Consider the following 54,294-nt stretch of genomic DNA (forward strand, 5'->3'; position numbering starts at 1 on the left):
TCGGGTCAGCTACGGTCTTGACCGCGTAATACACGGTCGAGAGCAGCGCGGTGTAGACCATGTTGAAGCCCGCCCGCATCTGCGGCGGCGAGTCGAAGGCGAGCGTCATCTCCTCGCCCTTGACGGTAATTTCGACCGAGAAGGTCAGCGGCTCGTCGATCTCGGGATTGTCGAAGGAATCGGAGAAGCGATAGGTGCCGTCGGGGATCGAGGCGATGCCGGCGCGCATCTTGCGCTCGGCATAATCCTGCAGCGCCTTGCCGGCAGCGAGCACCGTGTCGCGGCCATATTTGCCGCAGAGCGCGCGCAGGCGCTCGACGCCGAGGCGGTTCGCCGCCATCTGGGCGCGCAGGTCCGAGAGGCGCTCGCGCGGGACCTGGCAGTTGAGCAGGATCAGCTCCTGCACGTCCTTCATCAGCACACCGCCGTCGTAGAGGCGGATCGGCGGGATGCGCAGGCCCTCCTGATAGATATGGGCGTGGCCGCGATCGGCGAAGTCGGAATGGTGGGCCGTGTTGACCGCCCAGGCGATCATCACGCCCTCGTGGAAGACCGGCTCGGCCAGCACGATATCGGGAAGGTGCGTGCCGCCGCCCTCATAGGCGTCGTTGCCGATGAAGACGTCGCCCGGCTTCATCTCCGCGACCGGATGGCGCTTCAGGATATGCGGGATGATGCCGATGAAGGAGCCGAGATGCATCGGGATATGCTCGGCCTGGCAGAGCGTCTGGCCCTCGACGTCGAAGAGCGCCGTCGAGCAATCGCGGCGCTCCTTGATATTGGTCGAGTAGCTCGCCTTGACCAGCGCCTCACCCATCTCCTCGGCGATGGAGGCGAAGGAGGAGCCGATGACCTCGACGGTGATCGGATCGACGCTGACGGATGCAGTCGCGGTCATCACGGCATCTCCAGGATCAGGTTGAGATAGGGCTCGACGGTGGCGGTCATGCCCGGCAGCAGCACGGTGGTCGAATCCATCTGCTCGACGATGGCCGGGCCGGTGAAGCGATTGCCGGATCTGAGCTTGTCGCGATCGTAGATCGGGCAGGCGACGAAGCCGCCGGCCTCGGGGAACCAGACCTCGCGGCTGCCGAGGATGGCGTGGGAGGCGTCCGGGCCGGCATCGGGCTCCGGCCGGAAGGCGGCCTTGGGCACGAGGCCGACCGCCTCGACGCGATAGGTCACGAGCTGGACCGCCTCGCCTTCCGCGACGAAGCCGTAGAGGCGCTTATGGGCGGCGGCGAAGCCTTCGGCCAGCGCCGTAATGGTCGCCCGTGTGATCGGCCCGTCCGGTACGTCGATGGAGAGTTCGTAGTTCTGGCCGTGATAGCGCAGATCGGCAGTGCGCTTCAGCCGACGGTCTGCCGAGACGACGCCCTCCTCCGCGAACCAGTGATCCGCCTGCTCCTGCAAGGCGACGAATATCTCCGCCATGTCCGGGACCAGCGTGTCGGAGAGCGTCGCGAGCCGCGTCGTCGCGAAATTGGCGCGCAGGTCGGTGAGCAGCAGGCCGAGCGCACAGCCGATGCCGGGATTGCGCGGCACCACGATGCGCTGCATGTCGAGCTCGCGCGCAAGCCGCGCGGCATGCAGCGGCCCGGCCCCGCCGAAGGCGACCAGCGCGTAATCGCGTGGATCATGCCCGCGCTGGACGCTGATGACGCGGATGGCCTTCGCCATGTTGGCGGTGACGACCGAGATGATGCCCTGCGCCGTCGCCATCAGGTCGAGGCCGAGTTCCTCGGCCAGCCGGCCGATCGCCTGTTTTGACAGGCTCTGGTCGATCGGCATGCGCCCGCCGAGCAGATGGGTTGGGTTCAGGGTCTGGAGCACGACATTGGCGTCGGTGACGGCGGGCTCGGTCGCGCCGCGCCCGTAGCAGACCGGGCCGGGATCAGCGCCGGCCGAGCGCGGACCGACCTTGAGCAGGCCACCGGAATCGATCGCCGCGAGCGAGCCGCCGCCGGCACCGACCGTATGGATGTCGAGCATCGGCGCCTTGATCGGGTAGCCGTGGACATTGGCCTCAGAGGCGAGCTTGGCCTCGCCGTTGCTGAGCAGGGCGACATCCGAGGAGGTTCCGCCCATGTCGAAGGTGATGAGGCTGGGTATGCCGATCATGGCGCCGATCGCCTGTGCCGCGACGACGCCGGTCGAGGGACCGGACAGCACCGTGCGCACCGGCAGGCGCGCAGCCATGTCGAAGCCGATCACGCCGCCATTGGACTGCGTCAGATGCGGCACCGCCTTGAGGCCAAGCTCCTTCAAACGGTCGGCAAGGCGGCGGATATAGCCCTGCATGACCGGGCCGAGATAGGCGTTCACCACGGCGGTCGAGATGCGCTCATACTCGCGGAACTCGGGCGCAACCTCATGCGAGGCGCAGATGAAGGCCTCGGGGAATTCCTCGGTGACGATGCGCTTGGCCGCTTCCTCATGCTCCGGCCGGACGAAACCGTAGAGGAAGCCGATGGCGATGGCCTTGACGCCCTCCGCCTTCAACGCCCGCGCCGCCTGCCGCACGGCGTCCTCGTCGAGCGGCGTCTCGACCGTGCCGTCATGGCGGACGCGCTCGGCGACACCGAAGCGCAGATCGCGGGTGACCAGCGGCGGCGCCTTGTCGGCCTGGAGGTCGTAGAGGTCCGGCCGCTTCTGCCGGCCGATCTCGATCAGGTCGCGGAAGCCTTCGGTGGTGACGAGGCCTGTCTTCACGCCGCGATGCTGGATCAGGGCGTTGGTGCCGACCGTGGTGCCATGGCCGAAATACGCGATGTCGGCGGGGCTGGCGCCGACGCGCTCGACGCCTTCCTGCGTGCCGCGCGCGATGGCGCGGGAGGGGTCGTCAGGTGTCGAGGGCACCTTCCAGACCGCGACCATGCCGGTCGCATCGTCGAACAGGCAGACATCGGTGAATGTGCCCCCGGAATCGATCCCGATCCGCCACGCCATCTCTGTCGTCCTCCCTTATATCACCGTCGTCTCGGCGGGCGTCCACGCCACGCCATGGCCGAAGCCGCCCTGATAGCCGCAGACAACAGCCGCATGCTCGGCTCCCGCCGCCAGCGCGGCGGCGATGCCGGCTCCGTCCAATATGGCGAGCAGGCAAGCGGCGATGAAACCGTCACCGGCGCCGAGCGTGTCCACCACGGTTGCAGGGCTGGCCGGCTGTTCATGAAAGCTGCCGGCCACGAGCGCCAGCGCGCCCCTCACGCCGCGCGTCGCCACGACCGTGCCCGCACCCCAGCCGATGCAGCGCTCCAGCAGGGCCCGGCAATCCGCATCCGAAGCGGAAGGATGCGAGAGGAAGGCGATATCGACCGCCGGCAGCGTCGCGGCGAGGTTCTCGTCCGTCCAGCGTTCCGAGAAATCGTAGGACAGCCGCCGGGCCACGCCACGCATAGGGGGCAGCGCCTCGCCGAGCTCGCTGTAAATGCTGGAGTGAACGAGATCGTAGCCGGCTATATAAGACAGATCCTCGGCGTCGAACGCGCCCCATTCGCCGCGCACGCCGCGCTCGGAACGCAGGAAGCGCCGATCCTGCCCGTCATGGCCGATGAAGGCGCGGGCGTTCCGGCCGGGCCTGATCCGGCAGCGTGACGTATCGACGCCTTCCTGCCTCAGGACATCGCAGAGAAGCATGCCCGCTTCGTCCGAGCCGATACAGCCGAGATAGCCCGTCTCGGCACCGAGCCGCTTCGCCTGCACGGCAACGTTGACGGCATTGCCGCCGGGGAATTGAAGGCCGCGATCGACATAGGTGTCGACCGTGTTGTCGCCGAGCCCCAGCAGCCTCCAGGCCATCGCCGTCCCTTCCCGGATCAGTACGCCACCTTCCACATGTAGCGGCGGGTGGTGAGCGGCTGGTTGCGGAGCACCGAGAGATGCGCCGAGAAGCGCTTGAGCGCCGCCTGCAGGATATAGGGCGCGACGATCGGGCGGATCTCCGGGTCGATGCCCTTCATCGCGAAATTGCGGGAATCGTAGTTCATCACGCGCCCGGCATAGGTGTCGCAGAACTTCACGACCCGCTCCATCAAGGGCCGGCTCGGGTCTTCCCCCGTGATCAGGATCATCGGCGTCTGCTTGTCGACAATCTCGAAGGGACCGTGGAAGAACTCGGCCGCCTCGATCGGATAGCTGTGCAGCCAGAGCATCTCCATGAGAATGCAGACGCCGAAGACATAGGCCGTGGTGAAGCCCGGCCCCGAGGCGACGTGGTAGATGCTGTCGTCTTCCGCATAGGTCGCGGCATCGGCCGCGGCGCGGGCCTCGTTCTGCTCGGCCGCGTCGCACATCGCCGTCGGAAGCGCGTCAAGCGAGGCGATGAGCTTGGCGCCGAGCGGCCAGCCTTCCTTGGCGGTCATCAGCCCGCCGATCAGCGCCTGCATCAGCATGAACATGGCGGCGAAGGATTCGCTGGTATCGCCGACGAGGAAATGCCGCGGCACCGCCTGCGCCAGCGGCTTGTCGCCATATTGGCTGAAGGCGACGACCTGGCAGGGCCTATCCTTCAGGAAATGCGCCGCCGCCACGGTTTCCGGCGTCGTTCCGGATTTCGAAGCGAGCAGCACCAGCGTCCGGTCGTCGAGCCGCGGCGGGTCGATCGCCATGAACTCGGCCGGGAAATAGCGCCTGACCTCGATGCCCGGCGAAGAGCGCTCGAGCCAGTATTGGATGCCGAGCATCGCCCGGTTCGCCGAGCCGCAGGCGACCATGTAGACGCGGTCGATCTGCGGAGCGAGCTCCTGTCCGAGCGCGAAAGCCGCTGGCAGCGCCGCGCGCGTCGGCTCCAGCCCGGACAGGATTGCGCCGCGGTCGAAGGCGATGGACATGGAAGGCTCCGGACGGGCTTTCAAAGGGCGATGGAATTGGTATACACCAATTCCATATACCAATGACTGTCAAGCCTATTCCAGTTTCGGTGCACGCGCCCTTCGGACAGTAGCCATCCGCAGGTTTTTCGCCTTAAACACGAAGGAAGCGGCCTCGGCCGCCGTCGACGGGGCCCACGGTCGCCGAGAGAGACGCAACGCATAGAGATGCAGGGCATGTCCAAGCCGCTGAAGCGGGTGAAACCGATCTATGTCGAGGCCCAGGACTATATCCTCGACCTCATCGGCGGGCCGGATTACGGGCCCGGCGACCGGATTCCCTCGGAACGGACGCTCGCCGACACGCTCGGCATCAACCGCATGACGGTGCGCAAGGCGATCGACCGGCTGGTCGAGCGCAACGTGCTGGAGCGCAACGGCACCAGCGGCACGCGCATCCCGCTGGTCCAGGTGTCGCGGCCGATCGATGCGCCGGCCTCGCTGGGCATCACCCGCATCATCCGCAATGCCGGCGGCGAGCCCGGCAGCAAATTGCTGCATTTCGGCGAGGAAGGCGCGAGCGAGAGCGTCGCCCGGCGTCTCGAGGTGCCGCCGGGCAGCGAACTCATCATGGCGCGCCGCCTGCGCAGCGTGAACGACGAGGCCTTCTGCATCGAGACGAGCTATCTGCCGGCGCAACGCGTCCCGGGCCTCTCGGCCGAGGATCTGCTCGGCGGCCAGTCGCTCTACGAATTGCTGCGGCAGCGTTACGACATCGAGATCAGCATCCGGGACCGCGAGATCAGCGTCGGGACGGCGACCGAGCGCGAAGCCCAGCTTCTCGCGCTGGCGCCGGGCTCGCCGACGCTCGTGCTGCGGATCGTGGCGCGCGACGGCGACGGCCGGCCGATCGAATATATGCGGTCCATCAACCACCCCCACCACGTCGTCTTCCGCAGCGCGGCACCACCCGCGCAGACGTGATCGCAGCCCCGGTCCGGCCGACGCCGCCGCGGACGGCCGGTCAAGGCGCCTCCTCCTTCCTGCCGCCGGAGCCTTCGTGATGGGCATCACCATCGAGACCATAGAGCCGGACCCGTCCCTCCCCGCCGCCAGCGACGTCGTCGTCATCGGCGGCGGCATCATCGGCATCACCACCGCGCTCTTCCTGGCGCGCGAGGGCATCTCTGTCACCGTCTGCGAGAAGGGCGAGGTCGGCCACGAGCAATCCGGCCGCAACTGGGGCTGGGTGCGCATCATGGGGCGCGACCCCGGCGAGATCCCGCTCGGCCTCGAAAGCATGCGGCTCTGGTCGGAGATGGACCGGCTGGTCGGGGGCGATACCGGCTTCACCCGCTCCGGCATCGTCTATGTCGCCGACACGCCCGCCAAGCTTGCCGAGCACGAAGCCTGGCTCGACCACGCCAAATCCTATCAGCTCGACTCACGCCTGCTCAGCACGCGCGAGATCGACGCCGTGCTGCCGGGCGGCAAGCGCGCCTTCGCCGGAGCGCTGTTCACCTCGAGCGATGCGCGGGCCGAGCCGCAAAAGGCCGTGCCGGCCATGGCCCGGGCGCTGCGCCGCCATGGCGGGACCGTGCTGACACGCTGCGCGGTGCGCGGCATCGAGACGGCGGCGGGCCGCGTCAGTGGGGTCGTCACCGAGCGCGGCCCGATCGCCTGCCAGCGCGTCGTGCTGGCCGGCGGCGCCTGGTCGCGGCTCTTCCTCGGCAATCTCGGAATCGACCTGCCCGCTCTCAAGATCCTGGGTTCGGTGTTCCGGACCGAGCCTCTGGACGGTCCCCCCGTCCACGCCGTCGGCGCCTCCGATTTCGCCTTCCGCAAACGGCAGGACGGCGGCTACACCATCGCCCATCGCGGCGCGAGCGTGGCCGAGATCGCGCCGGACAGCTTCCGGCTGCTCTTCGATTTCCTGCCCTCGCTGGTCAAGCAGCGCCATGAATTGCGGCTCAGTCTCGGCCATCGTTTCCTCGACGAAGCCCGCACGCCGCGGCGCTGGTCGCTCGAGGCGGAAACGCCCTTCGAGCGCATGCGCATCCTCGATCCCAAACCCTCCGAAGCCATTCTGCAGGAGGCGCAACGCAACCTGACCGCCGCTTTCCCCGCCTTCGCCGGCCTGAAGGTGAAGGAGAGCTGGGGCGGGCTGATCGACGCGACGCCCGATGCCGTACCGGTGATCGGCGAGGTGCCGCGGCTACCCGGCTTCTTCATCGCCAGTGGCTTTTCCGGCCATGGCTTCGGCATCGGCCCCGGCGCGGGCCGGCTCACCGCCGACCTGGTCAGCGGTCGCACGCCGATAATCGATCCGAAACCCTTCCGGCTGGAGCGGTTTTCACGGCTGGAGCGGACGACGCGGGTGGGGTGAGCGAAGGGCGCTGGGGACGCGGTGTCATTCCGGACAAGCCGCGTCAGCGGCGCCGATCCGGAAGCCATCGTAGAATGAAGCGCGCTACGATGGATTTCGGGTCAAGCCCGGAATGACGGCGTGTGTCCATTGAAATGCGGTGCGCCGCAGCGCTTCACGCCAGCGCGGCCTCGTCGAGCGAATAGGCGGAGAAGAAATTCGTTCCGCCGGGATAGCATTTGAAACCGCTGAGGCCCTTCACCATCGCATAGCCCTGCGAGCGCCAGGCGAGGCCGACGAGCGGCGCCTGTTCCAGGGCGGACTTCTCCAGCTCGGCATAGATCGCCTTGCGCTTGGCGGGATCGAATTCGGCGCGTCCCTTGGCGAAGAGAGCGTGGATCTCGGGGGTCGGGATCTGCCAGCTCCGCGCCATGTTGGCCGGCAGGTCACCGTCGATCAATGGCGCGAGCCCGTCGGGATCGTTGTTGTCAGCCGTCGTGCCCTGCACCATGAAATCGTAACGGCCCTTGCCCGCCAGATCGACGCGCGCCGCCCAGTCGGGCAGATTGAGGCTTGCCTGAATGCCGATCTCGGCGAGATTGGCCTGCACGACCTCGGCCGTCGATTTGTGCATCCCATATTGCGCCGTCGAGAGCAGCGTGCAGGAAAAGCCGTTCGGCACCCCGGCCTCGGCCATCAGCCTCTTCGCCTTGGTCGGGTCGTAGTTCCAGTATTCTGAGCGGGCCTTGTCGAAATAGGGGCTGCTCGACGGGATCGGAATGCCCTCGAGCTTGCTGCCCCGGCCGAAAAAGGCGGCCTGGACGATATCCTCGCGGCGGATGGCATGGGCGACCGCCTGGCGCAGCCGCACATCCTTGAACGGGCCGGCGCCGCCGTTGAAGTTCAGCCCCATGAAAGGACCGTCGACGGCGATGAGCCGCAGGCGCGAATCCTTCTCGATCGTCCCCATGGACTGCCAGGGCACATATTCGATGAGATCGATATCGCCGGCCTGCAACGCAGCGACCCGCAGGTTCTCGTCGGCATAGGCGACGAGCTTGATGCCATCGAGCTTCGGCTGGCCGGGCTTGTAGTATTTGTCGAACTTCACGACCTCGATCGAAGCGCCACGCTCCTGTGCCTTGATCATGAAGGGCCCCGCGCCGACGCCGAGACCCGCACGCCCCTCGATCGAATCCTTGGCGATGATCGGCACATGGGGGCTGGCGAGCCAGATCGGCAGCGTCACGGTCGGCTGCTTCATGACGATGCGGACGGTGCGGGCATCGGGCGTCTCGATGCGCTCGACGCCGCCGAACTCGGCCTTCATGAAGGCCGTCGAATTGGGCGCCGCGATCTGCTCCAGCGTCCATTTCACATCCTCGGAGGTGACCGGCTTGCCGTTCTGGAAGCTCGCCTGGCGCAGCTTGAAGACCCAGCCGGTCTCGCCCTCGCGCTCCCAGCTTTCGGCGAGCTCCGGCCTGACCTCCCCCTTCTCGTCGAAGCCGGTCAGGCCGCGGAAGATCAGCAGCTTGACGGTCAGCGCCGCCGTACCGGTATGGAGCCAGGGCTGCAGACTGGGCGGAAAGCTCGACAGGCCGAAGCGCAGCACCTTGCCGGCAGCCTGGGCATGGGCTCGCAATCCCAGAAGAGGCAAGGCGGCACCGGCGGCGAGCAGATTGCGGCGAGAGATCGAGACCATCGCATACCCCTCTCTGTTCTGGCGGCTTGATCAGCCGAAAGCGCAGAATGATTTGGTATATACCAGCTTGTCAACGTGACTCGACCCGGCGCCGAAAGACGCGACAAGGCATAAGACACGCAGGGCGCGAACAGCCTGGATCACTCCCGCAAGCAGCGTATCCCGGTATCTTTTTTTGCGCGGGCGGCCTATTGTCAGGAAGATCGTTCCACGCCAGCCACCTCCATGGCATCGCTCTCGCCGGGCATCCCCATCCTTGACAGCCCAAAACAACTCGAATGGTATACACCAATTCCCGCAAGGGGATGCTGCCGGTCGGGACGCCCGGCAACGCAGGCCGCGCCTCCGGAGACTGCCATGAGCGAGATCGTCAAAGTCAAATCCGGCAGCAAATACGAGACGCTGAACAGCTATTCGCGGGTGGTGGTGGCGGGCGACATGATCTTCGTCTCGAACACGGCGGGGCGGGACTACAAGACCCGCGCCATCGCGCCCGACGCCAGGGGCCAGGCCGAACAGGCCTTCCGCAATATCGAGGGCGCGCTCGCCGCCGTCCGCGCCTCATTGAAGGATGTCGTCGCGGTCAAGGTCTTCGTGCCTGATATCGCCGATATGGAGGCGGTTAACGCGGTCGTCGGCCGCAAATTCAGGGGCATCGACCCCGCCAACACCACGACCTGCACACCGCTCGGCCAGCCCGAGCTCAAGGTCGAGTTCGAGGTCACCGCCTACAGGCGCCGCAATCCGGACGAGGCGGAGCAGCGCATCGACGTCGACCTCTCCTGAAGGCAGCGCGGCCATGCCGGATGTCGTCATCGTCGGAGGCGGGATCAGCGGCGTCTCAGCCGCCTATGAGATCGCGAAGGCCGGCCATTCCGTGACGCTGTTTGAGGCGCGCAATCTCGCGGCGATGGCGTCGGGCTGGACGCTCGGCGGCGTCCGCCAATCCGGCCGCGATCCCGCCGAATTGCCGCTGGCGAAGGCGGCGGTCGAGCGCTGGGGCGGGCTCGACGCGGAGCTCGGCGTGCCGACCGGCTATCGCCGCCACGGCAATCTGCGGCTGGCCAGGACGGAAGCGGAAGTCACGGTCATCCGCGAGCTGGTCGCGCAACAGGGCAAGCTCGGCCTGACCATCGAATACCTGCCCGACAACGCCTCCGTGCGGGACAAGGCTCCCGCGATCGGACCGAACATCCTCGCAGCCTCCTTCTGCCCCGGCGATGGCCATGCCGATCCGGTTCCGGCCGTGCGTGCCTATGCCGAGGCCGCCCGCCGGCATGGCGCGATCATCCGTGAAGGCGTGCCGATCCGGGCGCTGATCCGCGAAGGCGACCGCGTCACCGGCGTCGAAACGCAAGATCGCGAGACCATCGCCGCCGGTCGCGTCATCCTGGCCACGGGCATCCATGCGCCCGAACTGCTGGCGCCGCTCGGCCTCTCCCTGCCGCTGACCATCAGGCTGGTCTGCGTCATGCAGAGCGTGCCGCTGCCGCCTCTGCTCGCGCCGGTCTTCGGCGTCGCCAACGCCGATTGTGCCGGGCGGCAGGAGATCGACGGGCGGCTGCGCGTCACCACCGGCATCGGCGACTGGCCGCATGATCCCACGAGCTGGACCGAGGCCTCGCTCGCTCCGCGCAGCCGCGATATCGCAGCGCTGATCGCGCGCACGACGCAAATCCTGCCCACGCTGGCGGAGGCCGGCATCGCCCGGCTCTGGGGCGGGCTGATCGACCTCACGCCCGACGCCCTGCCGGCGATCGACGGCGAAACGGGCATCGACGGGCTCGTCGTCGCCGCAGGGTTTTCCGGGCATGGCTTCGGCATCGGCCCCGTCACCGGCGAGATCCTGGCCGACCTCGCCTTGTCGCGCCAACCGCGCTTCGATCTCTCTCCCTTCCGGCTGAACCGTTTCGCGAACGGCCGGAACAGCACCGCCGAACTCTCCCTGCACGGATAGGACATCGCCCGCCATGCTTGCTCCCGAGGGACGCGTCATCCTGATTTCCGGGGCCAATCGCGGCATCGGTCGCGCCGTCGCCGAGTTGCTGCACGCACAAGGCTACAGTCTGAGCCTCGGCGGGCGCGATCTGAACTCTTTGAAGACGATGAGCGCCGATTGGGACCCGGCGCGGGTCCATGTCGCCCGTTACGATGCCGGCGACTGGGCGAGCCATCGCGCCTGGGTCGATGCCGCGGCGGCCCGCTTCGGCAGGATCGACGGGCTCGTCAACAATGCCGGCATGCACAGCGCCATGACCCTGCGCGCGCCCGACGAAGCCGCGCTCGACGCGATCTGGGCGGCGAACTGCAAGGGGCCGCTCAACCTGATCCATTGCGCGCTGCCGCATCTCGAGGCCAGCGGCACCGGCCGCATCGTCAATGTCGCCTCGCTCTCGGGCAAGCGGGTGCGCAACGACCATGTCGCCTACAACATGACCAAGCATGCGATGATCGCGCTCAACCATGCGGCGCGGCGCATCGCCTGGGACAAGGGCGTGCGGGCAACCGCGCTCTGCCCCTCCTTCGTGCGCACCGACATGACCGCGTCGAGCACGGCGCTGCCGCCGGAGGCGATGACCCAGCCGGCCGATCTCGCCGAACTGGTTGCCACCGTGCTGGCCCTGCCCAACAATGCCGCCGTTGCGGAATTGCTCGTCAATTGCAGGCTGGAGGACACGCTTTAAGGCCAGGCGCTCGACGGGACGGGCACAGGCGCGGAAAGGCCAATTCCAGATCGAAATCACCGAAAATCAACGACAAAAGCAGGGGAAAATCATGAAGAGACCCGTTTCGATCCTCGCCGCCGTGTTGGCCGGCGCGCTGATGGCCAGTCCGGCCCTCGCGCAGAAGACCGTGCTCACCGTCGGCATGCAGAGCTCGGATGCCGGCGTGCTCGACCCGCACCTGAATTCCGGCACGCCCGGCAAGGCGATGCTGCAATGGATGTTCAACGGGCTCGTTCGCATCAAACCCGGCGAGCTCTCGCCCGAGTTCATGGAGCCCGATCTCGCCGAGAGTTGGACGTCTTCCGCCGACGGTAAGGAATGGACCTTCAAGCTGCGCCAGGGCGTGCAGTGCCATCACGGCTATGGCGAGTTCACCGCGGAGGATGCGGTCTATTCGCTGAAGCGGGCCTCATCCAAGGACAGCTCCGCCTTCTCGTCGGACTACAGCGCGGTGCAGTCGATCGAGGCGCCGGACAAGTACACAGTCAAGATTGCGCTGAAGGAGCCGATCCCGAGCCTGCTCGGCATCGTCATGAACTACCATGGCGGCAACATGGTCTGTAAGAAGGCCGCCGAGGAACTGGGCAAGGACGGCTTCGCCAAGAAACCGGTCGGCACCGGCCCGTTTATGTTCCAGGAATATGTGCCGCAGCAATACGCCAAGCTCGTCGCCAATCCGAACTATTTCCGCGGCAAGCCTAAGCTGACCGAAATCCTCTACCGGTTCATCCCCTCGGATTCCTCGCGCGATCTCGCCTTCCAGTCCGGCGAGCTCGATATGATGCTGGGGCGGCAGGAGCAGGCCTGGGTCGACCGGATGACGGCACTGCCCGGCGTCAAGGTCGTGGCGATGGGCCCGGCCGAGATGTCGGTGCTGCATCTCAACATGAGCCAGCCGCCGCTCGACAACATCAAGGTCCGGCAGGCCATCGCCTATGCCATCGACCGCAACGCGATCTGGCAGTTCCGCGGCAAGAACATCTCGCGCCCGGCCGTCTCGGTCGTGCCGTCAGGCTATCTCGGCACGGACGAGAAAGCCCCGCTCCTGCCCTTCGACCTCGCCAAATCGAAGGCGCTGTTGGCGGAGGCCGGCTTCCCCAACGGCGTCACCATCAAGGCGATCAACACCACCCTGCCCTCGATGCTGAGCTTCACCGAAGCGGTGCAGGCGCTGCTGAAGAAGGCGAACATCACCCTGGAGATCCAGCCGGTGGAGCACGCGACCTTCCACCAGCAGATCCGGCAGGATCTCTCGCAGGTCGTGCATTTCCAGGCAGCGCGCTTCCCGGTGGCGGATGTCTATCTCTCTCAGTTTTTCCACTCGCGGGCGATCGTGAAGACGCCGACGGCGGTGACGAACTTCTCGCATTGCAAGGTGGCCGATGCCGAGATCGACGCGGCGCGTTCGGAGACCGACAAGGCCAAGCAGCTCGCGCTGTGGAAGACTGCGCAGGAGAAGATCATCGCCGAGGTCTGCGCCATACCGGTCAACGAGATGATGCAGCTCTGGGCTTACAAGGACAGCCTCGACCTCGGCTACGAGCTCAAGGCCTCGCTCAATCTCGGCCCGCCGGTGCTGGAGACGACGCACTTCACGAAGTGAGGTCGGATTTTCCGATCTTACAAGGAACCCCGGCGTCATCCCGGACAAGCCGCGAAGCGGCGCCGATCCGGGATCCATCGTAGAGCACCGCGCCCTTCGATGGATCCCGGGACAAGCCCGGGATGACGGCCGGGTGTCCGTACCCAGCGATCCAGGCTTCTTGCCAGATCAACAGCTTCTCAACGACCGGCGGCATCATGAGCGCCTTCCTCGTCAAACGCCTCGGCTTCGCCATCGTCACGCTCTGGGCGGTGCTGTCGCTCGTGTTCGTCGTCGTGCGCATCGTCCCCGGCGACCCGGCCCAGGTGATCCTCGGCGACCAGGCCGATGCCGCGGCCATCGCCGCGATGCGCACGCGGCTCGGCCTCGATGCCTCGATGAGCGAGCAGTATTTCAGCTTCCTCGCCGGCGCCGTGCGCGGCGACTGGGGCGTCTCGCTCGTCACCGGCCGGCCGGTGATCCAGGAGGTGCTCGCCGTCCTGCCCTGGACGATCGAGCTCACCATCGTCTCGATGGCGATCGGCATCGTCATCGGCGTGCCGCTCGGTGTCTGGGCCGCCGTCAACCGCAACCGCATGCCGGACTATGTGACCCGCATCGCCTCGCTGCTCGGCCTCTCCTTCCCGCCCTTCGTCTCGGCGATCATCCTCTTGATCGTCTTCGCGATCATGCTGCGCTGGTTCCCGGTGATCTCGGCCGGCAGCGGCACGGCCTCAGCCTGGTTCCAGTCGATGGCGCTGCCGGCGCTCAATCTCGGATTGATCATGGCGGCCTACATCACCCGCGTCGCCCGCTCGGCCATGCTGGAGGTGATGCAGGAGGATTATGTCCGCAGCGCCCGCGCCAAGGGCGTGCCCTGGCGCGTCGTGGTCTGGCGGCATGCGCTGCGCAACGCGCTGATCCCGATCATCACGATCGTCGGCCTCTATCTCGGTATCCTGATCGGCAATTCGGTGCTGACCGAGATCGTCTTCAACCGGCCGGGCCTCGGCAAGCTGATCGTCGGTGCGCTGAACCAGCGCGACTACACCATGCTGCAGGGCATGATGGTGATCTACACGCTGATCGTCGTGCTCGTGAACATCGCGACCGACATCACCTACGCCCTCGTCGACCCCCGGGTGAAGCTGTCATGAGCACCTCCGTCCATGATGCAGCCCCCGTCGCCCCGCCGCGTCTGCGCTGGCTGAAGGCGACGATCGGCGCCTTCAATGCCAACAAGACGTCCTGGGTCGGGCTTGCCATCGTCGTCGCCGTGATCCTCGCGGCCGTGCTGGCGCCCGTCATCGCCCCGCATGATCCGCTCGAGCAGAACATCCTGTCGCGGCTCCAGCCGCCGCATGACGATTTCTATCTCGGCACCGATTATTTCGGCCGCGACATCCTCTCGCGGCTGCTCTACGGCGCCCGGATTTCGCTGGTGATCGGCATCGCCTCGACCGTCATCGCGATGGTCGTGGGATCGCTGATCGGTTTGCTTGCCGGCTATTATGGCGGGCGCTTCGACGTCGTCGTGATGCAGGCGATGGACATCCTGCTGGCCTTCCCCTCGCTAATCCTCGGCCTGATTCTGGTCGCGATGCTCGGCCCCTCGATGGAGAACATCACCATCGCGATCGCGCTGACCTCGATCCCCTCCTTCGCCCGCATCGCCCGCGCCCCGACGATCACGGTCAAGGAGCGCGACTATATCGGCGCCGGCCGGGCGCTGGCCTTCTCCGACGCGCGGATCATGGCCGGCCACATCCTGCCCAACATTTTCCCGGAAATCCTGGTGATGGCCTCGCTCTGGCTCGCCAACGCCATCCGCACGGAAGCCTCGCTCGCCTTCATCGGCCTCGGCGTGAAGCCGCCGATCGCGACCTGGGGCGGCATGATCCGCGAGGGCTTCGAGAACATCCTCGACAGCTACTGGCTGGTGCTGGCGCCGTCGCTCGCGATCCTGGTCGTCGTCTTCGCGCTCAACGTTCTCGGCGACGGCTTGCGTGATGCGATCGACCCTAAGCTGAAGGGCGAGCGATGAGCGGCCCCGTCCTCTCCGTCGAGAACCTCCAGACCGCCTTCCGCGTCGGCGGGCAATGGCGCTGGGCCGTCGAGGACCTGAGCTTCGACGTGGCACCCGGCGAGACCGTCGCCATCGTCGGCGAATCCGGCTCAGGCAAGAGCGTGACCGCGCTCTCGATCATGCGGCTGGTCTCGGCCGCCAACGGACGCATCCAGGGCCGCGTCGCGCTGGAGGGCCGCGACCTGCTCGCGCTCAGCGAGGAAGAGATGCGCAAGGTCCGCGGCAACGACGTCGCGATGATCTTCCAGGAGCCGATGACGAGCCTGAACCCGGTGCTCACCGTCGGCTTCCAGATCGCCGAGGCGCTGCGCTATCATCGCGGGCTGGATAGCGGCGCGGCAAAGGCCGAGGCGCTGCGCATGCTCGACAAGGTGCGCATCCCCTCGGCGAAGACGCGTTTCGACAATCATCCGCACCAGCTCTCCGGCGGCATGCGGCAGCGCGTGATGATCGCGACCGCGCTCGCCTGCAAGCCAAAGCTCCTGATCGCCGACGAGCCGACCACCGCGCTCGACGTGACGATCCAGGCGCAGATCCTCGAGCTGATCAAGACGCTGCAGGACGAGGAGCGCATGTCCGTGCTCTTCATCACCCATGACATGGGCGTCGTCGCCGAGATCGCCGACCGCGTCGTGGTGATGTGGAAGGGCAAGAAGCTGGAAGACGCACCGGCCTCACAGGTCTTCAACACGCCTGTCCACGGCTACACCAAGGCGCTGCTCGCGGCAGTGCCCAAGCTCGGCGACATGGAGGGCCATGCCCGCCCGTTGCGCTTTCCGCGCATCGACCCCGATAACGGCAAGGTCGAGGGCAAGCCGGTCGAGCAGCCCGACACGGTCGCGGCGACCGAGCCGCCTTTGCTCGAAGTCGCGGGGCTGACGACCCGCTTCGGCATCCGTGGCGGCCTGCTCGGCCGCTTGCGGGGCCAAGTCCATGCGGTCGAAGACGTCAGTTTCAGCCTGCGGCGCGGCGAGACACTGGCGCTGGTCGGCGAATCCGGCTGCGGCAAGTCGACGACGGGGCGATCGATCCTGCGGCTGGTCGAGCCCTCCTTCGGCACCGTCCGCTTCGGCGGGCGCGACGTTACCGGGCTCGGCAAAAGCGAACTGCGCGATGTCCGCCGCGAGATGCAGATGATCTTCCAGGATCCGTTCGCCAGCCTCAACCCGCGCAAGAGCGTCGGCAGTGCGCTGGCCGAGCCGATCCTCGTCCACGGCCTCGCGAAGGGAGCGGAAGCGCAGGAGCGCGTCGCGGAGCTGTTGCGCAAGGTGGGCCTCGCGCCCGAGATGCATGTCCGTTTTCCGCACGAGTTCTCCGGCGGCCAGCGCCAGCGCATCGCGATCGCCCGGGCGCTGGCGCTCTCGCCCAAGCTCGTGGTGGCGGACGAGGCGGTCTCGGCGCTCGACGTCTCGGTGAAGGCACAGGTGCTGAACCTGATGCTCGACCTGCAGGCAGAACTCGGCCTCGCCTATCTCTTCATCTCGCACGACATGGCCGTGGTCGAACGCGTCAGCCATCGTGTCGCGGTGATGTATCTCGGAGAGATCGTCGAGATCGGCCCGCGCGAGGCCGTGTTCTCCGACCCGCGCCACCCTTATACGCGCAAGCTGCTGGCGGCGGTGCCTGTGCCCGATCCCAGCCGCCGGGCGTTCAGGCGCGAGCTCGCCGTCGACGAGTTGCCGAGCCCGATCCGCAAGCTGGATTGGCAGGCGCCGCCGACCGCGCTGATCGAGATCGGCCCCGGCCATTTCATCCGCCAGCCCGTCGATGCGAGGGCATAGCGCCGATCAACCCGGCGCAGCTCCCCGGCCGACACGGTCCCATTCCGCCAGGGCCAGCACGAGATGATACAGCACGCGCACCGGGATCACGGTCTGTGCGGGCGCCCCGCTTCTTGTGACCTGATTGAACCAGAGCCCCGTATCGGGCGCGACGAAAGTGCGGAACAGACCGTCGAGATGGGGTTCGAGGCGCCGGGCCGCGTCGTCATCACCGAGCAATTCGATCCGGGCCAGAAACGCCTTGATCGCCTCGGTCTGCGGCCAGAGCAGCTTCGTCGGCGCGACGAGCTTTCCAGTCCGGTCGACACCGTCGAAGGCCGCGACGGGCCCCGCAACGCCATCATCCAGGCCGTGACGGATGGCGAAGGCGTAGAGCCTGTCCGCAAGGTCGCGCGCCGCCGCATCCCCGGTGAGCCGCCAGTGATGCAGCAGCAGCCAGGTCCATTCGAAATGATGCCCCGGCTCGCGCAAGGCGCCGGCGGCGCCGGGGACCGGTTGCCAGTCCTGCGTGAAATATTCGCCCAGCGAGCCGGTTTCGGTGTCGACCATGCGCTCGCGCGCCAGTCGGACGATATCGCCGGCGCGGTCGAGCCAGCGCTTCTCGCCCGTGGCCTCGGCAAGCGCGTGGAAGGCTTCGAGCAGATGCATATGCGGGTTCTGTCGGCGGGGCAGCGTGCCGAGCGTGTCCTCGGCGAAGCCGCCCTCCGGATGCGACATCTCGCGCTCGATGAAGCCGATGACCTCGTCTGCGATGGCGAGCGCCCGCCCGTCCCGCGTCGCCCGATGGAACCAGGCCATGGCGAAGAGGACGAAAGCCAGGTCGTAGAGATCGGTGCGGGCGTCGACCAGCGTGCCGTCCTCGCCGACGACATGGCGGAACCGGCCCTGCTCGTCGCGACAGCGGTCACGCAGAAACGCAAAGCCGTGCCGCGCAGCGGCGAGCGCCGGACCGGAAGGATCGAGCAGATGCGCGTGGCTGAACACATAGGTCAGCCGGGCCGTGACCAGCGTCGTCCTGACCGCACCGGCATCGTGCCTGGCCTCAGCCGGATCGAAATGCTCGACGAAGCCCGGCCGGCCGGGCTGCAGGGCCCGCTCGATCCAGCCGGGGATCAGAACCTGCGCCAGCCAGTCCCGCGGCGAGCCGATGGTCGCTTCCAACGCTTCGATGCGCTTCATCGATCGATATCCTCCCCGAGGAACGCCGGGGCCGGGCCGCGCGCGGCCGGTCCCCTCTCCTCGTTCGGGCACGAGCCCGATTCCGGGCAGCCCCGTCAAGGCGCCTCCGCAGCGGCCCCATTCCCCGGCCTGCAGATGGGTCGGGCGCAGGCACGTCGGGAGCTCAGGCAGCGGCCGGAATGGGAGTTGAACAGCGCCCTGCATGCGGCCTAGAACGGGGCGTCCGCGACGCGAGGGGTCATCTTGAGCACACTGCACGACAGCCCCCGCTTCGAAATGATGGTCCTCGACGACCGGATCTTCGATTGGGGCCTCCCGACATATCAGACGGACATGTCGGCCGGCATCGACCTTTTCGCCTGCATCGACGAACCGCTCGATCTTCAGCCGCAAGCCGACGCGGTCCTGATTCCATCGGGCATCGCGATCCAGATGAACGATCCCAACGTCGCCGCCTTCCTGCTCGCGAGGTCTGGGCTGGGCCACAAGAAGGGCCTCATCCTCGGCCAAAGCGTCGGGACGATCGACGCGGATTACCAGAACCAGATCTTCATCAGCGCCTGGCTGAGAACGCCGCCGGGAAGCGCGCCACTTCGAATAACCCCCGGCGACAGAATCGCGCAGCTCGTCTTCCTGCCCATCCTGCGGCCGACCTTCAAAGTGGTGGAAGCCTTCTCGGTTTCCACGAAAAGAGGGGGCGGCGGCTTCGGCTCGACGGGCATCGCCGGCGGCGAGGCTCCGGGAGGCCGGTCATGATGCTCCTCTCCCGCCGCAGCCTTCTCGCCATCGCCGCGGTGGTCGACATCGCACTGCATGCGCGACCCTCGCCGGTGGCGGCGAAGCTGCTCGCCGCGCGGCACGCCTTGCCGCCGCGCCATCTCGAGACGCTGCTGCAGGCGCTGGTGCGCGCCGGAATCCTCAAAGGCGTGCGCGGCCCGCGCGGCGGCTACGAGCTGGCACGCGAGCGCCGCAGGATCACGGCCGGAGACATCGTGCGCGCCGCGATGGAGGACGATGGCGAGGATGCGCTCGGCCCCATGCCGCACTCGGCCTTGATCGACGATGTGATCGCGCCCCAGGTCGAGGCCGCCTCCGCCGCCTTCCTGTCGTCACTGGAGGAGGTCACTGTGGAAGAGTTCTGCCGGCGCGCTTTGGACCGGGCGGCGGCTGCGGATGGCAGGTCCCACCCCGATTTCACAATATAAAGATGTGATTTATCTCTTTCTTCGACAGAACGTGTGAATTACGTTAGCTTCACCGGCCAAACGGCCCGATCCCAAAACGGCCCGACCCAAGGAGTCTCCCATGGCTGAAGCAGCGCAGAAATCCTCGACGCCCCCCGCCAAGGCCCCCGGTCGCGGCCGGATCTACAACTCGATCACCGACACCATCGGCGACACGCCGCTCGTCAAGCTGAACCGGCTTCCGGCCGAGCGTGGCGTCAAGGCGACGATCCTGGCCAAGCTCGAATTCTTCAACCCGATCTCGAGCGTGAAGGACCGCATCGGCGTCAACATGATCGATGCGCTGGAAGCCTCCGGCGCGCTCAAGCCCGGCGGCACGCTGATCGAGCCGACCTCCGGCAATACCGGCATCGCGCTCGCCTTCGTCGCCGCCGCGCGCGGTTATCGGCTCATCCTCGTCATGCCCGAGACGATGTCGCTGGAGCGGCGCAAGATGCTCGCCTTGCTCGGCGCCGAGCTCGTCCTGACGCCCGGCCCCGGCGGCATGCGCGGCGCCGTCGCCAAGGCCGAGGAGCTGAAGAGCGAGATTCCGGGCTCGATCATCCCGCAGCAGTTCGAGAACCCGCACAACCCCGAGATCCACCGCAAGACGACGGCCGAGGAGATCTGGAACGACACGAATGGCCAGGTCGACATCGTCATTTCCGGCGTCGGCACCGGCGGCACCATCACCGGCGTCGGCCAGGTGCTCAAGGCGCGCAAGCCGGGCGTGAAGATGGTCGCGGTCGAGCCCGAGGATTCGCCCGTCCTCTCCGGCGGCCAGCCCGGTCCGCACAAGATCCAGGGCATCGGCGCCGGCTTCGTGCCCGGCGTGCTCGACCGCGCCGTGATCGACGAGGTCGTCACCGTCGGCAACCAGACGGCCTTCGAAACGGCCCGCGCGCTCGCCAAGAGCGAGGGCATCCCGGCCGGCATCTCCTCGGGGGCAGCGGTCGCGGCGGCGCTTGAAGTCGGAGCGCGGCCGGAGAATGCCGGAAAGACCATCGTCGTGATCATCCCCTCCTTCGCCGAGCGCTACATCTCCAGCGCCCTGTTCGAGGGTCTGTGAGCGAAGGCAGCGTCCATATCGTCCGGCTGGCGGAAAGCCTGCCGGACGAGTTCGAAGCGCTGCGCAGCGAGGCGAGCGCCGAGAGTTTCGCTTTCATCGAGGGGCTGCGCGCGGAGTGGCTGTCCGGGCAATATAGCGGCGATGACGACCGCTTCGCCGCCTTCGCGGCTTACCGCGAGGGAGAGCTCGCCGGTATCGGCGCGGTGACGCCAGACCCTTACGACCCGGCGCCCGATCTGCTGCGGGTGCGGCATGTCTATGTCCGGCCGTTGCATCGCGCGGCCGGCGTCGGCCGGGTGCTCGCCACGGCCCTGATCCAGCAGGGGCTGGAGCTGGCGCCGCGGCTTTCGCTGCGGGCGGCCGACCCACGCGCCGCGGCCTTCTGGGAAGCGAACGGCTTCACGCCCGATAACGGCGGCACGCGCCGCTCGCATCTCCTGACGCGCTGAGCCGGCTCAGCGCGTCAGCACGAGCCGATTGCCCCAGGGGTCGGCGATGGACGGCACCCCGTCAGCCTCTTCGCCACCGGCCGCGATGATGCGCTCCCGCATGGCCGCGAAATCGGCCGTGTCGCGCGCCACGATCTCGAAACGGTCGAGCCCGGCCTCGCCGGCGCCGCGAAGGCCGGCGCCACGGCTACCCCAGATATTGCCGGCGATGTGATGGTGGTAGCCGCCGCTGGCAAGGAAGCTCGCGCCGGGATAATGCACCATCACATCGAAGCCGAGCAGGCCGTGATAGAACGCCTCGGCGGCGGCCGTGTCGCCGACGCGCAGATGGATGTGCCCCATGCCCGTCCCCTCCGGCATGCCGGCATAGGCGCCGGTTGCCGCCTCGGCCAGCAAGCGGTCGAGATCGAGCCGCTCGGTCGCCATGGCGATGCCGCCATCCGGCTTGCGCGGCCATTCCTGGCGCTGGCGGTCGCGATAGATCTCGATGCCGTTGCCTTCCGGATCGGAGAGATAGAGCGCTTCGCTGACGAGATGGTCGGAGGCGCCTTCGAGCCGGATGCCGGTCGTGGCGGCATGGCGCAGCCAGTTGGCGAGATCGCGCCGCGACGGCAGCAGGATGGCGAGGTGAAAGAGCCCGGCCGCCGAGGTCGGCTGCGCGGCGCCTTCGACGAGGCGGACCAGAACAGTTTCACCGACGCCGAGTTCGGCGAGGCCGGGAGCGTCCCGCAGGAGCTTCAGCCCGATGGCATCGCGATAATAGGCCGTGAGCTTCGGCAGATCGCGGGCCCGCAAGGTCACCGCGCCAATGTGATAGGGTGCGTCGTGAGCTTCGAGCCGCGTGGCCGCTCCCGCCTTGTCCTGAACTGCGAGCATGTCGTTGTCCTTCCTTGCGCGGCCAGGCCACGCTTCCAGGGAAGATGGTCCTTCGCGGCGCATTTGTCGCCATTCCGGTCGGCAAATGCGGGATTGCACCATCGCAATGACGAGACCGGTGAGAATGCGGATCTCAGGCCGGGCGTGGGCGGTCGATGGCAAAATGGCGAAACCAGCGTTCCTCCCCGCCGCGCAGCAATCCGCCGAGCAGCCTCGAAGCGAGGAAGCTGAAGGTGATGCCGTTGCCGCCATAGCCATAGGCGGCGAACAGGCGGGGCCGGCCGGGCACGCGCCCGATCAGCGGCAAGCCGTCCGCCGTCTGCCCGAAGGCGCCGGACCAGGCAAAGTCCACATCGAGCCGCGCCTGCGGCAGCAAGGCATGAAGGCGGGCGCGAAGGGCCTCGGTCTTGGCCGGGCCGAGCTTTTCGCGGCGGTCCGGATCGGCGAAGTCCTCATCCTCTCCGCCGAAGACGATGCGTCCCTCCAGGGTCGTGCGGCAGTAGGAATAATCTTCCGAAGCCTCCCAGACGAGAGCCGGCCCCGGCCAGAGCGCCTGCGGCGACTGCGGAACCGTTGCGATCGCCCAGCTCGAGGCGGTGCTGTGCAGATCGTCGTTCACGCAATCGGGCATGACGTAACCCGTCGCGAGCACGACATGGCCGGCCTCCACGGTGACGCCGCCGGAGAGCGAGATCGCCACCGACCGGCCGGCATCGTCGTAAGCAACGGCCTCGTCGCGGATCATGCGCGCACCGGCCCGCGCCGCCGCCGCGAGCAGACCATGGCAGAGGCAAAGCGGGTCGGCCTCGGCCGAACCGGGCGATACGATCGCGGCGGCGCGGTCGAAACCGAACGCGTTCAGCAGCGCGGCATGCTCGACGAAGCTGCCCGGCAACCCGGCCCTCTCGCGCAGAGTGGCTTCATCGCGCAGCTCGCGCGGCCCGACATCGCCTGCCGCCAGATAGATCGAATCGCGCCGGGCGAAGCTGCAGGGCAGGGCCAGCTTCTCGACGAGGGCCCCCAGTCCCGCGACGGCCCTGAAGCTCAGCTGATAGATCTCGGCCGCCCGCTCGAAGCCATAGAGCGCGGCGAGCTCGCGCAGGGACAGATCGATTTCCCATTGCAGCATCGCCGTCGACGCCGCCGTGCTGCCGAAGCCTCCGCGTTCCCGGTCGATCACCGCGACATCGAGCCCGATCGCGGTGAGATGCTCGGCGAGGAAAGCGCCGGTGATACCGGCACCGACGATGGCGACGTCGCAGCGCATGTCACGCTCGAGCGGGCGCCCCTGCGGGCGCTGCAAGGCCGGGCGCCAGGGGCCGGTGCCACTGCGCAGATCCTCATGGCGGGTCGTTTCCGGATCGAGCATCCTCAGCCGGCCCGTGGCGGGCCGACCCGGTCGGCCATCGTCGCGCCGCGCTCGCCGAGCGGCTTCGCCCGACCTGCGGTGGTGTCATGCGCGGTCTGGTGTTCCAGCTCGGCGTTGAGCTCGGCGCCGGCCAGCACGATCGTCGCCGAGAGCCAGAGCCAGGTCATGAAGACAACGACGGTCGCGAGCGAACCATAGGCCGCCGTGTAGTTGCCGAGCGTGCTGACATACCAGGAGAAGGCATAGGAGGCCGCGGCCCAGAGCAGCGCGGCAGCGACGGCGCCCGGCATCACCCAGACGAAGCGCATGCGCTCGCGGCTCGGACCGATCCAGTACAGGCAAGCGATCGAGAGAATCGCAACGACGAGGAAGATAGGCCAGCGCACCAGCCGGATCAGCCGCTCCAGCTCGGAATGGAACGGGAAGAGCGCGGTGACCACCGGCAAGCTCGCGATGATGACCAGCACCGAGGCGAGCAGGACGATGCCGCTCACCGTGGTGAAAAGCGAGACGGCGTTGAGCTTGAGGAAGCTGCGCTTCTCCTGCTCGCGATAGATGATGTTGAGCGCGTCGAAGATTGCCTTCACCGCCGCATTTGCCGACCAGGTCGCGACCAGAAAGCTGATCACGAAGGTCAGCGAGAGCGAAAAGCCGGACTGGCCCGAAAGCCGCATCGCCTGCTCGTGAATGAGCTCGCGCGCGGCTTGCGGAAACATGGCCGTGATCGCGTCGAGCTGGCCGGCGATCGTCGCCGGGTCGGTGAAATAGCGATAGATCGTGACCAGCAGCGAGAGCGCCGGCACCAGCGAGAGCAGGGTGAAGAAGGCGACGGCGCCGGCCAGCGAGGTCAGCCGGTTGTCGCCGACATTGCCGACGAAGCGCAGCAGCACATCCTTCCAGCCGAGCCAGGTCATCTGCAGCGGCGTCCGCGCCAGCCGGCCGCGCGCCGCCTCCCGCCTGCGGCGGACGCGACGGCTGGAGACGACCCCCGAGAGATAGCCGAGCGCGACGCCGATGCCCGCCGCGCCGGTGATCCGCTTCAGGAAAGCCATCTCGGGGTCCGGTCTCCGTTACGAAGAGTCTTCTGTCCTGCCGCATCGTCTTCACGCGAACCGGCGTCCGCTTCGCCGAAAATGCTCCGGGCCCAGCTTGCGGGCAACAGGTCCGGCCCGCAATTGTTCCCTGAAGGGCGGGCGAGAAGGCCGCCTTAGCCGATTGTTAACCTTAATGCTTCGTTATCGGCCGGCGCCGCCCTCGATGGGCCGGCGCTTGCGATTCAACGGAAGCCCGATGACGAAGCTGCTCAAAGCCGGCCTGACGAGCCTCGCGATCCTGCTCTCGGGAGCGGCCAGCGCGGCCGATCTGCGTGGCGTCGCGCTGCCGCCGGCGCCGGAGCTGCCGGCCTTCTATTCCTGGACCGGCCTCTATGCCGGCCTGCAGGGCGGCTATTCCTGGGGCAGCAACCGCGTCCGCATCGGCGGGCCCGTCGGCCCCTTCGCGCCGACGAGCTTCCGGGCCGACGATGATTCCGCCTTCGGCGGCGCCCATGCCGGCTTCAACTACCAGTTCGGCAGCGTCGTGCTCGGCATCGAGGGCGACATCGAGGCGCTCAACAGCCGCAGCCGCTTCGACGGCGTCGGCATCGCCGCGCGCATCGACCAGAACTGGCAGGGCTCGGCGCGGGCCCGCATCGGCTATGCCTTCGACCGGCTGATGATCTACGCCACCGGCGGCGCCTCCTTCAGCGAATTCGAACGCCGAGTCTTCGACCCGGCTGGCTTCGGGGAGCGGCTGAGCACCACGCGGACCGGCTGGAATGTGGGCGCCGGCGTGAACTTCGCCTTCACCGACAACTTGATCCTCGGCGCCGAATACCGCTACACCGATTTCGGCAAGAACCGCTTCGCGACCTCGGGCGCCCTGCCCGGCCTGAGCGGCGAGCAGGAGCTGACCACGCACAGCGCCCGCGCCAGCATCGCCTACAAGTTCTGAGGCTTGCCTGCGCCGCCATGCTCAGGCTCGACCCGAGCAGCTCGCGACATGGAGGCTCGTGCGCCTCTTTCGGCCTGAGATTCTCAGGCCTGTGCTACGCTCCGCCCGAGAATGACCGGAAGGCGCAAGCGCTTCCTCAAAACCCCGTGCGCTGGCGGATGGCGGCGGCCAATGTGCCGTCGTCGAGATAGTCGAGCTCGCCGCCGACCGGCACGCCATGGGCGAGCTTCGTCACCTTGACCGGCAGATGCGCCATGAGATCGGTGATGAAATGCGCCGTGGTCTGGCCGTCGACCGTGGCGTTGAGCGCGAGGATGACCTCCTTCACCGCCGGATCGGAGGCCCGCGCCACCAGCGCGTCGAGCGAGAGATGCTCCGGCCGCACCCCGTCCAGCGCCGAAAGCACGCCGCCCAGCACATGGTAGCGGCCGGAGACCGCGCCCGAACGCTCCAGCGCCCAGAGATCCGAGATATCGGCGACGACGACGATCAGGCTGTCGTCGCGGCGCGGATCGCTGCAGAGCCCGCAAGGGTCCCTGGTATCGACATTGCCGCAGGTCGAGCAGACGACGATGCGTTCGCGCGCCACCGCCATCGCCTCGGAGAGCGGGCCGAGCAATTGCTCGCGCTTCTTGACCAGATGCAGCGCCGCGCGCCGGGCCGAACGCGGCCCGAGCCCCGGCAGCTTGGCCAGAAGCTGGATCAGCCTTTCGATCTCGGGACCGGCAATGGCGCGGGACATGCTGCTTCTCAGAAGATGGGAGGCGTCATCCCGGGCGACCGCAGGGAGACCCGGGATCCATGCCGGAACGGTTCAGACATGGATCCCGGCTCTGCGTTCGCTTCGGCCGGGATGACCCGTGCGGATATGAAATCAGAACAGCTTCATGCCCGGCGGGATCGGCAGGCCCTTGGTGACCTCGGCCATGCGCTCCTGCATGACGCGCTCGGCGCGGCCGCGGGCATCGCCGGCTGCCGCGACGATGAGGTCCTCCAGGATCTCGCGCTCGTCCGGCACCATCAGGCTGGGGTCAATCTTCACGCTCCTGAGCGCGCCCTTGGCCGTCATCGTCACCGTGACCATGCCGCCACCGGCCGCGCCCTCGACCTCGATGGTCTCGAGCTCGGCCTGCATGTCGGCCATCTTCTGCTGCATCTGCTGAGCCTGCTTCATCAGACCCATCATGTCGCGCATCGGAAATCCTCCTCGGGAAACTGCAAACGATCGTGATCAGAAGTCGATGCCGTCGAAATCCGGCTCGGCATCGTCGAAGAGCGGTTCGGCATCGGGCAGGTATTCGTCGCCGGCCGGCGCTGCGGCATTCTCGGCCGCCTCGACGGCGCGCGGATCGCGGACATCGACGATGCGCGCGCCGGGAAAGCGCTCCAGCACCGCCTTGACGGAGGGATGCGCGGCGGCATCGCTCTCGCGCTGATCCTTGGCGGCGATGGCCTGCTCGCGCATCGTCGCGCCGCCCTCGGCGTTGACGACCGCGACCATCCAGGTCTGGCCGGTCCATTCCTTGAGCTTGCGCGAGAGATCCTGCGCCAGCGTGCGCGAGGCGCCCTCGACCAGCGAGAACTCGATGCGGCCGGGCTCGAAGCGCACCGGGCGGATATCGCGCTCGAGCGCGATCTTCAGGGTGATCTCGCGATGCTGGGAGGCCAGCGCCACCACATCCTCGATCGAGGCGACGATCGCCTGCGGGGCCGCCACGGCGCGCGGTGCGGCGACAGGCGCCGGATTGGCGCTGGCGAGGATCGGGCGTGCGGCCAGCGCGGTGTTGCCGCCGCCGGAGGGCGGACGCGGCGCGCCGCCACCATGGCCGTTTCCTTGGCCATTGCCGCTGGGGATGGCGCCCGCGCCGTCGCGCAGCATCTTCAAGGCTTCGTCCGGCGTCGGCAGGTCGGCGGCATGGGCGAGGCGCACCAGGACCATTTCCGCTGCCATTACCGGCCGGTCGGCCTGCTTCACCTCGGCAATGCCCTTGAGCAGCATCTGCCAGGTGCGGGCGAGCACGCGCAGCGAGAGGCGCTGGGCGAAGTCGCCGCCGCGCACGCGCTCGGCCTGGGCGAGCGTCGCGTCCTTGACGGCGTCCGGCACGAGCTTGAGGCGGGTGACGAGATGGGTGAATTCGGCGAGGTCGTTCAACACCACGACCGGATCGGCGCCGGCATCGTATTGCGCGCGCAATTCGCCGAGCGCAGCGGCGATGTCGCCCTTCATCACCGACTCGAACAGATCGATGACGCGCGCCCGATCGGCGAGGCCGAGCATGGAGCGGATGTCGTCGAGCGTGATTCGTCCGGCCGCATGGGCGATGGCCTGGTCGAGGATCGAGAGCGAATCGCGCACCGAGCCCTCGGCGGCGCGGGCGACGGCGGCAAGCGCCTCATCCTCGGCCTCGACACTCTCGGTGCGGCAGATGCCGGAGAGATGGTTCACCAGCACGTCGGATTCGACACGGCGCAGATCGAAGCGCTGGCAGCGCGACAGCACCGTGATCGGCACCTTGCGGATCTCGGTGGTCGCGAAGATGAATTTCGCGTGGGCCGGCGGCTCCTCCAGCGTCTTGAGCAGCGCGTTGAAGGCGGCCGTCGACATCATATGGACTTCGTCGATGATGTAGACCTTGTAACGACCGGAGACCGGCGCGTACTGGATGCCCTCGATGAGCTGGCGGACATTCTCGACGCCGTTGTTCGAGGCGGCATCGAGCTCCATCACGTCGATGTGCCGGCCCTCGATGATGTCGCGGCAATGGATGCCTAACTCGCGCAGATCGGTGGTCGGCGCGCCGCCGCCATCGGCCGTCTGGAAGTTGAGGGCGCGGGCGAGGATGCGGGCGGTCGTGGTCTTGCCGACGCCGCGCACCCCGGTCAGCATCCAGGCCTGCGGAATGCGCCCCGCCGCGAAGGCATTGGTCAGGGTGCGCACCATCGCATCCTGGCCGATCAAATCGCCGAAATGGGCCGGGCGGTACTTGCGGGCCAGTACGCGATAGGGCGTCGGCGCCGCGACGGCCGGCACAGGCGCGGGGTCGAAGCCGGCGAAGCCCGGCTCGTCTGCGGTGGCGGCGTCGATCTCGTCGGTCATGAAAACTGGTTTCGCCAATCGGGAGGCGAGGGTCAATGCCGCCGCGGGCCAGAAGGCCCGGTTACACGCGACTCGCATGAGGTGGGAGGCTGGACGAAGACCCGTTCGGTCTCGTTAGGGCTGCTTCCTTCCGGACCTGACCCGGTTGGCGAGTGAGACGTCCCTCGCCAACCTCCCGGGCGCTATATCGGGGATGTCCGTGCGAAGCGCAAGCCTGCCGGCGAGAGATCCGCGACCTCAGGACCGCTTCGCCGCCTCGGGCGGGCGATTCTCCTCCTGCGCCGCGAAGACGTTATGCGCATAGGCGTCGAGAATCGCTTCCGAGCGTTGAAGGCGCTCGGCCGCCTCCCCGGCACGGGGGGCACCGTAGAAATCCAGCTTGCGGATCTTCTCGATCCAGTTGCGGAATTTCATCAGCTCCTGTTCGTTCTCCTCGAGCTCGGCGAAGGTGAAATGCGCGTTGCGCGTCTCGTCGTCGATCTCGGCCTCGAAGGCGAGGCATTTCTCGATGAACTCCTTGTACTCGTCGTCACGGTCGGCGTTGAAGCGCGCGACGACCTTCTCCTGCTGCTTCTGGTCGAGGCCGACCGTCGCCAGCAGCAGCGCCTCGCCCTCGGCCTCGGCGATCTCGTTCTCGAGCATCTTGAGCCGCCGCAGATGGTCGTCCGTCTTCGGCAACAGGCAGACGCCGCCCTGCAGATAGACCGCGCCCATCCCCTTGAGCTTGCGCCAGATGGAGACGCGCTTGCGCGCCGGCTCGGCCGGGACCTTGTACGTCAGCAGCAACCACTCCAACGATGCCATGGAACTCCTTGAATGTTACCGTCGTTACAAATATGATCACGCCAAGGCCCTTCGAGGCCGACGCGATCGTGACAGCAAAAACCGCCGCTGTCGCCTGCAAGCTCGATCGTTCACGCGAGGTTTCCCGTGACCTGGACCATGGCTGCCCCGGCTCTCTCCGCCGCCTTCCTCGCCTCGCTGGTCGAGGTCGTCGAGGCCTTCACCATCGTGCTGGCCGTCGGCACCGTGCGCGGCTGGCGGCCGGCGCTGATCGGCACGGGCTGCGCGCTCGGGGCGCTCGCCCTGCTGGTATTGCTGCTCGGCCCGGCCCTGACGCTGATCCCGCTGCAGGCCCTGCAGCTCGTCATCGGCGTGCTGCTGATGATGTTCGGCCTGCGCTGGCTCAGAAAGGCCATCCTGCGGGCCGCCGGCTTCATCGCGCTCCATGACGAGGACGCGGCTTTCGCCAAGGAAACCGGGGCCTTGCAAGCCGGCGACAGCGGAACGGCGAGCCGCCGCGACTGGCTGGCCGGGCTCACCGCCTTCAAGGCGGTGATACTCGAAGGCATCGAGGTCGTCTTCATCGTCTTGGCCGTCAGCGCCGGCCGGGGCCTGCTCTGGCCCGCCAGCCTCGGAGCCCTGGCGGCCTGCGCGCTCGTGCTGGCGCTCGGCCTCATCCTGCGCAAGCCGCTCGCCCGCGTTCCCGAGAACACCCTGAAATTCGCGGTCGGCGTGATGATCTCGGCCTTCGGCATCTATTGGACGGGCGAGGGGCTCGGCGTGAGCTGGCCCGGCGCCGATCTGGCGATCCCTGCGCTGGCGGCGCTGCTGCTTGCCAGCGCGCTCACCCTCGTCGCGGCCTTTCGCGAGCGCTCCGTGGAGATGACGGCATGAAAACTATCGCCATGATCCTGCGCGAAATTGCCGCGCTGTTCGTCGATGACGGGCGGCTCGCACTCGCCATTCTTGCGCTGGTCGCGTTCTGCGCCGTGCTGGCGTTCGGCCTGCGCGGCCCCGCGTCCGGGATCGCCGGGGTGCTGACGGCGGGCTCGATCGTGATCCTGGCGTTCAGCGTCCGGCAGGGCGCGAGGCGCAAACCCCATTGAATGATCCGCGAAGCTCGCAGACAGCCGTTTCACGGATCATTCGGCATTGACTCGGTGTCGCCCATCCGTCATAAGCCCGCGACCTGCGCAGCCTCAGGGCGGCGCCGAACCCTATTGCATGACAGGCTCGATCGGCCACGCTTTCCCCGGAAAGCCGCAGTCGTCGCGCTGACCAAGGCCCCCGGAGACGGACCGTGAAGAGAACCTATCAACCCAGCAAGCTGGTTCGCAAGCGCCGCCACGGCTATCGCGCCCGCATGGCGACCAAGGGTGGCCGCAAGGTCATCGCCGCCCGCCGCGCGCATGGCCGCAAGCGCCTGTCGGCCTGACGACAGCGGCGCGTGACGATCACGCGCCCGTTCCGGAAGACTGGCCAACCGCCATGCGCCTCGCCCGTCTGACGCAACGCAAGGAATTTCTCGCGGCGGCCGAGCACGGCCGCCGTTTTCGTTCGTCCGTCTTCACCGTGCAGGTGCGCGACGCCACGGCTGAGGATGGACGGGACGGCAAAGCGGCCCGCGGCCTGCGCCTCGGCCTCACCGCCTCGCGCAAGACCGGCAATGCCGTGAAGCGCAACCGGATCCGCCGCCGCCTGCGCGCAGCTGCGGCAAAAGCGCTCGCCGCGCAGACCGACCGCCCCTGCGACGTCGTGATTATCGCCCGCGCCGAGGTGCTCGGCGCCGATTTCGGGCATCTGGTCGCCGATCTTTCTATTGCCATCGACAGGGCAAGGCCGCAAAAGCCGCAGGCCGACCGGCGCCGTGCAGGCACTGCGCGCGGCACGCCGCCTTCGTCTTCCGTTTCTTCCGCCTGAACCAGCCGGACCCGAGCGAGACCCGTTTCCGATCATGATGAAAGAAGACAACCGCAATCTGCTTCTCGCGATCGTCCTGTCCGTGGTCATTCTGCTTGGCTGGCAGTTCTTCTATGCCAAGCCGCAGATGGACAGGCAGCAGGAGATCGCCCGGCAGAACCAGCAGGCGCAGAGCCAGTCCGCTCCGGCCGGCGCCGCCAATCCCGCCGCGACCGCAGCGCCCCCCGGCTCGGCCGCTCCTGGCACCGTGCCCGGCGCCGCCGGGACGCAGGTCGCCGGCACGCGCCAACAGGCCCTGGCCGCCAGCCCGCGCATCAAGATCGACACGCCGAAGATCGCCGGTTCGATTTCGCTCGCGGGCGGGCGCATCGACGACGTCTCGCTCAAGGCCTATCACGAGACGGTCGACCCCAAGAGCCCGATCATCGTCCTGCTCTCGCCGGCCGGCGGGCCGGAAGCCTATTATTCGGATTTCGGCTGGGTCGCGGCGCCCGGCAGCAATGTCACGGTCCCGAATGCCAAGACCGTCTGGACGGCCGACAACCAGACGCTGACCCCGGCCAAGCCGGTGACGCTCTCCTGGGACAACGGCCAGGGCCTGACCTTCAAGCGCATCCTCAGCGTCGACGACAACGCCATTTTCACGATCCGCGACGAGGTCGAGAACAAGGGCTCGGCGGCAGCCACCCTCTTCCCCTACGGACAGGTCGTCCGGCAGGGCAAGCCGCACACGCTCGGCTATTACGTGCTGCATGAGGGCCTCGTCGGCTATCTCGGCGAGCAGAACGGCCTGCAGGAATGGACCTACGACAAGCTCGACAAGGAGCCGGCGCTGGCGCCCGGCACCGTCGGCCGGACCTGGAAGGATGCTGTCGGCGGCTGGGTCGGCATCACCGACAAGTACTGGGCCGCGACCGTCATCCCGGACCAGCAGCGCAAATATGAAGGCCGCTTCTCCTCGGTCCAGACCGGCACGGAACGGACCTATCAGGCCGATTTCCTCGGCGAAGGCGTCACTGTCGCCCCCGGCGCCTCGACCGCCTCGCAGTCCCGGCTCTTCGCCGGCGCCAAGGAGGTCGCGGCGATCAACGGCTATGAGGAAAGCCAGCAGATCAAGCGCTTCGACCTGCTGATCGACTGGGGCTGGTTCTATTTCTTCACCAAGCCGCTCTTCGTCGTGCTCGACTGGATCTACAAGCATGTCGGCAATTTCGGCGTGGCGATCCTGATCGTCACGGTGCTGCTCAAGACGCTGTTCTTCCCGCTCGCCAACAAGTCCTACGCCTCGATGGCGAAGATGAAGGCGATGCAGCCGGAGATGACGGCGATCCGCGAACGCTACGCGGACGATAAGATGAAGCAGCAGCAGGCTCTGATGGAGCTCTACAAGACGCAGAAGATCAACCCGGTCGCCGGCTGCTGGCCGGTGCTGCTGCAGATCCCGGTGTTCTTCGCGCTCTACAAGATCCTGTTCATCACCATCGAGATGCGGCACGCGCCGTTCTTCGGCTGGATCCACGACCTCGCGGCGCCGGACCCGACCAACCTGTTCAACCTGTTCGGCGCCCTGCCGTTCACGCCGCCCGCCATGCTGCATCTCGGCCTGTGGCCGATCATCATGGGCATCACGATGTTCATCCAGATGAAGATGAACCCGGAGCCGCCGGACCCGGTGCAGAAGATGATGTTCACCTGGATGCCGGTGTTCTTCACCTTCCTGCTCGGCTCGTTCCCGGCCGGCCTGGTGATCTACTGGAGCTGGAACAACCTGCTCTCGGTGACCCAGCAGGGCTTCATCATGCGCAAGAACGGGGTGAAGATCGAGTTATTCGACAACCTCAAGGGCATGTTCGGCAAGAAGCCGGCGACCACACCCGCCGTGCCCGCACCGCCAAAGCCTGCCAACGGCAACAAGAAGTGAGACAGCGAAGGGCGGGTTTCCCGCCCTTCGCCTTTTTCGGCGAGCCCGCGCGATGCCTTTGCCCGATCCGACCACGCGCCATCCCATTCCCGGCTGGAAGGGCACGGCCTTCCTGAAGGCGATCGTCGACCATCCGCTGATCGCGGTCGGCGACTACAGCTATTATGACGACTCGCGCGGGCCGGAGCATTTCGTCGCGCGCTGCGTGCGCTACCATTTCGACTTCATCGGCGACCGGCTGATCATCGGGAAATTCGTGGCCATCGCCCAGGCCGCGCAGTTCATCATGAACGGCGCCAACCATCCGCTCGGCGGCTTCTCGACCTTTCCCTTCCAGATGTTCGGCCTCGGCGATCCCGCGGCGCTGAAGCGTCCCGGCCCCAACAATCGCGGCGACATGGTGATCGGCAACGATGTCTGGATCGGTCGCGAGGCGGTGCTCATGCCGGGTGTGACGATCGGTGACGGCGCGATCATCGGCACGCGGGCGCAGGTGACGAAGGACGTGCCTGATTATGCGGTCGTCGCCGGCAATCCCGCAGCAATCGTCAAGATGCGCTTTCCGCCCGAGATCGTCGCGGAACTGCTGACGATCCGCTGGTGGGACTGGGATGCGGCGAAGATCGGCCGCAACGTCGACGCGATCCAGGGCGCGGACATCGACGCGCTGCGCGCGGCCGTGTAGGCAGGGGCCATGACATCCAGCACGACCAAGCCGTTCGCCGCGGACGAGATCGAATCCGCCCGCAAGCTCTTCGAGGGCCCGTGGGACTTCGTCTGGGCCTCGACCAAGATCGACGACCTGCCGCCGATGGTGGGGCAGGAGATCGCCTTCGCCGGCCGCTCCAATGTCGGCAAATCGAGCCTGATCAACGCGCTGACGCGGCGCAACGCGCTGGCGCGCACCTCGCATACCCCGGGCCGGACGCAGCAGCTCAACTTCTTCCGCCAGGTCGATCATGACGAGCGGCTGACCATCGTCGACATGCCCGGCTATGGCTATGCCGCCGTCGGCAAGGAGAAGGTCGCGGCCTGGACCCGGCTGATCCACGACTATCTGCGCGGACGCTCGAACCTAATGCGCGTCTATGTGCTGATCGACGCCCGCCACGGCATCAAGGATGTCGACGGCGCCGTGCTTGAGACGCTCGACAAGGCCGCCGTGTCCTATCAGGTCGTGCTGACCAAGGGCGATGCGCTGAAGCCCGCCGAGCAGCAGTTCATGGCGGAAGCGACCTATGACGAGATCAAGCGCCGCCCCGCCGCCTATCCCGAGGTGCTGCTGACCTCGAGCGAAAAGGGGCTCGGCATTCCCGAATTGCGCGCCACCATCGCGCGCGCGCTGTCCGAGCGGACATAGGCCGGGTCGAGCTCCGCAGAAGAAGCCGTCGGAGGGTCGATGTTCACATCCGTTTCGGACAGCGCCGCAGCCGCCGATGGCGGCTCGCTCGCCCTTTTCGTCGAACGGCTGGACGGGGCGTTGGAGACCTTCGTCATCAATCGCTCGATCGCGAGCCGCGGCTCGGCAAGCTACAACAAAGTCTCCTCCAGCTTGCGGACACTCTCGCCGGAGGACTATCCGGCCATTGCCGATGCGCTCGAACCCCTGCTGCCGGAAACGCCGAGCATCCACCCGCTGGCGGAATTCATCAGGACCTTGCGCGCGCAGAGCTGACTGACGGGTCGCAGCGCTTCACCATGTCGCGCGGCATCGGAGCCAAAGCCGATGGATCGCTGCCGGCCGATGCGCCATGACAGCAGAGCGAACCGACGACAGCGAGTCCCGATGACCGCCACGCGCATTCACCTCTTCCTCGCCGCCCTGATGGGGGTCGCCGGCGTGGCGCTGCTCGCCGCCGCCGCGCACATCACCGGCACGGCCAATGTCCAGACCGCCGGGCAGATCCTGCTGTTCCACGCTCCCATCGTGTTCGGAGCGACGGTTGCCCGCAAGGGCCGCTATCTCCATGACGCGCTCGCCCGGATCGCGCTGTCGGCCTTGATCCTGGGCGCCGCCCTCTTTGCGGCCGATCTGGCGCGCCGCGGCTTCGCCAACGAGGCGCTGTTCCCGCGCGCCGCGCCGATCGGCGGCTGGTTCATGCTGGGCGGCTGGCTCGGGCTTGCCGTCGCGACCGTGATGGCGAAGCGCGACTGAACGACGTCAAGCATCCTTCCGCCGCCGGGAAACTTCGGGTAGAAGCGCGCCGCACCTTCCTCGCGGCCGTGCGGAGCCTGCCCGAATGACCGACCACCCCCTTCTGACGCCGTCGCAATCCGCCGAGCTGCTCGTACAGGCGCTGCCGCATATGCAGCGCTACGATCAGGAGGTCATCGTCATCAAATATGGCGGCAACGCCATGGGCGACGCCGCCACCGCCGAGGATTTCGCCGAGGACATCGTGCTGCTCGAGCAGTCCGGCCTGAAGCCCGTCGTCTGCCATGGCGGCGGGCCGCAGATCGCGGCGATGCTGAAGAAGCTCGGCATCCAGTCCGAGTTCAGGCAGGGCCTGCGCGTCACCGACGAGGCCACGGTCGAGGTCGTCGAGATGGTCTTGGCCGGCTCGGTCAACAAGGAGATCGTCGGCTACATCACCCGCGAAGGCGGGCGCGCCATCGGGCTCTGCGGCAAGGACGGCAACATGGTCACCGCCCGCAAGGTGACCCGCACCATCGTCGATCCCGATTCCAAGATCGAGGAGGTGCTCGACCTCGGCTTCGTCGGCGAGCCCGAGAAGGTCAACACGACCGTGCTCGACGCGGTGCTGAAGGCCGAGCTAATCCCGGTTCTGGCGCCGGTCTGCGCCGCCGCCGACGGGCAGACCTACAACGTCAACGCCGATACCTTCGCCGGCGCCATTGCGGGGGCGCTCAACGCCAAGCGCCTGCTGCTGCTCACCGACGTGCCCGGCGTCCTCAACAAGGACAAGCAGCTCATCCCGGAGCTGACGGTCGAGGAATGCCGCCACCTGATCGCGGACGGCACGATCTCGGGCGGCATGATCCCGAAGATCGAGACCTGCATCTACGCGCTGGAGAAGGGCGTCGAGGCCGTGGTCATCCTCGACGGCAAGGTGCCGCATGCGGCACTGATCGAGCTCTTCACCGACACCGGCGCCGGCACGATCATCCGGCGGTGACGTCACGACTCCAGCCCGTCATTCCGGGCGGAGCGCAGCGGAGACCCGGAATCCATCGTAGAGCACCGAGCCTTATGATGGATTCCGGATCAGCGCCGCTACCGCGGCTTGTCCGGAATGACGGGGTGGAGGGCGTCGAGCGCGCCCGCGATTAAGCCTTGGCCAAGGACTTGCAGCGCAGACTCCGGCTCGCCACATCTCGGAGTCCGATGAAAACACTTCCTGACATCCCGGTCGCGACCCCGCCCCTGACGGCGGAAGGCTTCGCGCATGTCGATCACTGGGTCTTCGACCTCGACAACACGCTCTATTCGCACGAGGCCAAGGTCTGGCCGCAGGTCGACGAGCGCATCACCCTGTTCCTGGCGGAGCTGTTCGGCCTCGACGGCCTCTCGTCACGGGCCCTGCAGAAATACTACTACCAGCGCTACGGCACGACGCTGAAGGGGCTGATGGAGGAGCATGGCGTCGATCCCGACGACTTCCTCGACTTCGCCCACCAGATCGACCTGTCGCTGCTCGACCCCAACCCGGAACTGGGCGAGGCCATCGCCGCTCTGCCGGGCCGCAAGCTGATCCTGACCAATGGCTCGCGCGGCCATGCCGAGAACGTCGCCGGCAAGCTCGGCATCCTCCACCATTTCGAGGATATCTTCGACATCGTGCAGGCCGGCTTCCTGCCCAAGCCCGAACGCGCGACCTATGAGAATTTCCTGGCCAAGCACTCCGTCGATCCCGGGCGGGCGGCGATGTTCGAGGACATCGAGAAGAATCTCGTCGTCCCGAGCGCGCTCGGCATGAAGACCGTGCTGATCGTGCCGCGGACGCCCGATCCCTTCCGCGAGGCCTGGGAGCAGGTCGCGGTCGAAGCCGGCCATGTCCACCATGTCACGACGGATCTCGCCGGCTTCCTCAAGCCGCTCGGACGGCCTGCCGAACGCAGGAGCTGAACCCGGCGGAAGGATTCCCGCGCCGCGCGTTTCCCGAAAAGGAATTTCTGTTCTTCTTTACGAACAGAATGGAAGCTGCTACTGGCTCTGTCCGTTATAAAGAACGGATTGAGGCTGATCATGTCGACATCGGACAACGCCGCAGCGAAGCTGCATCCCGAGACGCGTCTGGTCCATGCCGGCACCATGCGCTCGCAGTTCGGCGAGACCTCCGAGGCGCTGTTCCTGACGCAGGGCCATGTCTATGACAGCGCCGAGCAATGCGAGGCGCGCTTCCTGAACAAGGATCCGGGCTTCCAATATGCCCGCTTCTCCAATCCCACCGTCGCGATGCTGGAAGGCCGCATGGCGGCCTTCGAGGGCGCCGAGGCCTGCCGTGCCACCGCGACCGGCATGGCCGCGGTCACCGCCGCCGTGATGGCGCAGGTGCGCGCCGGCGACCATGTCGTGGCGGCGCGTGCGCTCTTCGGCTCCTGTCGCTACGTCGTCGAGGACCATCTGCCGCGCTACGGCGTCGCGTCGACGCTGGTCGACGGCACCGATCTCGAGGCCTGGCGCAAGGCGATCCGGCCGAACACCAAAGTCCTCTTCCTTGAAAGTCCGTCGAACCCGACGCTGGAGATCATCGACATCGCCGCCGTCGCCGAGATCGCGAAGGCAGCGGGCGCGACGCTCGTCGTCGACAACGTCTTCGCCACGCCGCTCTTCCAGCGTCCGCTCGAGCTCGGCGCCGATCTCGTCGTCTATTCCGCCACCAAGCATATCGACGGGCAGGGGCGCTGCCTCGGCGGCCTGATCGTCGGCTCGAAGGCGCTGATCGAGGGCGATATCCAGACCTTCCTGCGCCAGACCGGCCCGGCGATCTCGCCTTTCAACGCCTGGGTGATGCTGAAGGCGCTGGAGACGCTGCCGCTGCGCGTTGCCAAGCAGGCCGAGAATGCGACCAAGGTCGCGGATTGGCTCGCCGCTCACCCGAAGCCCTCAAAGGTCATCTTCTGCGGCCATGAGAGCCACCCGCAGGCCGCGATCATCGCACGCCAGATGAGCGGCCCCTCGACGCTGATCGCCTTTGAGGTGCCCGGCGGCAAGGACGCCGCCTATCGCCTGCTCAACGCCTGCAAGCTGATCCGCATCTCGAACAATCTCGGTGACGCCAAGAGCCTGATCGTCCATCCCGCGACGACGACGCACCAGCGCTTCAGCCCGGAAGTCCGGGCCGATATGGGCGTCACCGACGGCATGATCCGTCTCTCGATCGGGCTGGAGCACGCCGACGACCTGATCGCCGATCTGGAGCAGGCGCTGGCAAAGGTGTGAGACGCCAGCCGTCATTCTCGGGCGAAGCGCAGCGCAGACCCGAGAATCTCTGGAAGGACGCAGCGCGGGAGCCTCATCCGTCACGAGATGCTCGGGTCAGGCCCGAGCATGACGCGTGTGACAGCCGGGGCACCGCGCCTGTGGCCATCCCCGCTTGCCCCTGCTAAAGCGAAGCCGTTTTCCAGCCTGCCCTGAGAGGCCAGCATGCGTTCGGGCGAAGTGAAGCGTCGCACCAACGAGACCGATATCGCGGTCTCGCTCACCATCGACGGGACCGGCAAGGCCGAGATCGCCACCGGCGTCGGCTTCTTCGACCATATGCTCGACCTGTTCGCCCGCCATTCGCTGATCGACCTCAAGGTCAAGGTGAAGGGCGACACCCATATCGACGACCACCATTCGGTCGAGGATGCCGGTATCGCGCTCGGCGAGGCTCTCAGGCAGGCGCTCGGCGACAAGAAGGGCATCCGCCGCTATGCCGATGTCCACTTGCCGATGGACGAGACGCTGACCCGCGTCGCGCTCGATGTCTCCGGCCGGCCGTTCCTGGTGTTCCGCACCGAGTTCAAGGCGCAGAAGATCGGAACCTTCGACACCGAGCTGGTGCGCGAATTCTTCCAGGCCTTCGCGATGAATGCCGGCATCACGCTGCATGTCGAGACGCTCTATGGCGACAGTGCCCACCATATCGCCGAGAGCTGCTTCAAGGGGCTGGCGCGGGCGCTGAGGCAGGCGCTCGAGGTCGATCCGCGCGAAGGCGGCCGCGTGCCCTCGACCAAGGGCGCGCTCTGAGGAGGCGAGGATGGCATTCTACACGGTGATGACGCCGCCCTCGGCCGAAGGCGGCGAGCGCGAAGCGGTCGAGCGGGCACGCCTCGTTCCCGACAGCTTCTCCTGGGGCGCGTTCCTGCTTCACGGGCTCTGGCTGCTCGGCCAACGGCTCTGGCTGGCGACGCTGCTGTTCGTGCTGGCCTGGGGTGCGATCTTCTTTCTCCAGACGCGCTTCGGCTTCCACCCGACCGCGCTCGGGCTGATCTACTGGACGATCGCGTTCTTCCTCGGCGTCGAGGGGCGCAATCTCGTCATCCGCAAGCTCACCCGCAAGGGCTGGCGCCTGGCGGATGTCGTCGAGGCGCGCTCGCTGGCCGAGGCCGAGCGCCGTTATTTCGAACGCGCGCTCGCCGATGAGCCCGTCGCGCCGCGGATCGCAACCGCAACGCCCGCCGCGGCAGCACGACCGAGCGGCGCTCTGCCGATCATCGGCCTCTTCCCGGAGGCGCAGGGGCGATGAGCCAATCCGTCGCGATCATCGACTACGGCTCGGGCAACCTGCACTCGGCCGCCAAGGCGTTCGAGCGGGCGGCGGCCGAGGCCGGCATTCCTTCGACCATTCATGTCACCAGCAACACCGATGTCGTGCGTGCGGCCGACCGTATCGTGCTGCCGGGCGTCGGAGCCTTCGCCGATTGCCGGCGCGGGCTCGACGCCGTTCCCGGCATGGTCGAGACGCTGGAAGAGGTGGTGCGGGGCAAGGGCCGACCCTTCCTCGGCATCTGCGTCGGCATGCAGCTCCTCGCCTCGCGCGGGCTCGAATACACGATAACCGAGGGGCTCGGCTGGATTCCGGGCGATGTCGCCCTGATCAAGCCGCGCGACGAGAGCCTCAAGATCCCGCATATGGGCTGGAACACGCTGCACCGGCAGAACGAGCACCCGCTGCTCGCCGGCATCGAGACCGGCCCGCAGGGACTGCACGCCTATTTCGTCCATTCCTATGCGCTGACGCCGGAACGGGCGCAGGACGTGGTCGCACTGACCGACCATGGCGGCCCGGTGACCGCAATGGTTGCGCATGGCAACGTCGCGGGCACGCAGTTCCACCCCGAGAAGAGCCAGGCGCTCGGCCTCAAGCTCATCGCCAATTTCCTGAGCTGGAAGCCGTGATCCTCTTTCCCGCGATCGATCTCAAGGAAGGCCGCTGCGTCCGCCTGAAGCAGGGCGACATGGCGCAGGCCACGATCTTCAACGACGACCCGGCCGCGCAGGCTGCGACCTTCGAGGCCCAGGGCTTCCAGTGGCTGCATGTCGTCGATCTCGACGGCGCCTTCGCTGGCAAGCCGATGAACGCGGCGGCGGTCGAAGCCATCCTGAAGCGCGTCGCCTTTCCCGTGCAGCTCGGCGGCGGCATCCGTGACATGAAGACGGTCGCCGGCTGGCTCGACAAGGGCATCGCCCGAGTCATCATCGGCACGGCGGCGGTGCGCGATCCCGGTTTCGTGCGCGAGGCGGCAAAGGCGTTTCCGGGCAAGGTCGCGGTCGGCATCGACGCGCGCGACGGCTTCGTGGCCGTGGAAGGCTGGGCCGAGACCTCGACATTGGCGGCGGCCGATCTCGGCAAGCGCTTCGAGGATGCCGGCGTGGCCGCGATCGTCTACACCGACATCGCCCGCGACGGCATGCTCCAGGGCATCAACTGGGACGGCACGATCGCGCTGGCGAAGGCGGTTTCGATCCCGGTGATCGCCTCGGGCGGCCTGGCCTCCATGGCCGATATCGAGCGCCTTTGCGCTGATGACGCCTCGATCCTCGAAGGCGCGATCACGGGCAGGGCCCTCTATGACGGTCGGATCGATCCGACGGCAGCACTCGACCGGCTGGCCCGGGCCGCCTGAGCCTCAGATCAGCTTCACCTTGCCGGTGGCGAGGTCGTAGACGCCGCCGACGACCGTCAGCTTCTTCTCGGCGACGCGCTGGGCGAGGATCGGAGCCGCCGTCTTCAGCCGCTCGACATTGAGCCGGACATTCGCCTCCGTCGCCGCTTCCAGCATATCGGCGGCGCCGGCTTTCTGCGCCTCGACGACGGCAGGCCGGATCGCATTGACCAAGGCAGGCAGGTGGCCGGGCAATTGCGTCCCGTTCTTCACTGCATCGATGGTCGCGGAAATCGCGCCGCAGCGCGTATGCCCGAGCACCAGGATCAAGGGCGACTGCAGGACGGCCGCGCCGAATTCGAGGCTCGCCAGCCCATCCTCGTTGACGAAATTCCCCGCAACCCGGACGACGAAGAGATCGCCGGCGCTCTGGTCGAAGGTCAGCTCGGGAGCAAGGCGCGAATCGGCACAGCCGACGATCGAGGCGAAGGGATGCTGCGAACTGGCGCGGGCCGCCCGTCCAGCCGAGAAATCCCGATGCCGGGGCTTGTTGGCCACGTAGCGGGCATTGCCCGCCATCAGCCGCTTCAACGCCTCTTCCCCGGTCGGCACATCCACCGGGCTCGCGGTCTGCGCGGAGGCCATCGAGACGCCGCCGGCCATCCCGCCCGCGAGCGCAAGCGCGGCGCCCAGGCCGAGGAGGGAGCGACGCGACGGGCGCGGCAACGGATGACGAGCGACGCAATTCTCGCACATGGCAGCGTTTCCCCCCGGAAAGCCGGCGGAGCCTTCCGCCTTGCGCCGCCACCGTATCGACAAGTGATGAAGAATGACTATCGGGGCGGACATCGAGCCCGCCCCCGCCGATCAGCTCCGACCGGGTCGCGCCGTCACCGCGCCGCCGGTTCCAGCCCCGGCAGCGCGACGAACATCCTCAGCGCACGAACTGGTCGTAGATCTTGGCGAACTCGCCCGTCGCCTTGGCGAGATGCAGCCACTGGTCGACGAAGGCCTTGAAGGTCGCGTCGCCGCGCGGGAGCATGTAGCCCATCTCGCCATATTGCAGCGGCTCGTCCGGATTGACGGCGCAGAGGCCGGGCTTGGCCTTCTCCTGCACCTTCACCTCGATCGACTCGGCGATCATCAGGTCGGCCTTGCCGGCGAGGATCTGGTCGAAGATCGTGACGTTGTCGGGGAAGACCTCGATCTTGGCCTGCTTGAAATTGGCGCGCACGAAACGCTCGTTGGTGCCGCCGGGATTGACGATGACGCGGGTCTCCGGCTTGTCGATGGCCGCGACCGTCTGGAACTTGTCCTTGTCGGCGCAGCGCACGATCGGCGCCTTGCCGTTGACGAGATAGGGCGCGGAGAAGAACACCTTCTTCTGCCGGTCGAGCGTCACCGAGATGCCGCCCATCGCGACGTCGCATTTGCCCGAGCCCATGTCGGTCAGCAGATCGGCCCATTTCGTCTGGACGAACTTGGCCTCGACGCCGAGCGCCTTGGCGAGCGATTTCGCCAGCTCGATGTCGATGCCCTCGAAGCTGCCGTCCTTGGCCAGCGTGAAGGGCTTGTAGTCGCCGGTGGTGCAGATTTGCAGGCTGCCTCGGCTCTGCACGGTGTCGAGCAGGCTCGCGGGCGTCTGCGCGTGGACGGCGCCGGCCAGGGTCAGGCCGAAGGACAAGGCCGGCAGCAGCAGGCCGGGGCGGAGCAGGGAGAACAGGCGCATGATCGGATGACCTCGGAGCTGTCGAAACCGCAGGCCAAGCAAGGAACGTGCGCGACGGACTGTCAACCGGCGCCGCAATGGTTTAGAGGAGCCGGTTTCCGGCGGCTTTTTCCAACGGCCTGGGCCCTGTCGACGATGACCTTGAAGACGCGCATCATTCCCTGCCTCGACGTCAAGGACGGCCGCGTCGTCAAGGGCGTCAAGTTCGTCGACCTCGTCGATGCCGGCGATCCCGTCGAGGCCGCCAAGGCCTATGACGCGGCCGGCGCGGACGAGCTCTGCTTCCTCGACATCACCGCAAGCCATGAGGATCGCGGCATCCTGTTCGACGTGGTGACGCGCACGGCTGAAGCCTGCTTCATGCCGCTCACCGTCGGCGGCGGGGTGCGCAAGGTCGAAGATATCCGCGCGCTGCTGCTGGCCGGCGCCGACAAGGTCTCGATCAACACCGCCGCCGTCACCAACCGGCTCTTCGTCAAGGAAGCGGCGGAGAAATTCGGCGCCCAGTGCATCACGGTCGCGATCGACGCCAAGCAGGTCTCGCCCGGCCGCTGGGAGATCTTCACCCATGGCGGGCGCAACGCCACCGGCATCGAGGCCGTCGCCTTCGCGCGCGAGGTCGTCTCGCTGGGTGCGGGCGAATTGCTGGTGACCTCGATGGACAAGGACGGCACCAAGTCCGGCTATGATCTCGGCCTGACGCGCGCCATCGCGGATGCGGTCTCGGTTCCGGTGATCGCCTCGGGCGGTGTCGGCGACCTCGACGATCTCGTCGCCGGCGTCAGCGAAGGCCATGCCTCAGCCGTGCTCGCCGCCTCGATCTTCCATTTCGGCACCTACACGATCGGTCAGGCCAAGGCCCATATGGCGGAAGCGGGCCTCAGGATGAGGCTCGATTGACATGGCCGGTTTTACCCTGACCGATCTCGAAGCCCGCATCGCCGAACGCGCCAGCGCCTCGCCCGAGGAATCCTGGACGGCGAAGCTCATCGCCGCCGGTCCCGAGCGTGCCGCCAAGAAGTTCGGAGAGGAGGCGGTCGAGGCCGTCATCGCGGCCGTGAAGGGCGACCGCGCAGAGCTGATCGCCGAAAGCGCCGACGTGCTGTATCATCTTTTGGTCGTGCTCAAGAGCCGCGATATTGCATTGCAAGACGTCTTGAGCCAGCTTGAAGCCCGTACGGCCCGGTCCGGACTGGCGGAGAAGGCGGCCAGATCCGGTTGAGTAGCGTCGAAGACCCGGCGAGGATGATCCCCCTTTGAACCTCGAATCCTGGATTGCGGGTCGCGTCATGGACCAGCGCCTCATCTCGACCCCGCCGGAACGCGACCTCGTCTCGCCCTATCGCATCTTCTCGCGCGACGAGTGGGCGCATCTGCGCGCCGATCAGCCGCTGACGCTCTCGGTCGACGACCTGACCAAGCTGCAATCGCTCAACGATCCGATCTCGCTCGACGAGATTGTCGCGATCTACCTGCCGCTGTCGCGCATGCTCTCGCTCTATGTCGCGGCGACGCAGGGGCTGTTCAAGGCGACGCAGCGCTTCCTTCTGGCCGAATCCGAGCCCAAGGTGCCCTATATTATCGGGGTCGCCGGCTCGGTCGCAGTCGGCAAGTCGACCACGGCGCGCGTGCTCAAGGCCCTGCTCTCGCGCTGGCCCAATACGCCGAAGGTCGAGCTCGTCACCACCGACGGCTTCCTGCTTCCCAACGCCGAGCTGGAACGGCGCGGGCTGATGCAGCGCAAGGGCTTCCCCGAAAGCTATGACGGCCAGGCGATCCTGCGCTTCCTCTCCGATGTGAAGGCGGGCAAGCCGCAAGTGTCGGCGCCGGTCTATTCGCACCTCGTCTACGACGTCGTGCCGGGCGAGACGGTGACGGTCGAGCGGCCGGACATCCTGATCCTCGAGGGGCTGAACGTGCTGCAGCCGAGCCGCATGCCGAAGGACGGCACGGTGATCCCCTTCGTCTCGGATTATTTCGACTTCTCGGTCTATCTCGACGCCGACGAGAACGATCTGCACCGCTGGTACGTTAACCGCTTCATGACGCTGCGCCACACCGCCTTCCGCGATCCGCGCTCGTTCTTCCGCAAATATGCCGAGATCGCGGAGGAGGAAGCCCTCTCCATCGCCGAGAAGCTCTGGACCGGCATCAACCTGCCGAACCTGCAGGAGAACATCCTGCCGACGCGCCAGCGCGCCAGCCTGATCCTGACCAAAGGCGCGAGCCACCGCATCCAGCAGGTCGCCCTGCGGCGGCTGTAGAATCCAGCCGCGATGTCGTTCCCGCCCCGGCCCGCCCTCTCCGGCTCCGCATCTTGATGGAAGCCTTCTGGTCGCTCGCCGGCATGGCGAGCGCGGCCTTCATTGCCGCGACCCTGCTGCCGGCGCAGTCGGAAGCCGTCTTCGTCGGGCTGCTGGCGGCGAAGAGCGTCGATCCGCTCGCCTTGTTCCTGACGGCGAGCCTGGCGAATACCGCCGGCTCGCTTCTCAACTGGTGGCTCGGCCGGCTCATCGCACAGCGCGGCGTCGAGGCGCTGCCGGTGCGGCTGCGGCCCGACCCGGCCCGCCTCGCCAAGGCACAGGGCTGGTTCGGGCGCTTCGGCTGGCCCTCGCTGCTCTTCGCCTGGCTGCCGGTCGTCGGCGACCCGCTGACCTTCGTCGCCGGTACGCTGAACTTCCCGCTCGGGCGCTTCATCCTGCTGGTGCTGATCGGCAAGGCGGCGCGCTATGCAGCGCTCTGGGCAGGCTGGACGAGCCTCGCCTGAAGCGTTTTGGCGCGAAACGGATGCCGGTTCGCACGAAGAAAACGCTCCTGCATCCTTGGCAATTGCGAAACCGGGCCGGCCGGGCTACCAGCGAGGCTATCCGTTCAAGGAGATTACACGATGAGCATCCAGCGTATCCAGCCCGGTCCCCGCATGTCCAAGGCCGTCGTGCACGGCGATACCGTCTATCTGGCCGGCCAGGTCGCTGGCGCCGCAGCGGGCAAGAGCGTGGCGGAGCAGACGGCCGACATCCTCGGCATCATCGACGGCCTGCTGGCCGAGGCTGGCACGGACAAGTCGAAGCTGCTGATGGTCAATATCTGGCTCGCCGACATGTCGACCTTCGCAGAGATGAACGCCGTCTGGGACAAGTGGGTCGTTGCGGGCGCCACGCCGGGCCGCGCCACGGTCGAGGCCAAGCTCGCCGCGCCGCAGTTCACGGTCGAGATCGCGGTCATCGCCGCGAAGTGAGATTGGACGCCCCCGGGCCGGCCGCGGAAGCCGCTTCCGGCCCGGGGACATGCATCGCCGCCATGAGCCCAGCGGGAGCATGGCGGTAGCCCTGGCGGGAGGCGGCTATCGGCCGTTTGGACGAGATCACACCGCTTCTGGCCCGGGTCGCCGGACGCCACGGATTGCCGCCGGTCGCGCTGGCCGCGATGGTCGGCGACTGGCTCACCGATGCCGGCAAGGCCTTGCCGAACGAGACGCTGCTCGACCGCAAGGCCCAGGACTTTCTTGCCTTGGCCCGTCGCCTCACATCGCCGCTCGACGATGCGGAGATCCGGCGGCTGCGCGCCGAAGCGGCGGCCGCCATCGCCGCCGGCCGGCTCGCCGAAGCCGACAAGGCGCTGGCGAAGGCCGAACTCCATCTGATCGGAAAAGTCACCGACCTCACCGCCCTGTCGGCGGGAAGCCGGGTGCGGATCGGCGAAAACCGGGCCGACCGCGCAGCACTCAGCTTCCTGCGCGCCGCGCCGGAAAGCTACCGCGAAGCAGCGGCGCGCTATGGCGAGGCTTCAGCGCTGATCGGGCTCGTCGATATCGAACACAGCCGCCGGGCCGCGCTCGACCAAGCCAGCGCGCTCGCCCGCATCAGCGAGGATTTCGGCGGCCGCGAGGGCTATGACGCCGCCGCGGCAGTGCTGCGTCGCCAGCTCGAAGGGCTGGACAGCCTGGAAGATACAACCGCCTTCGCCGAAGCCGAGGAAGCACTGGCCGGCGCCCTCGAAGGGCTTGCGCAGGTCACGGATGAGAAGTCGCTTCGCAGCGAGGCCCTGGCGCATTGCCGGCGCGCGCTGGAGCATCTCCAGCGCGACGAAGCTCCGCTGCTCTGGCGCGCGCTGAAGCTGCGCTTCGGCCGGCTCGCGCTCATTATCGGCAAGAGACAACACGACGAAGCCCTGCTGGAAGAGGCGATTTCCGCCTTCGCGACCGTGCTTGCCGCCTGGGACCGCAGCAGCGACGAGACGCGCTGGCTCGAGGCCGAGCACATGATCGCGCGCGCACGCGCGGTGCTCGGCAGCCACCGCAACGATCTGGCCCTGCTGGAACGCGCCTTCAACAGCCTCACCCGGGTCGCCGCGGCCGTCGACCGCGAAAAGGAGCCGCTGCGCTGGGCCGAGCTTCAAGACCAGATGGGCAGCGTTCTCGGCGCCATGGCCGAACGCTACACCGAACCGGTGGTGATCGAGGAGGCCATTGCGACATTTGCGGCCGCGCTGGAAGAGCGCCGACGCGAGACCGTGCCGCTGCTCTGGGCCCAGACGCGCGCGGCCCAGGCCGAGGCCATGCTCCAGCTCGCTCGCCGCGGCAAGGACAAGGACCTCGCCCAAAAAGCTCTGGCGCAGCTGGTCGAGGCCGTGGAAACCGCGCGCAAGGCCGACCCCGGCGCCGCCGCGGGTCTCCAGCAACGCCTGGCCGCGGCCGGAGAGCTGGCGACGCGCCTGCTCTCGGAATAGTCCCGAATCAGCCGCGCGGGCGCCGCTCCGCGAGCCGCTCCAGCGCCGCGTCGAGCGTCGCATCGCGCTTGGCGAAGCAGAAACGGACCACGTTCTTCACCGCACCTTCCGCATAGAAGGCGCTGACGGGGATGGCGGCGACGCCGTTCTCCGTGACGAGACGGCGGCAGAAATCGACATCGTCGCTCTCGCCGAGCGGCGCGATATCGAGATTGAGGAAATAGGTGCCCGCGCTCGGCAGCACCTGGAATCCCAGGTCGCGAAGCCCCGTGGCGAAGCGGTCGCGCGAGCGCTGGAAATCGGCCCGCATCCCTTCGAAATAGCCGTCTTCCTTGCCAAGCCCGTAGGCGACCGCGGCCTGCAGGTTCGGCGGGGTGGTGAAGGTGATGTATTGATGCGCCTTGGCCAGCACCCGCATGATCGCGGGCGCCGCCATGACCAGCCCGACCTTCCAGCCCGTCAACGAGAAGATCTTGCCGGCCGACGAGATCTTGACGGTGCGCTCGCGCATGTCGGGCCGCCCCAGCACCGGCACATGGCGGTGGCCGTCGAAGACGACATGCTCCCAGACCTCGTCGCAGACCGCAATCGCATCATAGCGGTTGCAGAAGGCGGCGAGCAGGTCGAGATCGGCCTCGCTGAAGATCGTCGCCGTCGGGTTGAGCGGGTTGTTGAACAACACGACGCACGTCTTCGGCGAGAAGGCTTTCGCCAGCGCCTCCTCGGTCAGGCCGAAATGCGGCGGCGTCAGCGTCACGAATTTCGGGATGCCACCGGCCCGGCGCACCAGCGGCACATAGGCGTCGTACATCGGCTCGAACAGCACGACCTCGTCGCCCGGCGTCACCAGCGCCATCAGCGCCCCGGCGATGGCCTCGGTCGCGCCGGAGGTCACCATGATCTCGCTGTCGGGATCGAGATCGAGCCCCTGCCAATGCTTGTAGTGGGTCGCGACCGCCTGCCGCAGTTCCGGCAGGCCCATCATCGGCGGATACTGATTCCAGCCATCGATCACCGCCTCGGCCGCCTTGCGCCGGACATCCTCCGGCCCGGGATCATCCGGAAAGCCCTGCCCGAGATTGACCGCGCCGGTCTCGCGCGCGAGCTGGGACATGACCTCGAAGACACTGGTCTGAAGGGCGGAAAAGATCGGATTCATCGGGATTTCGGCGTCCGGCAGGCTTTTGCTGGGCCCGGCTCTACCATGCCGTGGGAACGTGTGCATCCCCGTTCGGGGTCGTCGTTCCGGCGCCTGAAAATATCGAATGATGAATGTTGACATTCATCACCGGTCAGTGTCTATTCACTTTCAGCCGGTCTACGGCGGACGCCCGTTGCGACTTCGCCCCTTTGGCGCAGCAGGATGCCGCAGTAGGCCGGCGAATTATGTCAGGGGCCTCGCGACATCTGGCCCGTCGGCGCAAACGCCCTGCTTTGTTCGCAAAGCCTCTCCCTTTCCCTCGCAGATGATCTAAGCAGGCGCATGGACCGCGCCCGCACGCCCGCCATCATGATTCTCGGCACCGGCTCGAATGTCGGCAAGTCGCTGATCGTCGCCGGCTTGTGCCGGCTCTTCGCCGATCGCGGGCTGCGGGTGCGCCCGTTCAAGCCGCAGAACATGTCCAACAATGCCGCCGCCACCGCCGAAGGCGAGATCGGCCGGGCGCAGGCGCTGCAGGCGCGGGCCGCGCGGGTCGCGCCGCATCCCGACATGAACCCGGTCCTGCTGAAGCCCGAGGGCGAGCAGGGCAGCCAGATCATCCTGCAGGGCCGCGTCGCCGGCCGCCTCGCCTCGCGCGACTTCGCCCGGCGCGGCGATTTCCTGCCGCAGGTCCTGCAAAGCTACGAGCGGCTCTGCGCCGACGCCGATCTCGTCATCGTCGAGGGCGCCGGCTCTGCCGCGGAAACCAATCTGCGCGCCCGCGACATCGCCAATCTGGGCTTCGCCCGCGCCGCGGACGTGCCTGCCATCCTGATCGGGGACATCGACCGCGGCGGCGTGATCGCCAGCCTCGTCGGCAGCCATGCGGTGCTCGACCCCGCCGACCGGGCGATGATCCGCGGCTTCGCCGTCAATCGTTTCCGCGGCGCGGTCGAATTGTTCCGGCCGGGCGTCGAGACCATCGCCACAGCCACCGGCTGGCCCTGCCTCGGCGTGGTGCCCTGGTTCGCGGCGGCGCACCGGCTGCCGGCCGAGGATGGCCTCGATCTGCGTTCCGAGCGCAAGCCCGGTGCCCGCATCCGCATCGCCGTGCCCATCCTGCCCGGCATCGCCAATTTCGACGATCTCGATCCGCTCAAGCTCGAAGCGGAGGTCGATCTGGTGCTGGTGCCACCGGGACAGCCCCTGCCGATCGCCGATGTGGTGATCCTGCCCGGTTCCAAGACGACGCTGCGGGACCTCGCCGCGCTGCGCGCCGAAGGGTGGGACATCGACATCCTCGCGCATCACCGTCGCGGCGGGCATGTGCTCGGGCTCTGCGGCGGCTACCAGATGCTGGGGCGCGTCGTCCGCGACCCGTCGGGCATCGAGGGGCCGGCCGGAGAGGCGCCCGGCCTCGGGTTGCTCGATGTCGAGACGGTGCTCGACGCCGACAAGACGGTGCGCGAGACCCGCTTCACCCATGCGGCCAGCGCGGCGCAGGGACGCGCCTACGAGATCCATCTCGGCCGGACCGAAGGCCCCGACACCCGGCGCGCGCCCTTCGCAGTCGATGGCCGGGCCGAGGGCGCGACCAGCCCGGACGGCCGCGTCGCCGGCACCTATCTTCATGGCGCCTTCGCGTCGGATGCGATGCGGGCGGCCTGGCTCGGCGCGATCGGCGGCGGCACGCAAGGCTCGGATGTCCGGTTCGACGTGCTCATCGAGCAGACCCTCGACGATCTCGCCGCCCATCTCGCGGGGCATCTCGATGTCGAAGCCTTGCTGGAGATCGCGCGCCGGCACCGGGACGCTGCGATTTGAGCGAGGATCCCGTTCCTGCCCGTTGAGGAGAAGCATCCATCCCGCCGAAATCGTACGTCCCGCGTGCCGCGCGGAACTTATCGAGCCGCGCGCGATTGTTGCCACATGGGAGAAAAACTTTTATTCGCCATAGCGTTGACGAATGACGAAATTCGTCATAGCGATCAATACTCACCGCCTACACTAGAAAGCAAACAAAGCGGCCGCGCCGTGACCCACGCCGAACGCGATACCAGGCAGACCATCGTCGACACCGCCGAGCGCTTCTTTCGCGACATCGGCTACCAGAAGACGACCGTTGCGGACATCGCCAAGTCCCTGCGGATGAGTCCTGCCAATGTCTACCGCTTCTTCGACTCCAAGAAGTCGATCAACGAGGCGGTGCTGGAGCGCTACAAGCGCGAGCAGGAAGAGGCGATGATCGTCATCGCCGGTCAGGACCGGCCGGCCGCTGACAGGTTGCGCGATATCTTGGAGACCTCGTTCCGGCTCAATGTCGCTCGCTTCGCCGGCCATGTGCGAATGCAGGAGATGGTCTGCGCCGCGATGGAGGAAAGCTGGGACGCGATCATCGCCCATATCGAGCGCTTCGATGCCGTGCTGCGCCGCGTGGTGGTGGATGGCATCGCCAACGGTGAGTTCCGCGACATCGACCCGGTCCAGGCGACCGGCTGCATCCGCACGGCGATGACCCGCTTCATGCACCCGCTGCTCATCAACCAGTTCGAATGTCTGCCGGGCCCCTCGGCCGACGAGATGATCTCCTTCGTCTTGAGCGGGCTCGAAGCCCGACCGCCACGAGCCTGACCCGTTTTAGACCGGCTCGCGCGTTGACAAGCCGCCGAGGGAGCGGGATACCCCCGCTGACATGGCCATCCTGCCCAAACAGAACCTGAAGAAGTCCGCCATCGTCCTGCACGATCTGGTGATGACGGCGCTGGCGATCTGGCTCGTCTTCGTCGTGCGCTTCGAGGGCCGCCAGCTCACCGAGCATCTGCGCTATCTGCCGCGCTTCCTGCCCTTCTTCGTCGCCTATGCCGGGCTGGTCTACTGGTTCTTCTCGCTCTACCGCTCGAAATGGCGCTTCGCCTCGCTGCCGGACCTCTCCAACATCGTGAAGGCCGTCTCGGTCCTGACGGTGACGCTGCTTGCGGTCGATTATCTCCTCGTCGCCCCGGATTTCTACGGCGCCTTCTATTTCGGCAAGATCTCGATCGCGCTCTACTGGCTGGTCCAGATCGCCCTGCTCGGCGGCCCGCGCCTGGCCTATCGCTACTTCAAATATGCCCGCGGCCGGACCAATGCCGAGCGCGAGGCGGTGCTGCCGGCCCTGCTGCTCGGCCGCGGCGTCGAGGTCGAGATGGTGATCCGGGCCATGGAAGCCGGGACGATGCGCCGGCTGCGCCCCGCCGGCATCCTCTCGCCTCGTCACGACGATCTCGGCCAGTCGATCCGTGGCGTGCCGGTGCTCGGCCTGCTCTCGGAGATCGGGACGGTCGCAGGCGAGGCGGCGGACCGTGGCGAGGGCTATCGCCGCATCGTCGCGACGCCCTCCGCATTGGTGCCCGAGGCCCATCCGGAGAAATGGCTCAGCCAGACGCGCCGGCTCGCCGTGCCGATCTCCCGGATCGACGCCTCCGGCGAAGGCACGCGCGACACCGACGTCGCGCCGCTGGAGATCGAGGATCTGCTGGTGCGCTCGACCGTCACCATCGACCGTGGGCGTCTCGGCGCCTTCCTGAAAGGCAAGCGCGTCATCGTCACCGGCGGCGGCGGCTCGATCGGCTCCGAGATCTGCCTGCGCTGCGCCGCCTTCGGCGCGGCCGAGCTGCTGGTGGTCGAGAGTTCCGAGCCCGCCCTGTTCCAGATCACCGAGCTGCTCGCCGTGCAGGAGCGCGACACGGTCGTCTCCGGCGTGCTCGCCGATGTCCGCGACCGCGAGCGCATCATGCCGCTCTTCGCCGGTTTCCAACCCGACATCGTCGTCCATGCCGCCGCGCTGAAGCATGTGCCCTATCTCGAGGCCGACTGGAGCGAGGGCATCAAGACCAATATCTTCGGCTCGGTGAACGTCGCCGACGCGGCGATCGCCGCCGGGGCGAAGACCTTCGTGATGATCTCGACCGACAAGGCGATCGAGCCCGTCTCGATGCTGGGGGCGACCAAGCGCTTCGCCGAGATGTATGCGCAGTCGCGCGATGCCGAGTTCGTCGCGGCCGCCTCGGGCGTGCGCCTGGTCGCGGTGCGCTTCGGCAATGTGCTGGGATCGGCCGGCTCGGTCGTGCCGAAGTTCAAGGCGCAGATCGCGCGCGGCGGGCCCGTCACGGTCACCAGCCCCGACATGATCCGCTATTTCATGACGATCCGCGAAGCCTGCGATCTCGTGCTGACGGCAGCGTCCCATACCGGGGCCGAGGATACCGATTCCGAGCGGGCCGCCGTGTATGTGCTCAAGATGGGCCAGCCCGTGCGGATCATGGACCTGGCCGAGCGGATGATCCGGCTGGCCGGCTACGAGCCCGGCGAGGATATCGAGATCGTCGTCAGCGGCGTGCGGCCGGGCGAGCGGCTCAACGAGATCCTCTTCGCCCGCGACGAGCCCATGGCCGAGACCGGCCTCGACGGGGTGATGGCCGCCAAGCCCAGCTTCGCCGGGCGGGCGAAGATCCAGAGCTGGCTCGCGCAACTGGACGAAGCCATCAAGGCGAATGACCGCGCCGCCGCCAACGCCGTGCTCGACGAGGCGATCCCGGATTTCAGCCGGCGCGAGCAGAGCCCGCCAGCCGCGCCAGCGCCGCCCCGGTCTCTACCGGCGGCCGCCATCCAGCGCTGAGCAGGCCCTCGGGGCGCGCCACGAGGCTGCCCGCGAGCTTGAGGAAGGTCTCCTCCCGCCCCGCCAGCCGCGCCGCCAGCCGCAGCCAGCCTTCCGGCACCGGCAGCAAGCCGGATCCACGGCCGAGGCCGCTGCGCAAGGCCGTGAGCATCCCGGCGACGCTGACCGGCTCCGGATCGGCGACGATGTAGCTCCGCCGGGGCGGGCAAGCCGGTGTCAGGGCGAAGCGGATGGCCTCGGCGAGGTTCTCGACGGCGAGCAGCGAGCGCGGCGCCTGAAGCCCGCCGAGCGGCAGGGGCAGCGGCAGCTTCGCCAGCTTCAGCAGGGCCGCCATATTGGCCTTGACGCCCGGCCCGTAGATCAGCACCGGGCGCAAGGCGACCCAGTCGAGAGCGAGCGCCGCGAGGCCCTGCTCCGCAGCCAGCTTGGAGCGGCCATAGGCATCGTCGGGAGCGGGCGCCGCATCCTCGGTCAGCGGAGGCCCGTCGAAGGCACCCGACAGCGCCTTGATCGACGAGAGATAGACGAAGCGGCGCACCCCCGCCGTAACCGCCGCCTGTGCCAGCTCCAGCGTCGCCTGGGTGTTGATGCGCTGGTAGAGCGCCTCGTCGAGCCCCGGCCCTGCATGGGCGAGACCCGCCATATGCACGACATGGTCGACGCCGCGCAGCGCCTCGCTCCAATCCACCTTTTGCGCGAGATCGCCGATCGGAACCGTCTCGACGCCGGCAGGCACCGGGACCGGCCGCCGCAATGCGAGCCGCAGGCGCCAGCCCGCACCCGTCAGCGCCGCCACGACATGCGGCCCGACAAAGCCGCTGGCACCGGTGAGGAGGACGGTTCCCTCAGCCATGGCCAGCCCGTGGCGTCGCGAAGGCACGTAACAGCAGACCCGTCAGCACGGCCGCCAATGCCAGGCAGGCGCCTTGAACCCAGAGACCCGGCCAAGCGATCGAAAATCCCGCCAACGCCGCCAGGACGATGTTCAGCACCGCGACCCGTCCGACGACGCCGCGGACGCTGAAGCCGTTGACGGTGGCCTGCTGGTAGAAA

Annotated in this window: 58 protein-coding genes and 1 other RNA gene (2 of these 59 running past the window's edge); 39 read left to right on the plus strand and 20 right to left on the minus strand. The window is 67.4% G+C overall.

From position 1 onward, the window contains the following. The 4 genes in view from AB6806_RS16310 to AB6806_RS16325 are tightly spaced (at most 17 nt apart) and all read right to left on the minus strand, a layout consistent with a single transcriptional unit that may run on beyond the window. Nucleotides 1-898: the 5' portion of a hydantoinase B/oxoprolinase family protein gene (locus AB6806_RS16310; protein ID WP_370954946.1), read on the minus strand. Its footprint begins 707 nt before the window's first position; only the first 898 of its 1,605 coding nucleotides appear in the window; its start codon is at nucleotides 896-898; its stop codon lies off the left edge, out of view. Next, nucleotides 898-2,949, minus strand: a complete 2,052-nt coding sequence (locus AB6806_RS16315) for a hydantoinase/oxoprolinase family protein (protein WP_370954947.1) — start codon at nucleotides 2,947-2,949, stop codon at nucleotides 898-900. Before AB6806_RS16315 ends, AB6806_RS16310 begins: the two co-directional genes overlap by 1 nt. A 15-nt stretch (nucleotides 2,950-2,964) precedes the next feature. Then, the gene (locus AB6806_RS16320) at nucleotides 2,965-3,801 is read right to left on the minus strand and encodes a PfkB family carbohydrate kinase (protein WP_142022356.1); all 837 of its coding nucleotides are present in this window, start codon (nucleotides 3,799-3,801) and stop codon (nucleotides 2,965-2,967) included. Between the two features lie 17 nt (nucleotides 3,802-3,818). Continuing rightward, entirely contained in the window at nucleotides 3,819-4,832 is a 1,014-nt protein-coding gene (locus AB6806_RS16325; RefSeq protein ID WP_370954948.1) for an SIS domain-containing protein, read from the minus strand. Nucleotides 4,833-5,048: 216 nt separating this feature from the next. Here AB6806_RS16325 and AB6806_RS16330 point away from each other — a divergent pair, with 216 nt between their 5' ends. Both AB6806_RS16330 and AB6806_RS16335 read left to right on the plus strand, forming a co-directional pair. Beyond that, nucleotides 5,049-5,795, plus strand: coding sequence for a GntR family transcriptional regulator (locus tag AB6806_RS16330; protein WP_185747973.1), 747 nt, complete (start codon nucleotides 5,049-5,051; stop codon nucleotides 5,793-5,795). Between the two features lie 76 nt (nucleotides 5,796-5,871). Beyond that, entirely contained in the window at nucleotides 5,872-7,197 is a 1,326-nt protein-coding gene (locus AB6806_RS16335; RefSeq protein ID WP_370954949.1) for an NAD(P)/FAD-dependent oxidoreductase, read from the plus strand. A 154-nt stretch (nucleotides 7,198-7,351) separates the two neighbouring features. Here the strand turns inward: AB6806_RS16335 and AB6806_RS16340 are convergent, their stop codons facing one another. Beyond that, nucleotides 7,352-8,878, minus strand: a complete 1,527-nt coding sequence (locus AB6806_RS16340) for an ABC transporter substrate-binding protein (RefSeq protein ID WP_370954950.1) — start codon at nucleotides 8,876-8,878, stop codon at nucleotides 7,352-7,354. A 357-nt stretch (nucleotides 8,879-9,235) separates the two neighbouring features. Here AB6806_RS16340 and AB6806_RS16345 point away from each other — a divergent pair, with 357 nt between their 5' ends. From AB6806_RS16345 to AB6806_RS16360, 4 genes are all read left to right on the plus strand, one after another. Beyond that, nucleotides 9,236-9,664, plus strand: a complete 429-nt coding sequence (locus AB6806_RS16345; protein ID WP_370954951.1) for a RidA family protein — start codon at nucleotides 9,236-9,238, stop codon at nucleotides 9,662-9,664. Nucleotides 9,665-9,677: 13 nt separating this feature from the next. Continuing rightward, a complete protein-coding gene (locus AB6806_RS16350; RefSeq protein ID WP_370954952.1) occupies nucleotides 9,678-10,835 on the plus strand; it encodes an NAD(P)/FAD-dependent oxidoreductase in 1,158 nt (385 codons plus the stop codon). Between the two features lie 13 nt (nucleotides 10,836-10,848). Then, on the plus strand, nucleotides 10,849-11,562 hold the full coding sequence (locus AB6806_RS16355; protein ID WP_370954953.1) for an SDR family NAD(P)-dependent oxidoreductase: 714 nt from the start codon (nucleotides 10,849-10,851) through the stop codon (nucleotides 11,560-11,562). A gap of 91 nt (nucleotides 11,563-11,653) precedes the next feature. After that, nucleotides 11,654-13,207: an ABC transporter substrate-binding protein gene (locus AB6806_RS16360; RefSeq protein ID WP_370954954.1), complete on the plus strand. Its 1,554-nt coding sequence runs from the start codon at nucleotides 11,654-11,656 to the stop codon at nucleotides 13,205-13,207. Here AB6806_RS16360 and AB6806_RS16365 read toward each other — a convergent pair. Further along, nucleotides 13,197-13,406 carry a hypothetical protein gene (locus tag AB6806_RS16365; RefSeq protein ID WP_370954955.1) on the minus strand — a complete coding sequence of 70 codons (210 nt, stop codon included), beginning with the start codon at nucleotides 13,404-13,406 and terminating at the stop codon, nucleotides 13,197-13,199. The two genes, AB6806_RS16360 and AB6806_RS16365, sit on opposite strands and share 11 nt — an antisense overlap. Here AB6806_RS16365 and AB6806_RS16370 point away from each other — a divergent pair. From AB6806_RS16370 to AB6806_RS16380, 3 genes are read left to right on the plus strand one after another with little or no spacing between them, the layout of a single operon-like run. Continuing rightward, nucleotides 13,405-14,343, plus strand: a complete 939-nt coding sequence (locus AB6806_RS16370) for an ABC transporter permease (RefSeq protein WP_370954956.1) — start codon at nucleotides 13,405-13,407, stop codon at nucleotides 14,341-14,343. The genes AB6806_RS16365 and AB6806_RS16370 overlap by 2 nt on opposite strands. After that, nucleotides 14,340-15,230, plus strand: coding sequence for an ABC transporter permease (locus AB6806_RS16375; RefSeq protein ID WP_112762517.1), 891 nt, complete (start codon nucleotides 14,340-14,342; stop codon nucleotides 15,228-15,230). Before AB6806_RS16370 ends, AB6806_RS16375 begins: the two co-directional genes overlap by 4 nt. Continuing rightward, nucleotides 15,227-17,053 carry an ABC transporter ATP-binding protein gene (locus AB6806_RS16380; RefSeq protein WP_370954957.1) on the plus strand — a complete coding sequence of 609 codons (1,827 nt, stop codon included), beginning with the start codon at nucleotides 15,227-15,229 and terminating at the stop codon, nucleotides 17,051-17,053. The genes AB6806_RS16375 and AB6806_RS16380 overlap by 4 nt, the downstream gene beginning before the upstream one ends. Before the next feature lie 6 nt (nucleotides 17,054-17,059). On the opposite strand, the gene AB6806_RS16385 is transcribed toward AB6806_RS16380, so the two are convergent. Next, nucleotides 17,060-18,232 carry an AGE family epimerase/isomerase gene (locus tag AB6806_RS16385; RefSeq protein WP_370954958.1) on the minus strand — a complete coding sequence of 391 codons (1,173 nt, stop codon included), beginning with the start codon at nucleotides 18,230-18,232 and terminating at the stop codon, nucleotides 17,060-17,062. A 333-nt stretch (nucleotides 18,233-18,565) separates the two neighbouring features. Between AB6806_RS16385 and dut the strand changes: the two genes are divergently transcribed. The 4 genes from dut (at nucleotide 18,566) to AB6806_RS16405 (ending at nucleotide 20,973) form a co-directional block, all read left to right on the plus strand. Further along, nucleotides 18,566-18,988: a dUTP diphosphatase gene (dut, locus tag AB6806_RS16390; protein WP_370954959.1), complete on the plus strand. Its 423-nt coding sequence runs from the start codon at nucleotides 18,566-18,568 to the stop codon at nucleotides 18,986-18,988. Next, nucleotides 18,985-19,437: an RrF2 family transcriptional regulator gene (locus AB6806_RS16395; RefSeq protein WP_038364754.1), complete on the plus strand. Its 453-nt coding sequence runs from the start codon at nucleotides 18,985-18,987 to the stop codon at nucleotides 19,435-19,437. The genes dut and AB6806_RS16395 overlap by 4 nt, the downstream gene beginning before the upstream one ends. A gap of 100 nt (nucleotides 19,438-19,537) precedes the next feature. Continuing rightward, nucleotides 19,538-20,524, plus strand: coding sequence for a cysteine synthase A (gene cysK / locus AB6806_RS16400; protein WP_038364757.1), 987 nt, complete (start codon nucleotides 19,538-19,540; stop codon nucleotides 20,522-20,524). Next, nucleotides 20,521-20,973 carry a GNAT family N-acetyltransferase gene (locus tag AB6806_RS16405; RefSeq protein ID WP_038364760.1) on the plus strand — a complete coding sequence of 151 codons (453 nt, stop codon included), beginning with the start codon at nucleotides 20,521-20,523 and terminating at the stop codon, nucleotides 20,971-20,973. The genes cysK and AB6806_RS16405 overlap by 4 nt, the downstream gene beginning before the upstream one ends. A gap of 6 nt (nucleotides 20,974-20,979) precedes the next feature. Here AB6806_RS16405 and AB6806_RS16410 read toward each other — a convergent pair whose 3' ends face one another. The 3 genes from AB6806_RS16410 to AB6806_RS16420 form a co-directional block, all read right to left on the minus strand. After that, nucleotides 20,980-21,849 carry a VOC family protein gene (locus AB6806_RS16410; RefSeq protein ID WP_142022369.1) on the minus strand — a complete coding sequence of 290 codons (870 nt, stop codon included), beginning with the start codon at nucleotides 21,847-21,849 and terminating at the stop codon, nucleotides 20,980-20,982. A gap of 133 nt (nucleotides 21,850-21,982) precedes the next feature. After that, entirely contained in the window at nucleotides 21,983-23,218 is a 1,236-nt protein-coding gene (locus AB6806_RS16415) for an NAD(P)/FAD-dependent oxidoreductase (RefSeq protein ID WP_142022370.1), read from the minus strand. Nucleotides 23,219-23,220: 2 nt separating this feature from the next. Further along, entirely contained in the window at nucleotides 23,221-24,270 is a 1,050-nt protein-coding gene (locus AB6806_RS16420) for a YihY/virulence factor BrkB family protein (protein WP_038364765.1), read from the minus strand. A gap of 238 nt (nucleotides 24,271-24,508) precedes the next feature. On the opposite strand from AB6806_RS16420, the gene AB6806_RS16425 reads away from it, so the two are divergent. Further along, the gene (locus AB6806_RS16425) at nucleotides 24,509-25,210 is read left to right on the plus strand and encodes an outer membrane protein (protein WP_185747974.1); all 702 of its coding nucleotides are present in this window, start codon (nucleotides 24,509-24,511) and stop codon (nucleotides 25,208-25,210) included. Nucleotides 25,211-25,346: 136 nt separating this feature from the next. On the opposite strand, the gene recR is transcribed toward AB6806_RS16425, so the two are convergent. The 5 genes from recR to AB6806_RS16450 all read right to left on the minus strand — a co-directional run bounded on the left by recR (nucleotide 25,347) and on the right by AB6806_RS16450 (nucleotide 29,111). Further along, nucleotides 25,347-25,952 carry a recombination mediator RecR gene (gene recR / locus AB6806_RS16430; RefSeq protein ID WP_038364767.1) on the minus strand — a complete coding sequence of 202 codons (606 nt, stop codon included), beginning with the start codon at nucleotides 25,950-25,952 and terminating at the stop codon, nucleotides 25,347-25,349. 132 nt (nucleotides 25,953-26,084) lie between these two features. Then, nucleotides 26,085-26,405 carry a YbaB/EbfC family nucleoid-associated protein gene (locus tag AB6806_RS16435; protein WP_038364769.1) on the minus strand — a complete coding sequence of 107 codons (321 nt, stop codon included), beginning with the start codon at nucleotides 26,403-26,405 and terminating at the stop codon, nucleotides 26,085-26,087. A gap of 36 nt (nucleotides 26,406-26,441) precedes the next feature. Further along, nucleotides 26,442-28,307 carry a DNA polymerase III subunit gamma/tau gene (locus AB6806_RS16440; RefSeq protein ID WP_370954960.1) on the minus strand — a complete coding sequence of 622 codons (1,866 nt, stop codon included), beginning with the start codon at nucleotides 28,305-28,307 and terminating at the stop codon, nucleotides 26,442-26,444. A gap of 80 nt (nucleotides 28,308-28,387) precedes the next feature. Next, an RNA gene (ffs, locus tag AB6806_RS16445) (signal recognition particle sRNA small type) lies at nucleotides 28,388-28,484 on the minus strand. Nucleotides 28,485-28,544: 60 nt separating this feature from the next. After that, the gene (locus tag AB6806_RS16450) at nucleotides 28,545-29,111 is read right to left on the minus strand and encodes a Chromate resistance protein ChrB (protein ID WP_038364773.1); all 567 of its coding nucleotides are present in this window, start codon (nucleotides 29,109-29,111) and stop codon (nucleotides 28,545-28,547) included. A gap of 138 nt (nucleotides 29,112-29,249) precedes the next feature. Between AB6806_RS16450 and AB6806_RS16455 the strand changes: the two genes are divergently transcribed. From AB6806_RS16455 to hisA, 16 genes are all read left to right on the plus strand, one after another. Further along, a complete protein-coding gene (locus tag AB6806_RS16455; protein WP_370955010.1) occupies nucleotides 29,250-29,984 on the plus strand; it encodes a COG4280 domain-containing protein in 735 nt (244 codons plus the stop codon). A gap of 11 nt (nucleotides 29,985-29,995) precedes the next feature. Continuing rightward, a complete protein-coding gene (locus AB6806_RS16460) occupies nucleotides 29,996-30,196 on the plus strand; it encodes a hypothetical protein (protein WP_142022373.1) in 201 nt (66 codons plus the stop codon). Nucleotides 30,197-30,390: 194 nt separating this feature from the next. After that, the gene (gene rpmH, locus AB6806_RS16465) at nucleotides 30,391-30,525 is read left to right on the plus strand and encodes a 50S ribosomal protein L34 (RefSeq protein ID WP_038364779.1); all 135 of its coding nucleotides are present in this window, start codon (nucleotides 30,391-30,393) and stop codon (nucleotides 30,523-30,525) included. A 53-nt stretch (nucleotides 30,526-30,578) separates the two neighbouring features. Further along, complete coding sequence (gene rnpA / locus AB6806_RS16470; protein WP_142022374.1) at nucleotides 30,579-31,010, plus strand: ribonuclease P protein component; 432 nt, start codon at nucleotides 30,579-30,581, stop codon at nucleotides 31,008-31,010. A 37-nt stretch (nucleotides 31,011-31,047) separates the two neighbouring features. Further along, nucleotides 31,048-32,931: a membrane protein insertase YidC gene (gene yidC, locus AB6806_RS16475; RefSeq protein WP_142022483.1), complete on the plus strand. Its 1,884-nt coding sequence runs from the start codon at nucleotides 31,048-31,050 to the stop codon at nucleotides 32,929-32,931. 52 nt (nucleotides 32,932-32,983) lie between these two features. Then, nucleotides 32,984-33,616, plus strand: a complete 633-nt coding sequence (locus tag AB6806_RS16480; protein WP_370954961.1) for a CatB-related O-acetyltransferase — start codon at nucleotides 32,984-32,986, stop codon at nucleotides 33,614-33,616. 9 nt (nucleotides 33,617-33,625) lie between these two features. Next, a complete protein-coding gene (gene yihA / locus AB6806_RS16485) occupies nucleotides 33,626-34,291 on the plus strand; it encodes a ribosome biogenesis GTP-binding protein YihA/YsxC (RefSeq protein ID WP_370954962.1) in 666 nt (221 codons plus the stop codon). A 39-nt stretch (nucleotides 34,292-34,330) separates the two neighbouring features. Continuing rightward, on the plus strand, nucleotides 34,331-34,606 hold the full coding sequence (locus tag AB6806_RS16490) for a hypothetical protein (RefSeq protein ID WP_370954963.1): 276 nt from the start codon (nucleotides 34,331-34,333) through the stop codon (nucleotides 34,604-34,606). 111 nt (nucleotides 34,607-34,717) lie between these two features. Next, on the plus strand, nucleotides 34,718-35,086 hold the full coding sequence (locus AB6806_RS16495) for a DUF423 domain-containing protein (RefSeq protein WP_370954964.1): 369 nt from the start codon (nucleotides 34,718-34,720) through the stop codon (nucleotides 35,084-35,086). An 85-nt stretch (nucleotides 35,087-35,171) separates the two neighbouring features. Then, nucleotides 35,172-36,068, plus strand: a complete 897-nt coding sequence (gene argB, locus AB6806_RS16500; protein ID WP_038364795.1) for an acetylglutamate kinase — start codon at nucleotides 35,172-35,174, stop codon at nucleotides 36,066-36,068. Between the two features lie 209 nt (nucleotides 36,069-36,277). Continuing rightward, the gene (locus AB6806_RS16505) at nucleotides 36,278-37,018 is read left to right on the plus strand and encodes a pyrimidine 5'-nucleotidase (RefSeq protein WP_038364797.1); all 741 of its coding nucleotides are present in this window, start codon (nucleotides 36,278-36,280) and stop codon (nucleotides 37,016-37,018) included. A gap of 120 nt (nucleotides 37,019-37,138) precedes the next feature. Then, the gene (locus AB6806_RS16510) at nucleotides 37,139-38,335 is read left to right on the plus strand and encodes an O-succinylhomoserine sulfhydrylase (RefSeq protein ID WP_370954965.1); all 1,197 of its coding nucleotides are present in this window, start codon (nucleotides 37,139-37,141) and stop codon (nucleotides 38,333-38,335) included. 204 nt (nucleotides 38,336-38,539) lie between these two features. Beyond that, nucleotides 38,540-39,127 carry an imidazoleglycerol-phosphate dehydratase HisB gene (hisB, locus tag AB6806_RS16515; RefSeq protein WP_370954966.1) on the plus strand — a complete coding sequence of 196 codons (588 nt, stop codon included), beginning with the start codon at nucleotides 38,540-38,542 and terminating at the stop codon, nucleotides 39,125-39,127. Between the two features lie 10 nt (nucleotides 39,128-39,137). Further along, nucleotides 39,138-39,626, plus strand: coding sequence for a DUF2628 domain-containing protein (locus AB6806_RS16520; protein WP_370954967.1), 489 nt, complete (start codon nucleotides 39,138-39,140; stop codon nucleotides 39,624-39,626). Beyond that, entirely contained in the window at nucleotides 39,623-40,279 is a 657-nt protein-coding gene (gene hisH / locus AB6806_RS16525; protein WP_370954968.1) for an imidazole glycerol phosphate synthase subunit HisH, read from the plus strand. Before AB6806_RS16520 ends, hisH begins: the two co-directional genes overlap by 4 nt. Further along, complete coding sequence (hisA, locus tag AB6806_RS16530) at nucleotides 40,267-41,007, plus strand: 1-(5-phosphoribosyl)-5-[(5-phosphoribosylamino)methylideneamino]imidazole-4-carboxamide isomerase (protein ID WP_142022484.1); 741 nt, start codon at nucleotides 40,267-40,269, stop codon at nucleotides 41,005-41,007. Before hisH ends, hisA begins: the two co-directional genes overlap by 13 nt. Before the next feature lie 3 nt (nucleotides 41,008-41,010). Here hisA and AB6806_RS16535 read toward each other — a convergent pair whose 3' ends face one another. Next, nucleotides 41,011-41,742, minus strand: coding sequence for a carbonic anhydrase (locus AB6806_RS16535; RefSeq protein WP_142022382.1), 732 nt, complete (start codon nucleotides 41,740-41,742; stop codon nucleotides 41,011-41,013). A 178-nt stretch (nucleotides 41,743-41,920) separates the two neighbouring features. Continuing rightward, nucleotides 41,921-42,715 carry a transporter substrate-binding domain-containing protein gene (locus AB6806_RS16540; RefSeq protein ID WP_142022383.1) on the minus strand — a complete coding sequence of 265 codons (795 nt, stop codon included), beginning with the start codon at nucleotides 42,713-42,715 and terminating at the stop codon, nucleotides 41,921-41,923. Between the two features lie 135 nt (nucleotides 42,716-42,850). Here AB6806_RS16540 and hisF point away from each other — a divergent pair, with 135 nt between their 5' ends. The 6 genes from hisF to AB6806_RS16570 all read left to right on the plus strand — a co-directional run bounded on the left by hisF (nucleotide 42,851) and on the right by AB6806_RS16570 (nucleotide 47,443). Continuing rightward, complete coding sequence (hisF, locus tag AB6806_RS16545; protein WP_112762498.1) at nucleotides 42,851-43,615, plus strand: imidazole glycerol phosphate synthase subunit HisF; 765 nt, start codon at nucleotides 42,851-42,853, stop codon at nucleotides 43,613-43,615. Nucleotide 43,616: 1 nt separating this feature from the next. Then, a complete protein-coding gene (locus AB6806_RS16550; RefSeq protein WP_142022384.1) occupies nucleotides 43,617-43,937 on the plus strand; it encodes a phosphoribosyl-ATP diphosphatase in 321 nt (106 codons plus the stop codon). 67 nt (nucleotides 43,938-44,004) lie between these two features. Continuing rightward, nucleotides 44,005-44,979: a type I pantothenate kinase gene (gene coaA, locus AB6806_RS16555; protein ID WP_051988265.1), complete on the plus strand. Its 975-nt coding sequence runs from the start codon at nucleotides 44,005-44,007 to the stop codon at nucleotides 44,977-44,979. Nucleotides 44,980-45,035: 56 nt separating this feature from the next. Then, nucleotides 45,036-45,482: a YqaA family protein gene (locus tag AB6806_RS16560; protein WP_185747987.1), complete on the plus strand. Its 447-nt coding sequence runs from the start codon at nucleotides 45,036-45,038 to the stop codon at nucleotides 45,480-45,482. A gap of 120 nt (nucleotides 45,483-45,602) precedes the next feature. Further along, nucleotides 45,603-45,953: a RidA family protein gene (locus AB6806_RS16565; RefSeq protein WP_038364814.1), complete on the plus strand. Its 351-nt coding sequence runs from the start codon at nucleotides 45,603-45,605 to the stop codon at nucleotides 45,951-45,953. 116 nt (nucleotides 45,954-46,069) lie between these two features. Beyond that, a complete protein-coding gene (locus AB6806_RS16570; RefSeq protein WP_142022386.1) occupies nucleotides 46,070-47,443 on the plus strand; it encodes a hypothetical protein in 1,374 nt (457 codons plus the stop codon). 7 nt (nucleotides 47,444-47,450) lie between these two features. Here the strand turns inward: AB6806_RS16570 and AB6806_RS16575 are convergent, their stop codons facing one another. Then, nucleotides 47,451-48,602 carry an aminotransferase gene (locus tag AB6806_RS16575; RefSeq protein WP_142022387.1) on the minus strand — a complete coding sequence of 384 codons (1,152 nt, stop codon included), beginning with the start codon at nucleotides 48,600-48,602 and terminating at the stop codon, nucleotides 47,451-47,453. Between the two features lie 324 nt (nucleotides 48,603-48,926). On the opposite strand from AB6806_RS16575, the gene AB6806_RS16580 reads away from it, so the two are divergent. The 3 genes from AB6806_RS16580 to AB6806_RS16590 all read left to right on the plus strand — a co-directional run bounded on the left by AB6806_RS16580 (nucleotide 48,927) and on the right by AB6806_RS16590 (nucleotide 53,241). Beyond that, nucleotides 48,927-50,408, plus strand: a complete 1,482-nt coding sequence (locus AB6806_RS16580) for a cobyric acid synthase (protein ID WP_370954969.1) — start codon at nucleotides 48,927-48,929, stop codon at nucleotides 50,406-50,408. Nucleotides 50,409-50,618: 210 nt separating this feature from the next. Beyond that, complete coding sequence (locus AB6806_RS16585; RefSeq protein WP_318652225.1) at nucleotides 50,619-51,215, plus strand: TetR/AcrR family transcriptional regulator; 597 nt, start codon at nucleotides 50,619-50,621, stop codon at nucleotides 51,213-51,215. A gap of 70 nt (nucleotides 51,216-51,285) precedes the next feature. Continuing rightward, nucleotides 51,286-53,241 (plus strand): SDR family NAD(P)-dependent oxidoreductase, encoded by a 1,956-nt coding sequence (locus AB6806_RS16590; protein ID WP_038365225.1) that lies wholly within the window; start codon nucleotides 51,286-51,288, stop codon nucleotides 53,239-53,241. On the opposite strand, the gene AB6806_RS16595 is transcribed toward AB6806_RS16590, so the two are convergent. Continuing rightward, entirely contained in the window at nucleotides 53,165-54,094 is a 930-nt protein-coding gene (locus AB6806_RS16595; protein WP_142022388.1) for an NAD-dependent epimerase/dehydratase family protein, read from the minus strand. The two genes, AB6806_RS16590 and AB6806_RS16595, sit on opposite strands and share 77 nt — an antisense overlap. Beyond that, a protein-coding gene (locus tag AB6806_RS16600; protein ID WP_370955011.1) for an MraY family glycosyltransferase crosses the window boundary here: on the minus strand, nucleotides 54,087-54,294 show its end. 812 nt of this gene lie beyond the right edge of the window; the window shows 208 of its 1,020 coding nt (coding positions 813-1,020); its start codon lies off the right edge, out of view; the stop codon is at nucleotides 54,087-54,089. Before AB6806_RS16600 ends, AB6806_RS16595 begins: the two co-directional genes overlap by 8 nt.

The organism is Allobosea sp. RCC_152_1 (genome assembly GCF_041360765.1).
Classification (GTDB): domain Bacteria; phylum Pseudomonadota; class Alphaproteobacteria; order Rhizobiales; family Beijerinckiaceae; genus Allobosea; species Allobosea spartocytisi.

Coding starts and splice junctions, on each gene's coding strand:
- AB6806_RS16350 (WP_370954952.1), top strand. CDS start 9,678: ATGCCGGATGTCGTCATCGTCGGAGGCGGGATCAGCGGCGTCTCAGCC.
- AB6806_RS16565 (WP_038364814.1), top strand. CDS start 45,603: ATGAGCATCCAGCGTATCCAGCCCGGTCCCCGCATGTCCAAGGCCGTC.
- AB6806_RS16440 (WP_370954960.1), bottom strand. CDS start 28,307: ATGACCGACGAGATCGACGCCGCCACCGCAGACGAGCCGGGCTTCGCC.
- cysK (WP_038364757.1), top strand. CDS start 19,538: ATGGCTGAAGCAGCGCAGAAATCCTCGACGCCCCCCGCCAAGGCCCCC.
- AB6806_RS16415 (WP_142022370.1), bottom strand. CDS start 23,218: ATGCTCGATCCGGAAACGACCCGCCATGAGGATCTGCGCAGTGGCACC.
- AB6806_RS16385 (WP_370954958.1), bottom strand. CDS start 18,232: ATGAAGCGCATCGAAGCGTTGGAAGCGACCATCGGCTCGCCGCGGGAC.
- AB6806_RS16425 (WP_185747974.1), top strand. CDS start 24,509: ATGACGAAGCTGCTCAAAGCCGGCCTGACGAGCCTCGCGATCCTGCTC.
- AB6806_RS16490 (WP_370954963.1), top strand. CDS start 34,331: ATGTTCACATCCGTTTCGGACAGCGCCGCAGCCGCCGATGGCGGCTCG.
- AB6806_RS16435 (WP_038364769.1), bottom strand. CDS start 26,405: ATGCGCGACATGATGGGTCTGATGAAGCAGGCTCAGCAGATGCAGCAG.
- AB6806_RS16505 (WP_038364797.1), top strand. CDS start 36,278: ATGAAAACACTTCCTGACATCCCGGTCGCGACCCCGCCCCTGACGGCG.
- AB6806_RS16365 (WP_370954955.1), bottom strand. CDS start 13,406: ATGATGCCGCCGGTCGTTGAGAAGCTGTTGATCTGGCAAGAAGCCTGG.
- hisH (WP_370954968.1), top strand. CDS start 39,623: ATGAGCCAATCCGTCGCGATCATCGACTACGGCTCGGGCAACCTGCAC.
- yihA (WP_370954962.1), top strand. CDS start 33,626: ATGACATCCAGCACGACCAAGCCGTTCGCCGCGGACGAGATCGAATCC.
- AB6806_RS16575 (WP_142022387.1), bottom strand. CDS start 48,602: ATGAATCCGATCTTTTCCGCCCTTCAGACCAGTGTCTTCGAGGTCATG.
- rnpA (WP_142022374.1), top strand. CDS start 30,579: ATGCGCCTCGCCCGTCTGACGCAACGCAAGGAATTTCTCGCGGCGGCC.
- AB6806_RS16345 (WP_370954951.1), top strand. CDS start 9,236: ATGAGCGAGATCGTCAAAGTCAAATCCGGCAGCAAATACGAGACGCTG.
- AB6806_RS16455 (WP_370955010.1), top strand. CDS start 29,250: ATGGCTGCCCCGGCTCTCTCCGCCGCCTTCCTCGCCTCGCTGGTCGAG.
- AB6806_RS16420 (WP_038364765.1), bottom strand. CDS start 24,270: ATGGCTTTCCTGAAGCGGATCACCGGCGCGGCGGGCATCGGCGTCGCG.
- hisB (WP_370954966.1), top strand. CDS start 38,540: ATGCGTTCGGGCGAAGTGAAGCGTCGCACCAACGAGACCGATATCGCG.
- AB6806_RS16495 (WP_370954964.1), top strand. CDS start 34,718: ATGACCGCCACGCGCATTCACCTCTTCCTCGCCGCCCTGATGGGGGTC.
- dut (WP_370954959.1), top strand. CDS start 18,566: ATGTCGGCCGGCATCGACCTTTTCGCCTGCATCGACGAACCGCTCGAT.
- AB6806_RS16315 (WP_370954947.1), bottom strand. CDS start 2,949: ATGGCGTGGCGGATCGGGATCGATTCCGGGGGCACATTCACCGATGTC.
- AB6806_RS16330 (WP_185747973.1), top strand. CDS start 5,049: ATGTCCAAGCCGCTGAAGCGGGTGAAACCGATCTATGTCGAGGCCCAG.
- AB6806_RS16340 (WP_370954950.1), bottom strand. CDS start 8,878: ATGGTCTCGATCTCTCGCCGCAATCTGCTCGCCGCCGGTGCCGCCTTG.
- AB6806_RS16370 (WP_370954956.1), top strand. CDS start 13,405: ATGAGCGCCTTCCTCGTCAAACGCCTCGGCTTCGCCATCGTCACGCTC.
- AB6806_RS16450 (WP_038364773.1), bottom strand. CDS start 29,111: ATGGCATCGTTGGAGTGGTTGCTGCTGACGTACAAGGTCCCGGCCGAG.
- AB6806_RS16550 (WP_142022384.1), top strand. CDS start 43,617: ATGGCCGGTTTTACCCTGACCGATCTCGAAGCCCGCATCGCCGAACGC.
- AB6806_RS16320 (WP_142022356.1), bottom strand. CDS start 3,801: ATGGCCTGGAGGCTGCTGGGGCTCGGCGACAACACGGTCGACACCTAT.
- AB6806_RS16480 (WP_370954961.1), top strand. CDS start 32,984: ATGCCTTTGCCCGATCCGACCACGCGCCATCCCATTCCCGGCTGGAAG.
- coaA (WP_051988265.1), top strand. CDS start 44,005: ATGGACCAGCGCCTCATCTCGACCCCGCCGGAACGCGACCTCGTCTCG.
- recR (WP_038364767.1), bottom strand. CDS start 25,952: ATGTCCCGCGCCATTGCCGGTCCCGAGATCGAAAGGCTGATCCAGCTT.
- yidC (WP_142022483.1), top strand. CDS start 31,048: ATGAAAGAAGACAACCGCAATCTGCTTCTCGCGATCGTCCTGTCCGTG.
- AB6806_RS16520 (WP_370954967.1), top strand. CDS start 39,138: ATGGCATTCTACACGGTGATGACGCCGCCCTCGGCCGAAGGCGGCGAG.
- AB6806_RS16375 (WP_112762517.1), top strand. CDS start 14,340: ATGAGCACCTCCGTCCATGATGCAGCCCCCGTCGCCCCGCCGCGTCTG.
- AB6806_RS16460 (WP_142022373.1), top strand. CDS start 29,996: ATGATCCTGCGCGAAATTGCCGCGCTGTTCGTCGATGACGGGCGGCTC.
- argB (WP_038364795.1), top strand. CDS start 35,172: ATGACCGACCACCCCCTTCTGACGCCGTCGCAATCCGCCGAGCTGCTC.
- AB6806_RS16540 (WP_142022383.1), bottom strand. CDS start 42,715: ATGCGCCTGTTCTCCCTGCTCCGCCCCGGCCTGCTGCTGCCGGCCTTG.
- AB6806_RS16560 (WP_185747987.1), top strand. CDS start 45,036: ATGGAAGCCTTCTGGTCGCTCGCCGGCATGGCGAGCGCGGCCTTCATT.
- AB6806_RS16580 (WP_370954969.1), top strand. CDS start 48,927: ATGGACCGCGCCCGCACGCCCGCCATCATGATTCTCGGCACCGGCTCG.
- AB6806_RS16510 (WP_370954965.1), top strand. CDS start 37,139: ATGTCGACATCGGACAACGCCGCAGCGAAGCTGCATCCCGAGACGCGT.
- hisF (WP_112762498.1), top strand. CDS start 42,851: ATGACCTTGAAGACGCGCATCATTCCCTGCCTCGACGTCAAGGACGGC.
- AB6806_RS16395 (WP_038364754.1), top strand. CDS start 18,985: ATGATGCTCCTCTCCCGCCGCAGCCTTCTCGCCATCGCCGCGGTGGTC.
- AB6806_RS16410 (WP_142022369.1), bottom strand. CDS start 21,849: ATGCTCGCAGTTCAGGACAAGGCGGGAGCGGCCACGCGGCTCGAAGCT.
- AB6806_RS16595 (WP_142022388.1), bottom strand. CDS start 54,094: ATGGCTGAGGGAACCGTCCTCCTCACCGGTGCCAGCGGCTTTGTCGGG.
- AB6806_RS16360 (WP_370954954.1), top strand. CDS start 11,654: ATGAAGAGACCCGTTTCGATCCTCGCCGCCGTGTTGGCCGGCGCGCTG.
- AB6806_RS16355 (WP_370954953.1), top strand. CDS start 10,849: ATGCTTGCTCCCGAGGGACGCGTCATCCTGATTTCCGGGGCCAATCGC.
- AB6806_RS16380 (WP_370954957.1), top strand. CDS start 15,227: ATGAGCGGCCCCGTCCTCTCCGTCGAGAACCTCCAGACCGCCTTCCGC.
- AB6806_RS16325 (WP_370954948.1), bottom strand. CDS start 4,832: ATGTCCATCGCCTTCGACCGCGGCGCAATCCTGTCCGGGCTGGAGCCG.
- AB6806_RS16535 (WP_142022382.1), bottom strand. CDS start 41,742: ATGTGCGAGAATTGCGTCGCTCGTCATCCGTTGCCGCGCCCGTCGCGT.